The 56961-nt window shown below is 55.4% G+C and carries 53 protein-coding genes (1 of these 53 only partly in view); 28 read left to right on the top strand and 25 right to left on the bottom strand.

Annotation, left to right across the window (positions count from 1 at the left end):
- Positions 1 to 2: 2 nt before the first annotated feature.
- The gene (locus ASD8599_RS18110) at positions 3 to 452 is read right to left on the bottom strand and encodes an ATP-binding protein (protein WP_108829838.1); all 450 of its coding nucleotides are present in this window, start codon (positions 450 to 452) and stop codon (positions 3 to 5) included.
- Between the two features lie 26 nt (positions 453 to 478).
- Positions 479 to 817, bottom strand: coding sequence for an STAS domain-containing protein (locus ASD8599_RS18105; protein ID WP_108829837.1), 339 nt, complete (start codon positions 815 to 817; stop codon positions 479 to 481).
- Positions 818 to 908: 91 nt separating this feature from the next.
- Between ASD8599_RS18105 and ASD8599_RS18100 the strand changes: the two genes are divergently transcribed.
- From ASD8599_RS18100 to ASD8599_RS18055, 10 genes are all read left to right on the top strand, one after another.
- Positions 909 to 2081, top strand: a complete 1173-nt coding sequence (locus ASD8599_RS18100) for a thiolase family protein (RefSeq protein WP_108829836.1) — start codon at positions 909 to 911, stop codon at positions 2079 to 2081.
- A gap of 64 nt (positions 2082 to 2145) precedes the next feature.
- Positions 2146 to 2604: a GAF domain-containing protein gene (locus ASD8599_RS18095; protein WP_108829835.1), complete on the top strand. Its 459-nt coding sequence runs from the start codon at positions 2146 to 2148 to the stop codon at positions 2602 to 2604.
- Positions 2605 to 2689: 85 nt separating this feature from the next.
- Positions 2690 to 3262, top strand: coding sequence for a helix-turn-helix domain-containing protein (locus ASD8599_RS18090; protein WP_108829834.1), 573 nt, complete (start codon positions 2690 to 2692; stop codon positions 3260 to 3262).
- Positions 3262 to 3885, top strand: a complete 624-nt coding sequence (locus ASD8599_RS18085; protein ID WP_108829833.1) for a LysE family translocator — start codon at positions 3262 to 3264, stop codon at positions 3883 to 3885. Before ASD8599_RS18090 ends, ASD8599_RS18085 begins: the two co-directional genes overlap by 1 nt.
- Positions 3882 to 4265: a GFA family protein gene (locus tag ASD8599_RS18080; protein WP_108829832.1), complete on the top strand. Its 384-nt coding sequence runs from the start codon at positions 3882 to 3884 to the stop codon at positions 4263 to 4265. Before ASD8599_RS18085 ends, ASD8599_RS18080 begins: the two co-directional genes overlap by 4 nt.
- A 3-nt stretch (positions 4266 to 4268) precedes the next feature.
- Positions 4269 to 6716 (top strand): GcvT family protein, encoded by a 2448-nt coding sequence (locus ASD8599_RS18075; protein ID WP_108829831.1) that lies wholly within the window; start codon positions 4269 to 4271, stop codon positions 6714 to 6716.
- Between the two features lie 23 nt (positions 6717 to 6739).
- The gene (locus tag ASD8599_RS18070) at positions 6740 to 7678 is read left to right on the top strand and encodes an SRPBCC family protein (protein ID WP_181364532.1); all 939 of its coding nucleotides are present in this window, start codon (positions 6740 to 6742) and stop codon (positions 7676 to 7678) included.
- Positions 7675 to 8544 (top strand): homocysteine S-methyltransferase family protein, encoded by an 870-nt coding sequence (locus ASD8599_RS18065; RefSeq protein ID WP_108829829.1) that lies wholly within the window; start codon positions 7675 to 7677, stop codon positions 8542 to 8544. Before ASD8599_RS18070 ends, ASD8599_RS18065 begins: the two co-directional genes overlap by 4 nt.
- Positions 8541 to 9527: a GlxA family transcriptional regulator gene (locus ASD8599_RS18060; RefSeq protein ID WP_245926098.1), complete on the top strand. Its 987-nt coding sequence runs from the start codon at positions 8541 to 8543 to the stop codon at positions 9525 to 9527. Before ASD8599_RS18065 ends, ASD8599_RS18060 begins: the two co-directional genes overlap by 4 nt.
- 96 nt (positions 9528 to 9623) lie before the next feature.
- On the top strand, positions 9624 to 12083 hold the full coding sequence (locus tag ASD8599_RS18055) for a GcvT family protein (RefSeq protein WP_108829828.1): 2460 nt from the start codon (positions 9624 to 9626) through the stop codon (positions 12081 to 12083).
- 76 nt (positions 12084 to 12159) lie between these two features.
- On the opposite strand, the gene ASD8599_RS18050 is transcribed toward ASD8599_RS18055, so the two are convergent.
- Complete coding sequence (locus tag ASD8599_RS18050) at positions 12160 to 12582, bottom strand: response regulator (RefSeq protein WP_108829827.1); 423 nt, start codon at positions 12580 to 12582, stop codon at positions 12160 to 12162.
- 167 nt (positions 12583 to 12749) lie between these two features.
- Here ASD8599_RS18050 and rarD point away from each other — a divergent pair, with 167 nt between their 5' ends.
- Positions 12750 to 13664, top strand: a complete 915-nt coding sequence (gene rarD, locus ASD8599_RS18045) for an EamA family transporter RarD (RefSeq protein ID WP_108829826.1) — start codon at positions 12750 to 12752, stop codon at positions 13662 to 13664.
- A gap of 58 nt (positions 13665 to 13722) precedes the next feature.
- Positions 13723 to 14373, top strand: coding sequence for an RluA family pseudouridine synthase (locus ASD8599_RS18040; protein WP_108830266.1), 651 nt, complete (start codon positions 13723 to 13725; stop codon positions 14371 to 14373).
- A 9-nt stretch (positions 14374 to 14382) separates the two neighbouring features.
- Here ASD8599_RS18040 and ASD8599_RS18035 read toward each other — a convergent pair whose 3' ends face one another.
- From ASD8599_RS18035 to ASD8599_RS18020, 4 genes are all read right to left on the bottom strand, one after another.
- Positions 14383 to 15225: an alpha-1,2-fucosyltransferase gene (locus ASD8599_RS18035; RefSeq protein ID WP_108829825.1), complete on the bottom strand. Its 843-nt coding sequence runs from the start codon at positions 15223 to 15225 to the stop codon at positions 14383 to 14385.
- A gap of 79 nt (positions 15226 to 15304) precedes the next feature.
- Positions 15305 to 16744 (bottom strand): aldehyde dehydrogenase family protein, encoded by a 1440-nt coding sequence (locus ASD8599_RS18030; protein ID WP_108829824.1) that lies wholly within the window; start codon positions 16742 to 16744, stop codon positions 15305 to 15307.
- 231 nt (positions 16745 to 16975) lie between these two features.
- The gene (locus ASD8599_RS18025; RefSeq protein WP_108829823.1) at positions 16976 to 17674 is read right to left on the bottom strand and encodes a glycosyltransferase family 25 protein; all 699 of its coding nucleotides are present in this window, start codon (positions 17672 to 17674) and stop codon (positions 16976 to 16978) included.
- 41 nt (positions 17675 to 17715) lie between these two features.
- The gene (locus ASD8599_RS18020) at positions 17716 to 19170 is read right to left on the bottom strand and encodes a M20/M25/M40 family metallo-hydrolase (protein ID WP_108829822.1); all 1455 of its coding nucleotides are present in this window, start codon (positions 19168 to 19170) and stop codon (positions 17716 to 17718) included.
- 184 nt (positions 19171 to 19354) lie between these two features.
- Between ASD8599_RS18020 and ASD8599_RS18015 the strand changes: the two genes are divergently transcribed.
- Complete coding sequence (locus ASD8599_RS18015) at positions 19355 to 20359, top strand: hypothetical protein (protein ID WP_108830265.1); 1005 nt, start codon at positions 19355 to 19357, stop codon at positions 20357 to 20359.
- 84 nt (positions 20360 to 20443) lie between these two features.
- Here ASD8599_RS18015 and pnp read toward each other — a convergent pair whose 3' ends face one another.
- Complete coding sequence (pnp, locus tag ASD8599_RS18010) at positions 20444 to 22585, bottom strand: polyribonucleotide nucleotidyltransferase (protein ID WP_108829821.1); 2142 nt, start codon at positions 22583 to 22585, stop codon at positions 20444 to 20446.
- 185 nt (positions 22586 to 22770) lie between these two features.
- On the opposite strand from pnp, the gene ASD8599_RS18005 reads away from it, so the two are divergent.
- Positions 22771 to 23283 carry a GNAT family N-acetyltransferase gene (locus ASD8599_RS18005; protein WP_108829820.1) on the top strand — a complete coding sequence of 171 codons (513 nt, stop codon included), beginning with the start codon at positions 22771 to 22773 and terminating at the stop codon, positions 23281 to 23283.
- Positions 23284 to 23293: 10 nt separating this feature from the next.
- On the opposite strand, the gene ASD8599_RS18000 is transcribed toward ASD8599_RS18005, so the two are convergent.
- From ASD8599_RS18000 to ASD8599_RS17990, 3 genes are all read right to left on the bottom strand, one after another.
- On the bottom strand, positions 23294 to 24439 hold the full coding sequence (locus tag ASD8599_RS18000) for a hypothetical protein (protein ID WP_108829819.1): 1146 nt from the start codon (positions 24437 to 24439) through the stop codon (positions 23294 to 23296).
- Between the two features lie 81 nt (positions 24440 to 24520).
- Positions 24521 to 26980, bottom strand: a complete 2460-nt coding sequence (locus tag ASD8599_RS17995; RefSeq protein ID WP_108829818.1) for a heavy metal translocating P-type ATPase — start codon at positions 26978 to 26980, stop codon at positions 24521 to 24523.
- A gap of 108 nt (positions 26981 to 27088) precedes the next feature.
- A complete protein-coding gene (locus ASD8599_RS17990; RefSeq protein ID WP_108829817.1) occupies positions 27089 to 28108 on the bottom strand; it encodes an alpha/beta hydrolase family protein in 1020 nt (339 codons plus the stop codon).
- Positions 28109 to 28240: 132 nt separating this feature from the next.
- On the opposite strand from ASD8599_RS17990, the gene ASD8599_RS17985 reads away from it, so the two are divergent.
- Positions 28241 to 29245 (top strand): helix-turn-helix domain-containing protein, encoded by a 1005-nt coding sequence (locus ASD8599_RS17985; RefSeq protein ID WP_108829816.1) that lies wholly within the window; start codon positions 28241 to 28243, stop codon positions 29243 to 29245.
- 30 nt (positions 29246 to 29275) lie between these two features.
- On the opposite strand, the gene ASD8599_RS17980 is transcribed toward ASD8599_RS17985, so the two are convergent.
- Entirely contained in the window at positions 29276 to 29617 is a 342-nt protein-coding gene (locus ASD8599_RS17980) for a RidA family protein (RefSeq protein ID WP_108829815.1), read from the bottom strand.
- Positions 29618 to 29726: 109 nt separating this feature from the next.
- Here ASD8599_RS17980 and ASD8599_RS17975 point away from each other — a divergent pair, with 109 nt between their 5' ends.
- The 5 genes from ASD8599_RS17975 (at position 29727) to ASD8599_RS17955 (ending at position 35524) form a co-directional block, all read left to right on the top strand.
- On the top strand, positions 29727 to 30632 hold the full coding sequence (locus ASD8599_RS17975) for a LysR family transcriptional regulator (RefSeq protein ID WP_108829814.1): 906 nt from the start codon (positions 29727 to 29729) through the stop codon (positions 30630 to 30632).
- A gap of 85 nt (positions 30633 to 30717) precedes the next feature.
- Positions 30718 to 32169 carry an aldehyde dehydrogenase family protein gene (locus ASD8599_RS17970; protein WP_108829813.1) on the top strand — a complete coding sequence of 484 codons (1452 nt, stop codon included), beginning with the start codon at positions 30718 to 30720 and terminating at the stop codon, positions 32167 to 32169.
- Complete coding sequence (locus ASD8599_RS17965) at positions 32169 to 33152, top strand: membrane dipeptidase (RefSeq protein WP_108829812.1); 984 nt, start codon at positions 32169 to 32171, stop codon at positions 33150 to 33152. Before ASD8599_RS17970 ends, ASD8599_RS17965 begins: the two co-directional genes overlap by 1 nt.
- Before the next feature lie 33 nt (positions 33153 to 33185).
- Positions 33186 to 34892 carry a hypothetical protein gene (locus ASD8599_RS17960; RefSeq protein WP_108829811.1) on the top strand — a complete coding sequence of 569 codons (1707 nt, stop codon included), beginning with the start codon at positions 33186 to 33188 and terminating at the stop codon, positions 34890 to 34892.
- Complete coding sequence (locus tag ASD8599_RS17955) at positions 34880 to 35524, top strand: DUF3726 domain-containing protein (protein ID WP_108829810.1); 645 nt, start codon at positions 34880 to 34882, stop codon at positions 35522 to 35524. Before ASD8599_RS17960 ends, ASD8599_RS17955 begins: the two co-directional genes overlap by 13 nt.
- Positions 35525 to 35554: 30 nt before the next feature.
- Here the strand turns inward: ASD8599_RS17955 and ASD8599_RS17950 are convergent, their stop codons facing one another.
- Positions 35555 to 36373, bottom strand: a complete 819-nt coding sequence (locus ASD8599_RS17950) for a sulfotransferase family protein (RefSeq protein ID WP_108829809.1) — start codon at positions 36371 to 36373, stop codon at positions 35555 to 35557.
- A 146-nt stretch (positions 36374 to 36519) separates the two neighbouring features.
- Between ASD8599_RS17950 and ASD8599_RS17945 the strand changes: the two genes are divergently transcribed.
- From ASD8599_RS17945 to ASD8599_RS17930, 4 genes are all read left to right on the top strand, one after another.
- Entirely contained in the window at positions 36520 to 38097 is a 1578-nt protein-coding gene (locus tag ASD8599_RS17945) for a DUF5928 domain-containing protein (RefSeq protein ID WP_108829808.1), read from the top strand.
- A gap of 70 nt (positions 38098 to 38167) precedes the next feature.
- The gene (locus ASD8599_RS17940) at positions 38168 to 38650 is read left to right on the top strand and encodes an ATP-dependent zinc protease family protein (protein WP_108829807.1); all 483 of its coding nucleotides are present in this window, start codon (positions 38168 to 38170) and stop codon (positions 38648 to 38650) included.
- On the top strand, positions 38647 to 39552 hold the full coding sequence (gene rimK, locus ASD8599_RS17935) for a 30S ribosomal protein S6--L-glutamate ligase (RefSeq protein WP_108829806.1): 906 nt from the start codon (positions 38647 to 38649) through the stop codon (positions 39550 to 39552). Before ASD8599_RS17940 ends, rimK begins: the two co-directional genes overlap by 4 nt.
- 2 nt (positions 39553 to 39554) lie before the next feature.
- Positions 39555 to 40598 (top strand): succinylglutamate desuccinylase/aspartoacylase family protein, encoded by a 1044-nt coding sequence (locus ASD8599_RS17930; RefSeq protein ID WP_108829805.1) that lies wholly within the window; start codon positions 39555 to 39557, stop codon positions 40596 to 40598.
- Between the two features lie 73 nt (positions 40599 to 40671).
- On the opposite strand, the gene ASD8599_RS17925 is transcribed toward ASD8599_RS17930, so the two are convergent.
- The 9 genes from ASD8599_RS17925 to ASD8599_RS17880 all read right to left on the bottom strand — a co-directional run bounded on the left by ASD8599_RS17925 (position 40672) and on the right by ASD8599_RS17880 (position 49946).
- Positions 40672 to 41322, bottom strand: a complete 651-nt coding sequence (locus ASD8599_RS17925; RefSeq protein WP_108829804.1) for a DUF1523 family protein — start codon at positions 41320 to 41322, stop codon at positions 40672 to 40674.
- Positions 41323 to 41337: 15 nt separating this feature from the next.
- Positions 41338 to 41604 (bottom strand): hypothetical protein, encoded by a 267-nt coding sequence (locus tag ASD8599_RS17920; protein ID WP_108829803.1) that lies wholly within the window; start codon positions 41602 to 41604, stop codon positions 41338 to 41340.
- Position 41605: 1 nt separating this feature from the next.
- The gene (locus ASD8599_RS17915; RefSeq protein ID WP_108829802.1) at positions 41606 to 42955 is read right to left on the bottom strand and encodes a DUF6638 family protein; all 1350 of its coding nucleotides are present in this window, start codon (positions 42953 to 42955) and stop codon (positions 41606 to 41608) included.
- A 319-nt stretch (positions 42956 to 43274) separates the two neighbouring features.
- The gene (locus ASD8599_RS17905) at positions 43275 to 45197 is read right to left on the bottom strand and encodes an ATP-binding protein (protein ID WP_108829800.1); all 1923 of its coding nucleotides are present in this window, start codon (positions 45195 to 45197) and stop codon (positions 43275 to 43277) included.
- Between the two features lie 90 nt (positions 45198 to 45287).
- Complete coding sequence (locus tag ASD8599_RS17900; RefSeq protein ID WP_108830264.1) at positions 45288 to 46409, bottom strand: hypothetical protein; 1122 nt, start codon at positions 46407 to 46409, stop codon at positions 45288 to 45290.
- Complete coding sequence (locus ASD8599_RS17895; protein ID WP_108829799.1) at positions 46409 to 46588, bottom strand: hypothetical protein; 180 nt, start codon at positions 46586 to 46588, stop codon at positions 46409 to 46411. Before ASD8599_RS17895 ends, ASD8599_RS17900 begins: the two co-directional genes overlap by 1 nt.
- Positions 46589 to 46612: 24 nt before the next feature.
- Positions 46613 to 47686 (bottom strand): coiled-coil domain-containing protein, encoded by a 1074-nt coding sequence (locus ASD8599_RS17890; protein WP_108829798.1) that lies wholly within the window; start codon positions 47684 to 47686, stop codon positions 46613 to 46615.
- Positions 47687 to 47848: 162 nt separating this feature from the next.
- The gene (locus ASD8599_RS17885) at positions 47849 to 49057 is read right to left on the bottom strand and encodes an aminopeptidase P family protein (protein WP_108829797.1); all 1209 of its coding nucleotides are present in this window, start codon (positions 49055 to 49057) and stop codon (positions 47849 to 47851) included.
- A gap of 97 nt (positions 49058 to 49154) precedes the next feature.
- The gene (locus ASD8599_RS17880; RefSeq protein WP_108829796.1) at positions 49155 to 49946 is read right to left on the bottom strand and encodes an alpha/beta hydrolase; all 792 of its coding nucleotides are present in this window, start codon (positions 49944 to 49946) and stop codon (positions 49155 to 49157) included.
- Between the two features lie 76 nt (positions 49947 to 50022).
- Here ASD8599_RS17880 and ASD8599_RS17875 point away from each other — a divergent pair, with 76 nt between their 5' ends.
- The 4 genes from ASD8599_RS17875 to ASD8599_RS17860 all read left to right on the top strand — a co-directional run bounded on the left by ASD8599_RS17875 (position 50023) and on the right by ASD8599_RS17860 (position 55085).
- Complete coding sequence (locus ASD8599_RS17875) at positions 50023 to 51498, top strand: NAD-dependent succinate-semialdehyde dehydrogenase (protein WP_108829795.1); 1476 nt, start codon at positions 50023 to 50025, stop codon at positions 51496 to 51498.
- Between the two features lies 1 nt (position 51499).
- Positions 51500 to 52540: an AbrB family transcriptional regulator gene (locus ASD8599_RS17870; protein WP_108829794.1), complete on the top strand. Its 1041-nt coding sequence runs from the start codon at positions 51500 to 51502 to the stop codon at positions 52538 to 52540.
- Positions 52541 to 52605: 65 nt separating this feature from the next.
- Positions 52606 to 53148, top strand: a complete 543-nt coding sequence (locus ASD8599_RS17865; RefSeq protein WP_108830263.1) for an RNA polymerase sigma factor — start codon at positions 52606 to 52608, stop codon at positions 53146 to 53148.
- A complete protein-coding gene (locus tag ASD8599_RS17860) occupies positions 53145 to 55085 on the top strand; it encodes a vWA domain-containing protein (protein WP_108829793.1) in 1941 nt (646 codons plus the stop codon). Before ASD8599_RS17865 ends, ASD8599_RS17860 begins: the two co-directional genes overlap by 4 nt.
- A gap of 16 nt (positions 55086 to 55101) precedes the next feature.
- On the opposite strand, the gene ASD8599_RS17855 is transcribed toward ASD8599_RS17860, so the two are convergent.
- The 3 genes from ASD8599_RS17855 to ASD8599_RS17845 all read right to left on the bottom strand — a co-directional run.
- Complete coding sequence (locus ASD8599_RS17855) at positions 55102 to 55908, bottom strand: class I SAM-dependent methyltransferase (RefSeq protein WP_108829792.1); 807 nt, start codon at positions 55906 to 55908, stop codon at positions 55102 to 55104.
- Between the two features lie 152 nt (positions 55909 to 56060).
- Positions 56061 to 56528, bottom strand: a complete 468-nt coding sequence (locus ASD8599_RS17850; RefSeq protein WP_108829791.1) for an Hsp20 family protein — start codon at positions 56526 to 56528, stop codon at positions 56061 to 56063.
- A 147-nt stretch (positions 56529 to 56675) separates the two neighbouring features.
- Positions 56676 to 56961 carry the final stretch of a trypsin-like serine peptidase gene (locus tag ASD8599_RS17845; RefSeq protein ID WP_108829790.1) on the bottom strand. Its footprint extends 557 nt past the window's final position, so the window shows 286 of its 843 coding nt (coding positions 558–843); its start codon lies off the right edge, out of view — the gene reads right to left on this strand; the stop codon is at positions 56676 to 56678.

The raw sequence follows: 56961 nt of genomic DNA, 5'->3' as shown, positions 1-56961 counted from the left end.
TTTCAAGCGCCGCGAACGTTCAAGCGCAGACGCAGATGGTTGCTGTTGCCTTGTCGTGCGTAGTCGATGTCTTTGGCGAGGTCTTTGATCAAAAACCAGCCAAAACCACCTTCGGGCATGTCCTGCATTGGAACATTCAGGTCGACCTTGGACCCAATAGGGGTTTCACCACTTGGCATTGGCAAACCTTGATCACAAATTTCAAAGTGGAGGCCGTCCCGCTTGTGGCTGCACGAAATGTCAATCGCTCCACCTTCGGACGATGGCGGATATCCATGTTCCACCACGTTGTTCAACGCTTCGGCCAGAACCAGTTCGATTGTTCCGGCTTCTTCGACGTCCAGATGCAGCGGTTCCAGTTGCGTCAGTAACTTTTCCAACGCAGACCGAACAGCAAGTTGACCGCTTTGTACGGAAACTTGGAATTTAGGTAGAAAGTGGGTCACAATCATACCTCCCTCTCCTTCAATGTTCTGTATCAAGACCGCAGGCCTTCGACGGCCCCGTCCAAAGTATCAAACAGGCTAAAAACTGAATCCATGCGTGTCAGGCGGAATACTTTATCTACAGTTGGTGTCAGCCCTGCCAAAGCCAACTTTCGATCCTGACCTAGGTTCTTCATGGATGCAACAATCGCCCCTAAACCACTGGAATCGATGAATTGTACCTTGCTAAGGTCCAAGATAACGACGGCCGGGCCGTCTTCCGTTTGTGTTCGCATTGCATCTTTGAATTCAATTGCTACTGCCGCATCGATGCGTGTGTCGTTCACCGAAACAATTCGGAAAGACTCTTCTGTTTTGCTTGATAGTTCCATGAATTTTTGACCGCCGTCCTAAGAGTTGTTGCCATACTTAGGATGAAAGTCTTACCAATCCGTAATTGCTTTCCAAAAAAGGAACCTGATGATGAAAGATGTTGTGATTGCCGGTGCAGCACGTACCGCGATGGGAGGATTCCAAGGGGCTTTCACGTCTCAAACTGCATCAGAGCTTGGCGGGTCCGCGATCAAGGCAGCTTTGCAAGGTGCAGGCGCGCGCGTTGTGGACGAAGTCCTAATGGGGTGCGTATTGCCTGCAGGGCAAGGGCAAGCACCTGCGCGACAAGCCGGATTTCATGCCGGATTGGGCGAAGAAGTACCCGCCACCACATTGAACAAAATGTGTGGTTCCGGAATGAAAGCCGCTATGATTGCGTTTGACCAAATCGCGCTGGGACAATCTGATGTTGTCGTGGCAGGTGGTATGGAAAGCATGACCAACGCGCCTTACTTGATGGACAAAATGCGTGGTGGCGCACGGTTGGGGCATGCAAAAGTTGTGGACCACATGTTCCTGGACGGCTTGGAGGACGCATACGATAAAGGCCGCCTCATGGGGACGTTTGCAGAGGATTGCGCCGAAACCTTCCAGTTTACACGCAGTGTGCAAGACGACTATGCGCTGACGTCCTTGTCGCGTGCGAAGGCTGCACAAGACAGCGGTGCGTTTGATACGGAAATTGCGCCGTTTGAGGTTGCGACCCGTAAAGGTAGTGTTTCCATTGCAACTGACGAACAACCGGGAAACGCCCGGCCTGAAAAGATCCCTCAGTTGAAGCCTGCGTTTCGGGAAGGTGGCACCGTAACAGCTGCGAATTCGTCATCGATTTCAGATGGGGCAGCGGCACTGGTTTTGGCATCATCAGATGCGGCGAAGAGCCAAAACCTGTCTGTACGCGCCATCATCAAAGGACACGCCAGCCATGCACAAGCTCCGGGCTTGTTTACCACGGCACCTGTGCCCGCCGCGCAAAAATTACTCGCGCACCTTGGGTGGCAAAAGGAAGATGTCGATCTTTGGGAAGTGAACGAAGCATTTGCGGTTGTGCCGTTGGCTTTCATGCACGAAATGGGACTAAGCCACGACATTGTAAACGTGAATGGCGGCGCTTGCGCGTTGGGTCATCCTATCGGCGCATCTGGAGCACGAATTATGGTGACACTGCTGAATGCGCTGGAAACACGCGGCCTGAAGCGCGGAATTGCCGCAATTTGCATCGGAGGGGGCGAAGGCACCGCAATCGCAATCGAACGGCCCTAGCCATTCATTCTTTTCGCCAAAAATATCCCGGGGGCTTGGGGGCAGAGCCCCCAATAGGAAAAACATGACTGTTGACTACGAAACATTGGCTAAAACTATTGCCGCGCTGACGGAAAACGAAACGGATGCTGTGGCGCTGATGGCGACAATTGCGTGCGAAGTGCATCACAGCGACGACAGATTTGACTGGACAGGGTTTTACCGTGTCGTTGCACCTGAGGTGATGAAAATCGGTCCCTATCAAGGGGGGCATGGGTGTTTGGTGATTCCCTTCGCACGGGGCGTTTGCGGGGCTGCGGCGCGAACGGGACAGGTCCAGTTGGTCGCGGATGTAGACCAGTTTGAAGGTCATATTGCCTGCGCCAGCTCTACCAGATCTGAACTTGTTTTGCCTGTTTGGGGGGCAAACGGTACACTTTTGGGCGTATTTGACATCGATAGCGACCAAGCGGACGCATTTACGCAAGTGGATGCAGACGCTTTGGGTGGCATATTGAACGACTGTTTCAAAAACGCGATTTAGCGATGCCGTGAAAAAGAAGCTTGATTTTTCATTGGGTCATATGCAACGTGAAATTCGGATATAAATTTTCACGAGACCAAGTGGCATGCTTCAAACCAACCCCTCTTCTCCGGACACTTTGGGGGCAGATTTGCGGGCACTGCGGAAATCGCGCGGGCTGACGCTTATGGATATGGCCGACGGACTGGGACGGTCCGTGGGGTGGCTTAGCCAAGTTGAACGTGATCTGTCCGAGCCTTCTATTTCAGATTTGCGCGAAATTGCAGCATTGCTGTCTGTGCCGATCTCGATGCTGTTCCGGCACGAAGCGGCGCCGGCGCACGAAGCGGGTTATGTAGTGCGGCAAGGTACGCGGCGACCAATGGGGTCGCACACTGCAGGGCTGGTAGAAGAGCTGTTGTCGCCCGATCTGACCGATGACTTTGAAATGGTGCATTCCACGTTTGAGCCGCACAGCGACATCGGCGCACCCGTAACGCGCCCGACACAAGAAGTGGGATACCTGATCTCTGGCCGTCTTGATTTGGAAATCGGGGGCAAACCTTTCCATATTCATCCCGGCGACAGCTTCCGCATCAAAGGCGAACCGTTTCGCTGGATGAACCCTTATGATGCTCCGGCCGTTGCGGTTTGGGTCATCGCGCCACCGGTGTATTGATGTCGTTTGAAGGCTGGATCATATTCGCGCTGTTTTGGGCCGTCTTTGTGACAACACCGGGGCCAAATGCGGTGAACTGCATTTCAAATGGCATGAACCTCGGGTTCAAGCGCAGCCTTGTCGGCGTCTTTGCGATCTTGACCCAAGCCTCCCTTTTTCTGGCGCTTAGTGCGGCTGGTATCACAGCGTTGATCGCGGCTTCACCCACTGGCTTTTTCATTGCGAAGTTGATCGGCGCGGGGTTCTTGATCTTCCTTGGTGTGCGCGGTTGGCTGCTTGCTGCCAAACCCGCACCGACGGTGCCGCGCAAACCGGGTTCAATCTATTTAAACGCTTTGGCCATCGCCACGATCAACCCGAAATCGGTCGCTGGATACCTCGCTGCGTTCTCGCAATTTGTGCAGCCCGACGTGCCGATCGGCGCACAAATGTGGGTGATTGTGCCGACGGCCCTGACGCTGACGGCGCTAAGCTACGTCACATATACGGCGCTGGGCGCAGGCTTGGGGCGTGCGGCTTTGGGCGCCGTGTTCAATATATGGGTGCGCCGTGGCATGGCGGTGTGTTTTGTCATTTACGGCGTGCTTTTGGGTGCCGCCACAACACCAGTGAGGGCAGGATGAAAAAGGGCAGTTGTTTGTGCGGTGGCGTGCAATATGAATTGCAAGGTGATCTGCGAAATTCCGTAGCGTGCCACTGTGTGCAATGCCGCAAGACCAGCGGGCATTATGTTTCGGCTACACAAGTGGGCCCCGAACAGCTGACCATCACCAAAGACGAGACGCTTAGCTGGTATCAATCATCACCACAGGCGCAGCGCGGGTTTTGCAATCAATGCGGGTCATCGCTGTTTTGGAGGCACGAGGCCGACAATGGCGCAGTGTCTGTCATGTCTGGAACGCTAGACGGCGCAACAGGAATAACAACCGAAAAACACATCTTCGTCGCGGACAAAGGTGACTATTACAATATCGCGGACGATGTGCCGCAAAGGGAGCAATAAAAGATGAGTGATTTTCCAACAACGGCCCGTGTGGTCATCATCGGCGGTGGTGTGGTCGGTACATCCACTTTGTACCATCTGGCAAAAGCGGGCTGGAAAGATTGCGTTCTTTTGGAAAAGAACGAACTGACGGCGGGCTCTACATGGCACGCCGCGGGCAACGTGCCAAACTTTGCCGGGTCTTGGGCCGTTATGAACATGCAGCGCTACGGGGCCACGATGTACCGGACGCTGGGCGACGATGTTGACTACCCTATGAACTACCATGTGACGGGAGCGATCCGGTTGGCGCACTCCAAAGAGCGTATGCAGGAATTTGAAAAAGTGGCTGGCATGGGCCGCTACCAAGGTTTGCAAATGGATATTTGCACCCCTGCAGAGCTGAAGGAATTGAACCCTTTCATGGAAACCCATGATCTGGAGGGCGGTCTTTGGGATCCACTGGACGGCGACATTGATCCGGCACAGTTGACCCAAGCTTTGGCCAAGGGCGCACGTGACGCCGGTGGTCGGATTGAACGCTTTTGTCCTGTCACTGGCATCGACCGCGATGGCGACGAATGGATCGTGAAGACCGAAAAAGGCGATATTCGCTGCGAAAAAGTCGTCAACTGTGCAGGCTATTACGCGCAGCGGGTGGGCGAAATGTTCAAGCCATTTGGGGGCCGCACAGTCCCCATGGTTGTGATGTCGCACCAGTATTTCCTGACAGAACCGGTCGCTGAGCTTGAAGCATGGACCAAGGAAAATGGCCGCAAAATGCCGATGATCCGCGACGTGGACAGCAGCTATTATCTGCGTCAGGAAAAGAACGGTCTGAACCTTGGCCCGTACGAGCGCAACTGCAAGGCCCATTGGGTCACGCCTGAAGACCCCATGCCGGAAGACTTCAGTTTCCAGCTTTATCCTGACGATCTGGAACGGCTGGAATGGTACATTGAAGACGCCATGGAACGTCTGCCTTTGCTGGGCACGGCAGGTGTTGGCCGCAACATCAACGGCCCGATCCCTTATGCCCCCGATGGCTTGCCGATGATTGGCCCGATGCCGGGTGTGAAAAACGCCTATGAAGGCCACAGTTTTACCTTTGGCATCGCCCAAGGCGGCGGCGCGGGCAAGGTGCTGTCGGAATGGATCATGCACAATGAGACCGAATTGGACATGTGGGCTGTCGATCCGCGTCGTTACACCGATTACACCGACCACGATCACTGCCTGTCGAAGGCGCTTGAAACCTACGGCCACGAATACGCCATGCATTTCCCGCACCACGAATGGCCTGCAGGGCGCGACAAGAAGCTATCGCCGATTGACGCCAAAATCCGTGCGCAAGGCGGGCAGATGGGGGCCTACAACGGCTGGGAGCGGGCCAACTGGTTTGCAAAGGATGGCGACGACACCTCCGAGGAAAGCACGCAAACTTGGGGCCGCGAGGGGCCCTGGAAAATCCGCGTGCAGGAAGAGGTCGAAGCGGTCCGTGATGGCGTGGGCGTATTGGATTTGCCCGGTTTCTCGCGCTTCAAGCTGAAAGGTGAAGGCGCGGCAGAGTATCTGCGTACCAAGATCGCAGGGGCTTTGCCAAAAGCGGGCCGCATGACGCTGGGCTACTTTCCCGACAGCCGCGGGCGTATCCTGACGGAAATGTCGATCATGCGGCACGGCGATGACGACTTTACCCTGATCACCGCCGCAACCGCGCAGTGGCACGACTTTGACGTGTTGAACAACGACCTGCCTGCGGGTCTAAGCCTGACGGATCACACAACGGAATACTCGACATTGATCGTCACGGGTTTGAAAGCCCGTGAAGCGTTCGAGGCGATGGGCACCGATGCAGATTTGGCGTCTACTTGGTTGTCCATTCAAAAGGCGACCGTCGCAGGCACCGATTGCATGTTGGCGCGTGTGTCCTTTGCGGGGGAACTAGGTTGGGAAATCCATGCCCTGAACGCGGATATCCCTGCGTTGTATGACGCGGTTCTGGCGGCAGGTGCTACGCCTTTCGGCATGTATGCGCTGAACTCGATGCGCATCGAAAAAGGCTACCGAGCGTGGAAGGGCGATTTGTCCACGGACTACAGCCTGCTCGAGGGTGGATTGGAACGCTTTGTGCGCCTGAACAAGGAACAGGATTTCCCGGGCAAAGCTGCGTTGCAGGCTGAAAAGCAGGCAGGGTCCAAGAAGATGTTTGTGACGCTGACAGTGGACGCGCCATATGCGGATGCGCCCTACATGTCGACGATCTGGAATGGTGACGAGGTGGTTGGGGAAACCACGTCAGGCGATTGGGGGTTCCGGATCAACAAATCCGTGGCTCTGGGTGTGGTTAAAGCCGAACTGGCCGAACCGGGCACAGAGCTTGAGGTGGAAATCTTTGGGTCACGCTGCAAGGCAGTTGTGCAGCCTGATCAGCCACTTTGGGACCCCGAAAACGACCGCATACGCGCATGATCGGATGGGTCCAAAAGCAAAGCATGGCCGTCAGGTTGTGCTTTGCCTTTGCCTATTGCGGTATGTTCTACGCGGTGTTGATCGTGGTGCAGGGGGCCACGTTTGTTACAGCGGTGACCTTGGTGATGCTGACGGTGTTCCCTTTCCTTTATGGTACTGCAGTCAGTTTGGTTCTGGACCCACGCAACCAAAGCGGGTTGGCGCGCATTCTGGGATTGGGGTTGATCCCTATTGCTTTGCTATGTGTGGCGTTGCTGATTGCGCAGCTTGAAACGCTGATTTGTGTGGTCATTCTGGCGCCTGTCTTCATTGGCTTGATGATGCTGGGGCAGTTCGTGATGCGGGCTGCTTTGCGTCGTGCGTTGGTGGCATCTGACAGCGCGACGTTGCATGTGTCGGTTCTGCTGTTGCCGCTGCTGGCCGTGCCTGTTTTTGGGCAAATCACCTTCCCCGAAGCGCAGATGCAGGTGGTGACGGAAATTCAAATCGCGGCGCCTGTGGAAACGGTTTGGGCCCACACCTACGAAATCGAAGCGATCACGGACCAAGAACGTATCTGGACTTTCTCGCACAACATTATTGGCACGCCACGGCCAATCAATGCCGTTGTGGATGGCAGGATCCGGCAACTGCGTTGGTCCGGGGGTATGCGGTTTCAGGAACATCTGACCGGGATCACGCAGCACAAAAGCCTGACATGGGATTTTGTGTTCAACGAAAAATCCACGATGTATGCCATGGATCCACATGTAGACCCGCAAGGGGATTTGGTGAATTTGCACTCAGGGTCCTACGAATTGACGGCATTGCCAAATGGCGACACGCTTTTGACGCTACAGACCAACTATTCCGTGACGACCCCGCTAAATGGCTACTTGTCCCTTTGGGGCGAAGTGTTTTTACAGGATTTCCACCGCTCTGTGCTGAGCGTGATCAAAATGCGAAGCGAGGCGGCGAAATGACGATAACTCTTTTAGATGGCGGGATGGGGCAGGAACTGATCAGGCGCAGCACCGACGCACCGACGCCACTGTGGTCGACGCAGGTGATGATCGATAGGCCCGGTTTGGTGGCAGAGGTGCATCGTGATTTTGCAGATGCAGGTGCAGACATTACGACGACAAACACCTACGCAATCTTGCGTGACCGCCTTGTGGGCACACCGCACGAGGGGCGGTTTGAAGAACTGTACAAAATGGCCATTCAGGAGGCAAAAGACAGCGGGGCCAAACGTATCGCGGGGTCCATGGGGCCGATAGGGGCGTCATACCGCCCCGATTTGCATCCTGCCGATAATGTGGCCGCAAGCATCTATAATGAGATTGCCGATATTCTGGCCCCCGAATGTGATCTGTTGATCGGTGAAACGATTTCGTCTGTTGCACATGCGCGCAGCATTCTGAAAGCCGCTTTGCGGACCGATGTTCCAGTGTGGCTTGCGATGACGGTAGACGACAGTGATGGCACAAAGCTGCGTTCCGGTGAACCACTGGCAGATGCGATGGCGGTCGCCCAACAAGGTGCAACGGCGATTTTGGTGAATTGCTCAACACCCGAAGTGATCCCGGCGGCAATGGACGTGCTGTCCCATGGCACATTGCCATTCGGCGCCTACGCCAATGGCTTTAAGAAAATTTCGGATGGATTTTTGAAAACGAAGCCTACTGTCGACGCGTTGACAGCGCGGCGCGATCTTGGTCCAGAAGCCTACGCTGACCATGCCGCGATTTGGGTTGCAAAAGGGGCCACGTTGGTCGGGGGCTGCTGCGAGGTCGGACCGGCACATATCGCGGAATTGTCGAAACGTTTCAAAGGTCTTCCTGCGTGACAAAGCCCGCACCCATCGTCACTAAAGCGACGCCATGGTGCGTGGATATCATCCTTGCGGAAGGCTTTGTGCTGGTGGAGTTGTCCGGCGTTGTGGAAGTTTTGCGTATGGCAAACCGGATCAATCCGGGCGCATTGTTCACGTGGCGATTTTTATCGCGCCATGGGGGGTACGTGGCGTCGCGGTCCGGTCTGGGTACACAAACCGAAGCGATCACACATCGCTCTGAGGCAGAATATCTGTTTGTGATTGGCAATTCGAATGCCGATGCGCCAGAGCTGTCGCTTGGGCCTATCATTGCGGCCTACACGTATCGCAAAGCGAAGGTGGTGCTGATGTCCGAGGCCGCAAGCCGGTACATATCGGAACATCCCACGGGGTCTGCGGCACACACCACGCATTGGGAAAACCGTGCGGTTCTACACGAACGGGGCGATCCAAGCGGCGAAGGCACCTATGCCTTGGCTGTGGATGACGGACGGATCGTGACCTGTGCCGGAATGGGGGCTGCGGTGGATTTGACGTTAAGCCTGGTGGGCAACCACATGTCTGCGGCGGGTGTAATGACGGTTGCCGATATTTTATTGCACGAAAAGATACGCGATTTCAAAACGCTACAACCGTTCGGGGGCAAACGACTGACAATTACGGGCGACCGCGAACTGGACCAGTGCATCGAATTGATGCAGGCACATATGGAAGAACCGCTGCCTATTGCCGAATTGGTGGCACGTGTCGGATTGTCGTCGCGGTCTTTGGAGCGCCGCTTTCACCGTCGCTTGAATACGACACCAAACACCTACTACCGAGAATTGCGTTTGAACTGGGCCAATAACCTGTTGCTGAATACCACGATGACCATCCGGGAAATCGGGCTGGCTTGCGGATTTCCGAACGGGTTCTCAAGTTTGTACCGCAGTTTCTTCGGAGTGACGCCAACAGCCATACGCCAGAAAAAACAGGCTGCGGGCCATGTGAGGTAATTACACCAAAATCGTCATAAGTGACGCTTTTGATAGGCTTGGTGCGCTGTAACTGTGCCACACGCGAAAAAGATACTCTTTCAAAGGTCAAAACCCATGTCTGCATCCAAATCTGAACTGCCCGAAAAAGCCCGTGTCGTCATTGTTGGCGGTGGTGTGATTGGGTGTTCCGTGGCCTACCATCTGACCAAATTGGGGTGGAACGACGTTGTGCTGTTGGAACGCAAGCAATTGACGTCTGGCACAACGTGGCATGCCGCGGGTCTTATCGCGCAGCTGCGCGCGACGGCGAATATGACCAAATTGGCAAAATACTCTCAAGAATTGTACGGCACACTCGAAGAAGAAACAGGCGTGGCCACGGGGTTCAAACGCGTTGGGTCTATTACGGTTGCTTTGACAGAAGAACGGCGCGAAGAAATTTACCGCCAAGCCGGCATGGCACGCGCCTTTGGTGTTGAGGTTGAAGAAATTTCGAACGAGCGTGTGCAAGAACTGTACCCGCATATCAACCTTGAAGGCATCAAAGGCGCGGTCTACCTGCCGCTGGATGGCCAGGGCGATCCAGCCAACATCGCGCTGGCTTTGGCCAAAGGGGCCCGTCAGCGGGGCGGGCTGGTTAAAGAACGCGTTGCGGTCACAAACATCACCAAAGAAGGTCGCCGTGCGACGGGAGTGGATTGGGAAGACAGCGACGGAAACACCGGTCATATCGCAGCCGACATGGTTGTGAACTGCGGTGGCATGTGGGGCCATGAAGTGGGGCGCATGGCTGGCGTGAACGTGCCGTTGCAGGCCTGTGAACACTTCTACATCGTCACCGAAGCCATCGACGGGCTAACGCAATTGCCGGTGCTGCGGGTGCCGGATGAATGTGCCTACTACAAAGAAGATGCGGGTAAAATGCTGCTGGGCGCGTTTGAACCGAACGCGAAACCTTGGGCCGTTGACGGTATCCCGAAGGACTTCGAATTCGATCAGTTGCCTGAAGACTTTGATCACTTTGAACCGATCTTGGAAGCCGCTGTTGAGCGCATGCCAATGTTGGCCGAAGCGGGCATTCACACGTTCTTTAACGGGCCTGAAAGCTTCACACCTGACGATGCCTATCACCTTGGCCTTGCACCTGAGATGGACAACGTCTGGGTCGCGGCGGGCTTTAATTCCATCGGTATTCAATCTGCTGGCGGCGCGGGTATGGCCTTGGCTGCGTGGATGGACACAGGCGAGAAGCCCTTCGATTTGGGGGACGTCGACATCAGCCGTATGCAGCCGTTTCAGGGAAACAAGCGCTACCTTGAAGCGCGATCCAAAGAAACGCTGGGTCTTCTATACGCCGACCACTTCCCGTTCCGCCAAAAGGCGACTGCGCGTGGCGTGCGGCGCACTCCGTTCCACACACATTTGCTGGACCGCGGGGCTGTCATGGGTGAACTGGCGGGCTGGGAACGCGCAAACTGGTTTGCCAACGACGGCCAAGAACCAAAATATGAATACAGCTGGCAGCGTCAAAACTTCTTTGACAACGTCGCGCAAGAACACATGGCTGTGCGCCAGAATGTGGGCATGTACGACATGTCGTCGTTTGGAAAAATCCGCGTCGAGGGACCGGATGCCTTGGCCTTTATGAGCTATATTGGTGGCGGCGATTACGATGTGCCTGTGGGCAAAATCGTGTATACACAATTCCTGAATTCCACGGCTGGCATCGAAGCGGATGTGACGGTCACCCGCATCGAAGAAAACTGCTATCTGGTTGTCACACCAGCTGCGACGCGGCTGGCAGACCAAACCTGGATGCGCCGCAATCAGGGCAACTTTAGTGTGGTCATCACCGACGTTACAGCAGGTGAAGGTGTGCTGGCCATTATGGGACCCCGATCGCGCGAACTGTTGCAGGCAGTGTCCCCTAACGACTTTTCAAACGATGTGAATCCCTTTGGCACAGCACAAGAGATCGAAATCGGTATGGGGTTGGCGCGTGTGCACCGCGTCACCTACGTGGGTGAATTGGGTTGGGAGGTTTACGTGCCTTCCGACATGTGTGGTCATGTCTTTGAAACGTTGGCGGACGCGGGATCCGGTTTCGATATGCGCCTGTGCGGTATGCATATGATGGACACATGCCGCATGGAAAAAGGGTTCCGCCATTTCGGGCATGACATTACATCCGAGGATCACGTGCTGGAAGCGGGTTTGGGTTTTGCTGTGAAAACCGACAAGCCTGACTTTATCGGGCGAGATGCGGTTTTGAAAAAGCGTGAAACCGGTTTGGAACAGCGTCTGGTACAATTCAAACTGACAGATCCGGAGCCGCTTTTGTATCACAACGAACCAATCCTGCGGAATGGCGAATATGTCGGATATTTGTCTTCGGGCGGATATGGGCACCATCTGGGTGCTGCCATCGGGATGGGCTATGTGCCGTGCAAAGGCGAAAGCGTGGCGCAGTTGCTGGACAGCACATTCGAGATCGACATCATGGGTGTGAAGGTGAAAGCTGAGGCGCAGTTGAAGCCGTTTTACGATCCGAAATCAGAGCGCGTCAAAGTCTGACCTTCGAGCGCGACAATAGGCAGCAATGATATTGCTGCCTTATTTTTGTCCCGAGTTCAGCAGGTGGAGCGCACTGCTAGTTCAGATGGACCGCTTTTGTGGTGATGGGATCATCTGTGACGGTACTGATCAACGTGTCTATATCATCATGAAGCGTTTGCAGATCGTTTGGTTTCGCCAAGTAGCCGGTAAACCCCGCACCCGCACAACGTTCCGCATCACACCATGTGGCGTCACCGGTTAAGGCAATAATCGGGACACGGCGTAGCGGGTTTCCTGCCATCGCGCGAATGCGCCCGGTGGCCTCCGACCCAAGCATGTCGGTCATGTGCACATCCATCAAAATAAGATCATAGTTGAACAGGTTGGATTCAATCACCTCAAGGCATTCGGGGCCATCGACACAAAACGTAAATTCGGCATCAAGCGCAACAAGCGTTTTGATCATCATTCGTCTGAAAAAGGCGTCGTCATCAACGACAAGTATATTTTTTCTCATGCCAAACCTTCTGTAAAATCGCTAGTATCTATTACGAGGCACCTCTCAAGATTGCATGAAATGCCCCTAGGTAAGCAAAGGAATTGAATTTAAAATCTAAGCTAACATGAATCCATTTGTGGTCGCCTATGGACACTGCGCGTTTCGCTGGTACGGATAAGGCTTCAATGAAGGAGACTGCCGTGCCAGACGCTAAAAGACCTTCGTCCGGGGATACGCTTGTCGGATTTGGCTTTGCGTTGGGCGCCTATGTCATGTGGGGATTTTTACCTCTTTACATGAAGTTGGTGTCACATGTGCCGCCGGCGGAAGTCGTCGCACATCGCGTCATCTGGTCCTTGCCGATTGCAGGGGCTTTGCTTGTCCTGCTGGGCCGAACCCGCGACGTGCGTGCTGCTATTTTTAGCCCGCGTACCCTGGCCATGGGGTGTGTGTCTGCTGCGCTGATCACCGTCAATTGGGGGCTTTATGTCTGGGCGATTGCAACGGATCGGGCTTTGGATGCCGCCCTTGGGTACTACATCAACCCGCTTTTTAGCGTCGCGTTGGGGGCTATATTACTGGGCGAACGTCTGACACGGGCACAAATTGTTGCGGTGGGGTTGGCCGCTGCCGCCGTGTCCTATCTGGCGTATCAGAACGGTGCTGTCCCTTGGGTTGCTATTGGATTGACGGTGTCATGGGGGTTTTATGCGTTGTGCAAAAAACAACTGCCTATTGGTCCAAATCAGGGCTTTCTGCTAGAGGTGCTGATCTTGATCGTGCCCGCTTTGGGGTATGTCATATGGCTGGCCACACAAGGCAACAGCCATTTTACTTTCACAGCGAAGCCGGACACGTGGTTGCTGATGGGATGTGGTGTGGTAACGGCGGTTCCGCTGCTGTTTTATGCGAACGGAGCCAAGGGTTTGCGCCTGACGACCATCGCTATCATGCAGTACATTGCACCCACCATGATTGCGCTTTGTGCTGTTGTGGTCTTTAAGGAAGACTTCGGCACGGCACGCATGATCGCGTTTCCCATGATCTGGGCTGCCCTGCTGATTTATTCCGTGTCCATGTTTCGCCAGATGCGCCGCTGATTGGACCGGACGGCGTGGTGGGTTGAAAACCCACCTTACATCTGAAACATCCAACACCATGCAAACTGAATACAATCCGCCCGATGGACCGTTGGTCATTCTGCACGAAGACGCTGACATCGTCGTTGTCGACAAGCCTGCGGGCCTATTGTCTGTGCCAGGTCGGGGCGCACATTTGGCGGACTGTCTGATCACACGCTTGCAGGTTGCGTTCCCCGATGCCTTATTGGTGCACCGTTTGGACAGGGACACCTCCGGCGTTATGGTATTTGGGCTGACGCCGCATGCGCAGCGCGTTTTGTCCGTGCAGTTTCAAGACCGCAAAACAAAGAAGACCTACGTCGCACGGGTGCATGGGATGCCCTCCGCGAAAAGCGGAACAGTTGATTTGCCATTGATTGTGGATTGGCCAAACCGGCCGTTGCAAATGGTCTGTCATGAGACCGGCAAACCGTCTGTCACCGATTGGCGTGTGCTAAAAACGGAAAACGACACAGCGCGTGTGCGATTGACGCCTTTGACGGGGCGGACCCATCAGTTGCGTGTGCATATGCTTGCCTTGGGGCATCCGATTCTAGGTGATCCGTTCTATGCTCATGGGGCTGTGCGCGACAATTATCCGCGCATGATGCTGCATGCGGAAGAGTTACGTTTCAATCATCCTCAAACGGGCCATTCAATGAAAGTACGGGCAAAGGCGCCTTTCTGACGACTGCCCTTACGCTTTGATCTGCAACCAGCCTTTGGGCAAAATGTCCGGGTTGTTCAGCTTGGGGTCGCTGAACCAGTCCTTTGGTCCCGCGACGCGTTTGTCCGGGTTGCGGTTCAGCCAAGCGCCCCACCAACTGAAAGACGAATTGGCAAGAACGTTGTGTTGGCACAATGACATCAGGCGGAGGTCTTCGTAATCGGTGTCGGGGCCGTTGAAATCCACGACGACCTTTTCAAAAGGCAACGGCAAGTTGTCTTTGGCCCAGTCCGGATCATCAGAGAAGACGTAAACTGTGGGCGCATCGATGCCTTGTGCGACCTTTGCCAAGGCTGCTTCGTAGTAGGCTTGGTCGCAAAGACCATGTGCGCCGACAGTCAGATAATCCCCCCGTCGGACGTGTAGAGATATAGACGGGCCAGACGCAATTCGGGCGGCCATGTCGGCGTTCTGTGGGCTCATGGCATGGCGTGGTACGAAAGCTGCGCGGATGTCCTTCGCGATAGGGGCGAAATACTGTTCCGCCTGCCAATAGCCGTGCAGATATGTGTTGTCGGGTAGGGTTTCAAAAGTGGCGTTGTAGCCAAGGCCCCGTTCACGGTAAATTTTTGGATTTTGCCCGAAGGCGCGCCACGCGAAATACGCAAGGGGGCGGAGATGTTGGGAAGGGGGGAGATGTTGGGGAGTGCTCCAGTCCACATCGAACACGCGGGTCAGAACGCCTTCGCCTTTGTGCTCGGCGCGGCGTGTGTCGATGGAAAATGGGACATCAAGCCGTGCAGCCAAGGCACGGGCAGCCGCGTATTGGAACATTTGATTGCCCAAGCGGCCATGCAATCGCGCGTAGATCATCCATCACTCCGGTGAATTATGGGGGTGTGTCAGGGACAGGGGGTAAGGTGCACTTAAGTGCACCTTACGAGGCTGAGGGTCACTCAGCGGCCCAACCGGATACGGCTTTGACCTCAAGGAAGTCTTCCAACCCCCAAACGCCGCCTTCGCGCCCGTTGCCCGATTGCTTCATCCCGCCAAAGGGGGATCCCGCAGCACGTGATGTGCCGTTCATTTCCACCATGCCGGACCGCAATTGCGTGGCCAACCGATTGGCGCGGTTGCTGTCTTGTGTTTGCACATAGTTTGTCAGCCCGTAGGGCGTGTCGTTGGCGATTTGCACCGCTTCCTCTTCGGTGTCGAAGGGGATGATCGACAACACGGGCCCAAAGATTTCTTCGCGCGCGATCGTCATGTCGTTGTTCACGTCTGCGAATACTGTTGGACGCACGTAAAAGCCGCGGTTCATTCCGTCGGGGCGACCTGGACCACCCGCGACCAGTTTCGCGCCTTCTTCGATGCCCTTTTCGATCAACGCCTGGATTTTGCCCCATTGGACTTCGTTCACGACGGGACCGATGTGGCGCCCTTCTTCTGACGCAGGGCCGACGGTGACTTTCTCTGCCACAGCGGCGGCTTCTTCAACGGCTTGATCGTAGATGCCGCGCTGCACAAGCATACGGCTGGGCGCGTTACACGACTGGCCTGTGTTGTTCATCATGTGCAAGACACCGCGCTTGACGGCTTTTTCATCCGCATCGTCAAAGATCAGGTTTGCGCCTTTGCCGCCCAGTTCCAAGTGCACACGTTTCAGCGTGTCTGCTGCGTTCTTGGAGATGGCTGTGCCTGCGCGTGTAGAGCCTGTGAAGCTGACCATGTCGACGTCCTGGTGTCCGGACAGGGCCGTTCCCACGCCTGCGCCATCGCCTTGGATCATGTTGTAAACGCCTGCAGGGAAACCAGCTTCGTGCATCATTTCTGTGAAGATGACTGCGTTCAGCGGGCTTTCTTCGGATGGTTTCAATACCATCGTGCACCCTGCAATCGCCGCAGCCCCGACTTTCAGCGTGACTTGGTTCATCGGCCAGTTCCATGGCGTGATGAGGGCGGCGACACCGACAGGTTCGTAAATGATCCGGTCGCCGGGCGCGTGGTCACCCAAAGGACGATTGAATTCAAAGTTTTTGGCGGCTTTGATGAAATTTTGCAGATGCCATGATCCTGCGCCTGCTTGCGAGGTTTTAGACATTGAAATCGGTGCGCCCATCTCGAGGCTCATGGCTTCGCCCAGCTCTTCTGCGCGTTCTGCATAGATGTCACAGAGTTTGGACACCATTGCGATCCGTTCTTCAACAGGTGTCGCCATCCACGCCGGAAAGGCAGCTTTTGCTGCCGCCACCGCAGCATCGGCATCGGCCTGCGTGCCTAAAGTGATTGTGGCGCATGGTTCTTCGGTTGAGGGGTTAATCACGTGATGATCTTTACCGCCCTGGCTTTCGACCCATTCTCCGTTGATGTAAAAGGCGCGTTTTTCCAACATTGATTGTCTCCCAAAATCTGTGTTTGCCTCGGGGTGAGGCCGCTTGGCATACACTGTCGCACCTTGCCCAAACGGGGGCAAGTCATTGCACAGGGTGTTTGTGGCGTCATGGCGCTGAGTCAGGCACCTTTCAATCGTTGCAGCGTTGGCAAGGGTTTTCTTGCTTTAGGGGCTCTGCCCCCGCCCGTGCCGGGCGCCCCCGAAGTATTTGCCGCGAAAGGAAGACGTATTTCAGGCTTCTTGCGGCTTTGATCCGACCAGCCATCGGTACCATTTCCGTTTGATTTCGCGAGACAGCTTCTGTCCCGTTATTGTTTTCTTTTGGATCGTTGAGCCGCCCAGTTCCTGCGTCAATTCCTTGACCCCATTGGGGAAGATCGTGTGGATTTTTTGCCCATGCACCCAGTGCATTTGCAACAACGTGTCCACAGGCCGGTCCAATTCCTCTGTTGCTTTTAATAGCGCTTTGGCTGCGTTTTTTCCCACAACCTGACACACGGTTTGCAGCCCTATTGTCTTTGGCACGAACAATCGCGCTACGCCGTTTGTGTCGATGTTTTTGATGGATTTATCACGCGCTTTGGCTGGTAATCTGATAAAGCTATTCGCATTGGCATGTTGCGCCACAAGCCCCATGGCTTGCTTCCAAATGGCGTGGTCGATGCTGAGGTCATCCTCGCAGATCAGCGCATATTCCACATCTTGATCTACAATCCACTGCCAGCATTTACGGTGACTTCGTGTGCATCCGATTTCCCCTTTGTTCATGGCAAAAGGATAATTTGGCGTGTGAAGATCACCGGGTCGCGTCACGCATTCTTCCCCGCTTTCCGCATCTACAACACGTGCATCAGGTAACGTTTGGCAGAGTGTTTCTACATTTGCCTTGCGGGCATGGGCGGTGGCCATATGGATGATCAAAGACTGCATAATGCAGCCATACTGTTTTCTGCAATGCGCAGCAATTGTCTCTATTGTTTACTAAGAAGTGCACCGTAAAAATTAATGCCGTGTTTCAGGTTTTCGAGCGACAAGCGTTCATCGATACCGTGAAACCGTGCGATGTCGTCTGATGTCACCAAAAACGGGTTGATGCGATAGGCAGCATCAGCAGCTCTTGCGTAGTACCGTGCATCTGTGGCTGCTATTGTGAGGCCCGAAACAGAAGCAATCGGGCCGAATACGGATAGGATAGAAGTTTCGATATCGCCGTAACCCGGGTTGTCGAGGCTGGCCACAGGCGATGCGGGGCTGGCCTGTGCGATGTCTGATTGAATTTCAATTTCTGCATCATCAATTGTTGATTTCACATAGTCCAAGACACCTTCAGGCGTGTCGCGCGGGTGCAGTCGGAAGTTGATTGTGGCTGTTGCTTCGGCGGGCAGGACGTTTTCCTTGTTGGACCCAGACAGCATCGTAGGTGCGGTTGTGGTGCGTAACATCGCGTTTGTGGAGGCCGCCCCTGACAGCACCCCTTCCAGCACGGGCTTGAACAACCAAGTGTTGGCAAACAGCACCTTTTTCTCAACCGAAAAATGCCGCCCCAACCCGTCGAAGAACTCTGCCGAGACGCCGTCTAGCCCGCCTGGTACAGGCGCCATTTGCAGGCGGTCCACGGCACGTGCAATTCGCCCTACGGCCGTCATGCGCGGCGGCAATGCGGAATGCCCACCGGGTGATGTCGCCACCAGTTTTACCGTTAAATAGCCTTTTTCAGCCAAATTAATGCTGGCCACAGGCACATCGAGGCCGGGGATAATATCATCAAGCACAAAGGACCCCTCATCCAGTGCCCACTCCAATTGTATGTTTTGGTCTTGCAGATGTGCTGCCACGGCTTGGGCGCCTTTGCCCCCGACTTCTTCGTCGCCGCCAAAGCTAAGATAAACAGTGCGTTCTGGTTGAAAACCGGTGCCTATCAGGTGTTCGGTGGCAGACATCAAGGCGATCACCGCCCCTTTGTCGTCCAACGTACCGCGGCCCCAGACAAAGCCATCCGCAATGGTGCCTGCAAAGGGGGGGTAGGTCCAGCGGTCCAACGATCCTGTGGCCACGGGCACAACGTCGTAATGTGCGGCCAATAGAACGGGCTCTAGGTCGGGGTTGGTTCCTTCCCACTTGAACAGCGGCGTGTTGGCAAAAAGGACCTCGCGGTCAAGGGCCTGATGCACCTTGGGATAAGACGTTTCCAGAAAGTTCACGAACTGTGGAAATGCAGGAGTGAAGATGTTGGTTGATACAGTTTCGATCTTCAACGCATCGGACAGGATTTGCGCCGCAGCATCCGTGTCGGCGCCCAGATCAAAGGATGCAACGTCTTGCGGCGTATCGGGCGTGAAGCGGTAGGTGTTGAACGCAAGAACCGCGACAAGGGCTGCAAATAGCAAAGCAAGTCCACCTGCGATACGTTTGACTGTTTTCCACATCTGTCGTCTCCTTCTTGTCGGGATACTGTGCCCCGCTTTGCTAAAGCGGTCTAGCAAGGACGTCGCGGAAGGCAGCACCCGCATGACCGATATCGACACAAATAGGCCCGAAAATGTCGGGAAACCGCTTGGGAATGGCACAGGCTTGGTGAACACTTGCGCATCAACACAGGAGATTTCGTGCATGACACAAACAGCCCTTGCCAAACCACTCGACTTTCCGACCGGGCGTCCGCACGGGTTTGCGCCCTTGGAAAACGAGCCGCAGTTTGATGCGCAGCGTCACCTCCAGATCGAAATGCCTGACGAAATCCTCCCGCTGAGTGCTTTGGGGTATTCGGACGCAGAAATTGCCGAATGTCCGACGCCATTCGGGGTAACATCTATCTTTCGTGTGCTCAGCGATGAAGGGGCTGCATGCTTGTTGGACGTGGCGCGTCAACTTGAGCAGTTCACGACAAGCAACGCGCGGATTGCGCGAAATGTACGTGGTGCTGTGTACCGGTCAAAGTTTTTGCGTGATCTGTGTCAGTCCCCCGAATTGACCGCCGCCATTTCCAAGATTTGCGGAACGCCTTTGCTGCCGCACACCTTGCCGCACCAACTGGGCCATCTGAACTACAATCCGCTAGAGGTTGGTGAAAATGTAGACAAGTGGCATGTCGACACGTTGCGCATTGATTTTGTGATGTTCGTCACAGATCCGAAGTCCGTCGAAGGGGGCGAGTTTCAGTATTACAAAGGCACCAAGGCAGAGGTGGCCGCGCTGAAGGCAGACGGCAAGCCGTTGGACCCCGAAAAGATCGTATCGCCTGCTATGCCCGGACCGGGCTATGCGGTGGTTCAACAAGGCAACATGGTTGTGCACCGCGCCAAAGGGCTGACGGCCCCGGGTGAGCGGATCACGATGGTCAACGGCTATGTGCCGCAGGATATTGAATTTCCGGATTTCTCTCGGTTCGACCAGCTGTATCTGGTGGATCCCAAAGACGTGGCGGCCAGCGAATACACACGGCATATGAAATGGATGGCGCGCGAACGCATTGATGCGCAACTGGAAGGGTTCGAGTTTTCCGAGGACACAGCAAAAATGGCTGAGGAGTTTGAATCCCTGTCTGCCTTGATGTTGGAGACGGCCAAGGAATTACGCAATGCAGGCACAGCCACAGTTGAGCATTTCGGGGATTAATTGCGTCGCAAGCTGTATTGGCAAAATGCAAAAAGCCCCGGCGTTTCCACCGGGGCTTTAAAAAATCAGCGATAGATAACGACCTTAGTCCTCTTTCGCTTCTTTCTTCTCTTCTTTCACTTCTTCGCCGGTTTCCTGATCGACCACTTTCATGGACAAACGGACCTTGCCGCGATCGTCAAAGCCCAGCAGTTTGACTTTCACTTCCTGGCCCTCTTTGAGGACGTCGGATGGGTGGTTCAAACGGCGGTTTTCGATTTGGGACACGTGCACCAGACCGTCACGCTTGCCGAAGAAGTTCACGAATGCACCGAAGTCGACGATTTTGACGACTGTACCGGTGTAAACCATGCCTTCTTCCGGCTCTGCCACGATCGAGTGGATCATGTCGTAGGCCTTCTTGATCGAGTCACCGTTTGGCGATGCGATCTTAATGATGCCTTCGTCGTTGATGTCGACTTTGGCGCCCGACACTTCAACGATTTCACGGATCACTTTACCACCCGAGCCGATCACTTCACGGATTTTGTCCGTTGGGATCTGCATGGTCTCGATGCGTGGCGCGTGCTCTGAGAACTCGGCTGCACCTGTCAGTGCTTTGTTCATCTCGCCCAGGATGTGCATGCGGCCTGCTTTCGCCTGCTCAAGTGCTTTTTCCATGATCTCTGGCGTGATGCCTGCGATCTTGATGTCCATCTGCAATGACGTGATGCCGTTTTCGGTACCTGCCACTTTGAAGTCCATGTCGCCAAGGTGATCTTCGTCGCCCAAGATGTCGGACAGAATGGCGTATTCGCCGTTGTCTTCCATGATCAAGCCCATGGCCACACCGGCAACCGCAGATTTCAACGGCACACCCGCGTCCATCATGGACAAGGAGCCACCGCAAACGGACGCCATGGAGGACGAGCCGTTGGATTCTGTGATTTCAGACACAACACGTACTGTGTAAGGGAAGTCCGTCGCCGCTGGCAGAACCGCCTGCAACGCGCGCCATGCCAGTTTGCCGTGACCGATTTCACGACGACCGGGAGGGCCCACGCGACCCGCTTCACCAACCGAATAGGGAGGGAAGTTATAGTGCAGCAGGAAGTTGGATTTGAAGTTGCCGTGCAACGCGTCGATGAACTGCTCGTCGTCGCCGGTGCCCAATGTGGTCACAACCAAACCTTGCGTTTCACCACGTGTGAACAAGGCAGAGCCGTGCGTACGTGGCAACATGCCGGTTTCGCAAACGATGTCGCGGATTTCATCCGTCGCACGACCGTCGATGCGCTTGCCTGTTTTCACGATGTCACCGCGCAGGATGGAGGCCTCAAGGCCTTTCATCGCGGAACCAAGGTTCGCGTCGCCTTGCTGCTCTTCGGTCAACGCTTCCAGGATCGCAGCGCGGGCTGCTGCAACAGCTGTTGTGCGTTCTTGTTTGTCGCCAATTGCGAAGGCTGCTCGCATGTCTTTTTCGCCAGCAGCCGCAACGGCAGCAGACAAGTCAGAGTAGTCAGCAGGCGTGAAGTCAAACGGTTCTTTCGCGGCGGATTCGGCCAGATCAACAATCAGGTCGATCACAGGCTGGAATGAATCATGGGCAAATTTCACCGCACCCAGCATTTCTGCCTCGGACAGTTCGTAGGCTTCGGATTCAACCATCATCACGGCGTCTTTTGTACCCGCAACAACCAGATCAAGGCGCTGTTCTGGCTTCAGGCGCAGGTCCTGCATGTCGTCGACTTCTGGGTTCAGGATGTATTCACCATCCTCAAAACCAACGCGTGCACAGGCGATTGGGCCCATGAATGGCGCACCAGAGATCGTCAAAGCAGCAGAGGCCGCGATCATCGCAACCATGTCAGGCTCGTTGACCAGATCGTGGGACAGAACAGTACACATCACCAGAACTTCGTTTTTGAAGCCGGGGACAAACAAAGGACGCAATGGGCGGTCGATCAGACGGGCCGTCAGCGTTTCTTTTTCAGATGGGCGCGCTTCGCGCTTGAAGAAGCCACCCGGTACTTTACCGGCGGCGTAGTATCTCTCTTGGTAGTGCACAGTCAGAGGAAAGAAATCCTGACCCGGCTTTTGCTTTTTGGCAAAAGTGACGTTGGCCATAACGGAGGTCTCGCCCAATGTGGCGATGACAGAACCGTCGGCCTGACGCGCGACTTTGCCTGTTTCCAGTGTCAGCGTTTCTTCGCCCCACTGGATGGATTTTGTTGTAACGTTAAACATCTAAGTTTCCTTGTTGGCCCATTGGCCTTTGCATAGGGGCCGTATTGCCCCTGACCCTTCGTATCTTATATCTCGGGCGCTAGAGTCCGGACGCCGGATAGCGGGCGCATACAGGAGAATCCGTGCTTTGGGAAGAGAACAGTGTTAGGGCCTGTTGTCACACAGGTAAGACAACGGGGGATGCTATGAAAATTGACTGGACAATCGCGACGACACGTTTGATTTTGACACCCTTCCGGCCCGCCCATGAAGATGCGCTGTTTGCCATGAATTCCGACCCGCAGGTCATGCGTTACCTTGGACCGGAACAAAGCCGTGACGACGTTCGGGCGTCAATCGCGCGCCAAAAAGAACGGTGGGCCAAACACGGGTTTGGGTGGTGGAGCGTTTTCTTGAAAGACACCGATACCCAGATCGGGGCCGCCTGTTTGCAGCATTTGGCCCATGATGAGGCGAACCCGCTTGAAATCGGTTGGCGTTTGATGCCGCAGTTTCATGGCAAAGGCTACGCGACAGAAGCCGGGCAGGCTGCGATGGACTTTGGGTTCGGGGCGGCCGGGCAAGATTACATCTGTGCCGTTGCAGATGTTCCGAATGAAGCGTCGCAAAACGTCATGAAACGTCTTGGCATGCGCTATGTCGGGGTGCGCGAATATTATGATCAGGATTGCGCCTACTTCGAGACCTGCAAGACCTGAACCTGTTGGGCTAAAGCATATAAATCGTGCTGAACGCGAGCGCCCACAACAGGATCGGCCAAAAGCTGACCTTGGCCACAAAGTTGTCACCCCAATGCAGTGCCCCGTTGTGTTCCAGACGTTTCAACGAAAACAGGTAGCCGTTCAGCGCCACCAACAAGATCATACCGTACAGCGTCAGATAGAAGTATTCGATGTAGACAAGCCCCGATCCGGGAAACAAGGATCGCACCTGAATGTGACTAAGCAGCACCAAAAAGAACAAGCCCGAACACGTGCCTAAAACACCCGTTGTATTGAACCCGAAACGCTCTGCCTGATCTCGATTTCCTGAAACGGTCATGAGCGTCGAAAACAAAAGCAAGCTGATAACCAAAAGCGGCACCAGATTGATGATGAAAGCGTTGATGAATTTGCGTTCGGCAGACAGGTTAAAGAAGAATTCGCTGTGCACGACGTCTTTGTCTTTTTTATTAAGCCCGAAATTCGTGTCGTAGGGAATGCTTGCATAACTAAAAAATGTACGCTCAATCGACCATTCACCCTGCACCAGATCGCCATCCAAGCCAAAGACATCGCCGCGCGTGTCAGAATAGCTGTCGAAATCAGGCACAAACTGAACCGCATCACGGTGATCGACGTTAGCCGGCCAAAGCCGCAACCAAATCGTCAAATGGTCCAACGGATAACGCACATAGTTAAAGGATTGCCGCACAGTGACGTCAAAGTATGACCCGACCAGATCATGGGGTACGCCGTCTACCAAAACCTCGTCGCGGTAGCGTTCCTCAATAACGGTTTCCTCTGAAGCGACTTCTTCGGGAATGTCGAAGCTGCGGGTGAATGGAAAATCCTTTGGGAACTTCTGCCAAATATAGCCCGTCAGGTTCACATCAGTCGAAGACACGAAAGCCACAGATTGTACAAAGACTCCGGTGGGTACACGGTAGCGGGCGGCTGACGCCTGCGCCTTCGTTGCCCCTGTGGCCACGTCTTTAGCAATATGGCGTTCCAAGGCGGTGGCATCGACAATGGTATGCATGTTGTCGGGCAAAATGTGGGTGGTTTGGGACCACGTCCATATGATGGTCAGAACAGCCAAAGCAGACAGCAGAATAGACAACGCAATCAGGCTTCGTGCGGTGGCGCGGCGCATAAGGCATCCTTGTCAAAAAATGGGGCGGTCTAAAATCAACTTAAAATACACCGCGCACTATGGCGCGGCTGCGGATTTCAATCAAGCCTGTGCGCTGGGTGGTGTCAGGGGCTTCGCAAACTGCATACGGTGCAGGCGTAAGGCGTTGGTCAGCACAAACACAGACGACGCCCCCATGGCCGCCGAGGCCAGCATCGGCGACAGCATTACCCCGAAGAAGGGAAACAAAAGCCCTGCCGCCACCGGAATAAGGGCGGCATTATATGCGAAAGCCCAAAACAGGTTCTGACGAATGTTGCGCAGAGTGGCTTTGCTGATTTTGATTGCAGTCACCACCCCCATAAGATCGCCCGACATCAACACCACATCCGCCGTCTCGATTGCGACATCGGTGCCGGTGCCGATGGCTAAGCCCACGTCGGCATGGGCCAATGCTGGCGCATCGTTGATCCCGTCGCCTACAAACGCAACTTTGCCATGGGAAGATTGCAAGTGCGCGACATGGTTCAATTTGTCTTTTGGAAGGGTCTGCGCATGTACAATCGAAATGCCTGTATCACGGGCCACGGCTTGGGCTGCATCGTGGCTGTCGCCTGTGATCAGCGCGGTTTTAATGCCCATCGCATGCAGGTCCGCGATAGCAGCGGTTGTCGTGGGTTTGATCTGGTCCGCGACCCCAAACACCAACTTTGCAGTGTGATCGATGGCTGCGAAAAACACCGTGTGGCCGTTTTGCGCCATAGGCTGCCCAAGTGTTTCCAAAGCGCCCAAAGAAATGCCCAGATTTTCGAAAAAGCGTGCGGTCCCGACATGGACCAAAGCCCCGTCAACTGTGCCACGCAGGCCGTGGCCCGGTTCGGCATGGACGTCTGTGACTTGGACACCGGCCAAATCAAGGTTCTCTGCCGCACGCACAACCGCTTGGGCCACCGGATGTTCTGACTGTGCTTCCAAAGCTGCGACAAGGCGCAATGCATCGTCGTGACCTTCGGGCAAACAATGGACCACTTCGGGCTTGCCTTGCGTTAATGTGCCTGTCTTGTCAAAGGCTACAAGATCCACGTCTTGCAATGCCTGCAACGCATCACCTTTGCGAAACAGAACACCCGCCGCTGCGGCCCGTCCGGTGCCGACCATAATTGAGGTTGGGGTGGCAAGACCCATGGCGCACGGGCAAGCGATGATCAGGACCGAAACCCCCGCAACCAAAGCGTAGCTTAGGCCCGGATCAGGTCCGAAGATCAGCCAAAGCGCCACGGTCAACGCCGCCACGATCATAACGATTGGCACAAACACCGCGGTAACTTGGTCTACGGTGGCTTGGATCGGCAGCTTTGCACCCTGTGCGTCTTCGACCATACGGATGATCTGGGCCAAAACAGTGGCGTCCCCGACGGCTGTGGCGGCAAACGTCATTGCCCCGCTGCCGTTTACGGTGCCGCCGACAAGCGTGTGGCCGTGCGATTTTTCGACAGGAACCGGTTCGCCGGTGATCATGCTTTCATCGACCCAAGATTGTCCCGTGGTGACGGTGCCGTCTACGGGGATGCGTTCGCCGGGCCTGATGTGAACTGCATCGCCTGTCACGATGTTTGCGATCTGGACTTCGATGAGGTGCCCATCACGCATCACACGCGCTGTTTTGGGCTGTAGGCTGACAAGCCTTGCGATGGCTGCACCTGTGCGGCCTTTTGCGCGGGCCTCTAAGGTGCGCCCCAACAGGATCAGCGTTGTGATAACGGCTGCCGCCTCAAAGTAGACAACGGCCGCACCTGCCGGAAACAGCCAAGGCGCAAACAGGGCCAGTGTTGAATATAGCCATGCCGCCGACGTGCCCAAAACCACCAGCGTGTTCATGTCTGGTGCCCCGCGCAACAGTGCAGGCACGCCTTTTTCAAAAAAGCGGGCGCCGGGCCATAAAAGCACAAGGCTGGTAAGCACGAACTGTATGACCATGTCAGTGACATGGCCGATGCTTGTCATGATGAACGTGTGAAAGGGGGGGAACACATGCCCGCCCATCGCCAGCACCACAACAGGGATGGTCAGGGCAGCAGAGATCCAGGTCACGCGTTGCAGGTCTTCCAAAGCGTCGGCTTTTTGATCTTGATTATGATCTTGGGCATCCGGCATCCGCGCGGCATACCCTGCCTGCGTGACGGCCTGCGCCAGATCGGCGCCCGTGGTTGTGCCCGAAACCAGTTCGATGGTGGCGGTTTCAGTGGCAAGATTAGCGGTTGCCGACAGCACCCCATGCTGCTGTTTTAGCGTTTTTTCGATGCGCCCCACGCAGGATGCGCAGTGCATTCCGTCTACCGAAAGCCGTACTGTTTCTTGTGCAGCAGGGTAACCCGCACGATCCAGCGCGTTCAAGGCGGCGGGCAAAGCATCGAGGTTTTCGATCGTGGCGGTTGCTGTTTCTGTGGCAAGGTTTACAGACGCCTGTGTGACGCCTTCGGCCCCGGCCAATGCTGTTTCGGCCCGCTTCACGCAAGAGGCGCAAGACAGGCCAGTCAAAGGCAGGCGAAGGGTTTGGGGCATCGGGCACGGCTTTCGTCAAAGTGTTCCTTCCATAAGGGACGTCACAGGCACAAGGTCAAGAGCGCCCCGGGCGCAACGTGCTGTTGCGAGGGGCGCTCAGGGTTGTGTTTACAGACCCAACTGCGTGGCGAGACCGTCAATTATGGCGGCATGCACCGCGGCCCGGTCCGCGCCTGCGGGGTCGGTGCACACAGGATCATCGTTTTCTTCTTCAAGGATCATTGCGCCTTTGGGCTTGCACAAGGGAAGGGCCATGAAGTGGCTGGCAGGTGCCAAAGTGCGCAGGGTGGCATCCGGCAGTTGCGCTCCGAATCCGCTGCCTTCGGGGCCAAAGTCAGTTGCGAACAAGCGGTCTTCGCCCTCTCCCAACGCAATCAGTTGCACGTCGCTGACCAGCCCCGACAAATGGCTATCGCCCAGATCCCAATGCAGTGCAGGATCAATAGAGGCCACCATGCTGACGCGGGGGTCTTTGTACGAAGCATCCCAAAGGGCCGCATCCAGATCCGCAAATGACACACCTGCATTGGCGATGTCATCGCAATGCGAAGACTTGGCGCCATAGGTGGCGCAATGCGCGGCATAGGCTGCGACATTGCCTGTCAGTCCGCCCAAAGACAGCGCTGTCCAACCGCCATAGGAAAAACCGGCGGCCATAATCGCCGTTTTGTCGATCAGATCACCCATGGTGGGGTCTGCCAGCAACTGATCCAGGGCAGCACTTAGGTCTTGGGCCCGTGTCCAATGGTTCATGCCATTGCGGATGTCGAAATCCCATGTGCTGCTGGCCGGATGGTTGACTGCAACCACGATGGCGCCGCGTTCGGCCAAGCCCGCACCCAACCATGTCAGGCTTTTGTAATTGCCGCCCATGCCATGTGACAGCAAAACGGTAGGACGCTGGCCAGACACGGGGGCCGCATCCTGTTGAACAGGCACGCCATAGAACACCGGGTTCTGGTTGACGACTTGGGCTGCCCCTTTGGCGGTTGCAGGGTACCAGATGGCGCCCTCGATCGGGTCATCCTGATGTGGTGTGTTAAAGGTCTTTAACGCATAGCCTGCCGGGTCGGCCAAAAGGGCTGTTGCGGACAAAAGATAGGCGGTCAATGTCGATGCATAGGTCATTGTGAAGGCTCCTGTTTCACGGTTTTGATGATCCAGACATGGCGGTGCCGCAAAAATACTTCGTCCTAAAACCGGTTCGAGGACGCGCAGATCCGGTTTTAGGACTAAACCCAATCGGGTAAAGGAGACCCTATGCTGACGTTACCGATCCCCATGTTTGGCGCTTTTGTGCTGGTTGTATTGTTTCTGAACCTTGTGTTGCGAGAAGGGCGGCATGGGTTTTTGGCCGCATTGATCGGTGTCTGTGCCATGCAATCGGCGGTGATTGCGCTTGCGCAGCATTACGGGGTGGGGCCGGCGCGGATGGTGCAACCTGTCGGCGCGGCCCTTATTCCGGCGTTGGCGTGGGTGACGTTCCAAGCAACGGCTGTGCGCCGTTTTATGTGGCACCGTGATGGTGTCCATTTCCTTGCGCCTGTCTTTGCAGCATTTTGCCTTGTGTTTGCACCGCAGGTTCTGGATGTGCTCATCCCGACGCTGTTTGTAGGATACGGAATTGCAATCTTGATTGTCCTGCGCAGAGGGGCCGATGCCTTGCCCCGCTTGCGGCTTGAAGCGGGGGGTGTGCCATCAGTGATCTGGGCGGTCATCGGGGCATCATTGATGGCGTCGGCCCTAAGCGACGTGTTGATCGTCGTCACGCAAGTGGCAGGTTACGGTGCGTGGCAACCTGTGATTATCAGCATCTCTGTGACTGGCAATCTGTTGTTGGTTGGGGGTTTGAGTTTGTCGCGCAATCTACATGTGGCGCCTGAACAACGGGACACCACTGCTGCGGCGCCTCCGGTGGATGTGGAAGCAGATGCGCAGATCATGGCGCGACTTGACGGGATGGTGGCGCAGCAAAAGCTGTATCTTGATCCAGACCTGACGTTGGACCGGATGTCCCGCAAACTTGGGGTGCCTGTGAAACAACTGAGCGGCGCGATCAATCGCAGCACGGGCGAAAATGTATCACGCTATATCAACGCGCGGCGGGTGGCGGCGGCCTGCGATGCGCTGGCAGCGGGGGGCAGTGTGACATCGGCAATGCTGACAGCAGGGTTCAACACCAAGTCCAACTTCAACCGCGAATTCTTGCGCGTGACGGGGCAAGCCCCTAGCGTTTGGGCGCGATCGGAACGCCGGGGGAACTGACCCCCGGCGTATCGGGTGTTTCGGAAGGGATCAGTCGTAGGCGGCGTCCACGATGAATTCCACCTTCAGCTCGGCGCGTGCCAGTTTGGCTTCGCCGCATGCGCGTGCGGGCGCGTGGCCTTCTGGCACCCAAGCATTCCAGACTTCGTTTAGCCCCGCAAAGTCGCTCATGTCTGCCAGCCAGATCGTGACACGCAACATGTTTTCACGCGACGACCCCGCCTGCGCCAACAAGGCATCGATTTTTTCCAGACAGATGCGGGTCTGGTCCTGAATGGTGTCGCCTTCTGCCACTTGGCCGGTCAGGTAGGCCACGCCGTTGTGTTTCACAATCTTGGAAGAGCGTGTGCCGGTTTCAATGCGTTCGATCATGGGAAGGTCCTTTTGGTAGGGCAGATGCACTGCGAATAAGGATCAATGGACTCAAGACAAGGATTAAGGCAAACACAAATATGTTGATTAGGCTTCAGAGGATCTGAAATTGGCGATTAAGCTGGAAATGCTAAAGTGTTTTACGATGGTGGCCCAACACGGCAGTTTGTCAGATGCGGCACAGGCCTTGGGGCGCACGCCATCTGCAGTGTCCATGATGTTGAAGCAATTCGAAGACCACATCGGATCGCCTTTGTTTGAAACCGCCCGCAAGTCGCGGCTAACGGCGCTGGGCGCATTGATCTATGAGGAAGCGCGCCGCGAAGTTGGCCATTTTGAAAACACTGTCACAGTCATCGAAGGCATATCACGCTCAAAGCTGGGGTATCTGCGCTTGGCTGTCACCCCATCGGTGGCCACAACACTTTTGCCGCCGGTGATCCGTGCCTTCACGGCCGACCACCCGCAGGTGCAGGTGGAAATCCGTGATATGGATTCAGCGGCCATTGCAGAAGAATTGTTCCACGAACGGGCCGATATTGGCATCGGATCACTGCCCGACACAGAAGGCATGACGCGTCGGGCGTTGTTCAGCGACAGTTTCGGGGTGGTATGCCGCAAGGACAATCCGTTGGTGCAGGATTGGGATCGTTTGACGTGGCGCAATATGGGGGACCATGCGCTGATTGCAAACGGATTGTGCGACCTTATCACAGACCCCGATTTCGCGCCGTTTTTGGCCAAATCGCGATTGCGGGTGCCAAACAGCACGTCGTTGCTCAGCCTTGTGCGCGAAGGGGTCGGCATCACGATATTGCCGCGTATGGCGGCACCCGGACTGCAGGATGATCTGGCATTTCTGCCATTGGTAGACATTGCCACACGGCGAACAGTGTCGGTCATGTCGTCGCGATCGCATATGCTGATGCCTGCTGCACGCGCCTTTTTGGACGCTTTGGAAATTACCGTGGCGACGGATTCGTTTTCCACTGTGCCGGAAATTCAGAAATTCTGAATAAAGCTACAGAATTTTCTGAGTGCCTGAATCTATAAGCTGTCCTATGCGTGGTGCAACTTAGTGCGCTTTCAAAGGACATATCATGCAAGATCTTCGCAAAAACTACATCGCAGGTGAATGGACGGACGGGATTTCGCACATCGAAAACCGCAACCCGTCGGATCTGACGGATGTGATTGGTATGTTCGCGCAGGCCAGTGCAGATCAGCTAGACGCCACATTGGATCAAGCCCGCCGCGCCCAAGCCGAATGGGAAGCCTACGGCATGGAACGCAAGCAGGCGGTCTTGATGGCCATTGGCAATGAAATGATGGAACGCGCCGAAGAACTGGGCACATTACTTAGCCGCGAAGAAGGCAAGCCGTTGGCCGAAGGCAAAGGCGAAGTGTACCGCGCCGGCCAGTTTTTCACATATTACGCTGCTGAATGTCTGCGCCAATTGGGTGAAAATGCCGATTCCGTGCGCCCCGGCGTCGAAGTCGATGTGCGCCGCGAAGCCGTTGGCACTGTTGCCATCATTTCACCATGGAACTTTCCAACCGCCACGGCATCTTGGAAAATCGCGCCGGCGCTGTGCTATGGGAACGCTGTTGTTTGGAAGCCTGCCAACATGACCCCGGCCTCTGCCGTGGCGTTGACCGATATTATCACACGTCAGGACATTCCCAAAGGTTTGTTCAGCTTGGTCATGGGGTCGGGCAGCGATATTGGCCAGCGGCTTGTGGAAAGCCCCAAGATCGACGCGATTTCCTTCACGGGGTCGGTGCCTGTGGGCAAAGGCATCGCATCGGCAGCCATTCAGAACCTGACCAAAGTGCAGATGGAAATGGGATCGAAAAACGCATTGGCTGTGATGGATGATGCGGACCTTGATCTGGCGGTTACCTTGGCGTTGGGTGGCGCCTTTGGGGGTACGGGCCAGAAATGCACGGCGTCCTCACGCCTTGTTATCCATGCCAGCATCCACGATGCGTTTGTCGAAAAACTGGTGGCGGGCACGCAAGCCATGAAAGTCGGCCATGCGCTGGGCGAAGGCACGCAAATGGGACCAGTTGTCAGCGAACAACAATTGATGGAAAATCTTGAATACGCGGCCCTTGGTGTGTCCGAGGGCGCGGAACTGGCCTGTGGCGGGGCGCGTTTGGAAATGCCGCATGACGGCTTTTACATGTCACCTGGCGTCTTCTTGAACACAACCAACGATATGCGGATCAACCGCGAGGAAATGTTTGCGCCGCTCACGTCCGTGATCAAAGTCGACAGCTACGCCGAAGCATTGGCCACGGTCAACGATACCAACTTTGGCCTCACCTCGGGGATCGTGACGCAGAACCTTGCGCGTGCCACACATTTCCGTCGCAACGCGCGCACAGGCGTGGTCACGGTGAACCTGCCGACGGCGGGCACCGATTATCACGTCCCATTCGGGGGACGCGGCGACAGCTCTTACGGGCCGCGCGAACAAGGCAAAGCGGCAGCAGAATTCTACACCACAGTCAAAACCGCCTACATCAGCGCCGGGACGCCTTTGTGATGCAACGCACCCCGCGCATCGACAACTTGCAATACGCCAACTGGTCGGAAAAGATTTTCCGCCAGATGCGCGAAGGTGGTGTGGACGCGGTGCACGTGACCATCGCCTACCACGAGAACTTCCGCGAAACGGTGCTGAATTTTGAACAGTGGAACCGCTGGTTCGAACAGTATCCCGACCTGATCATGAAGGGGCAGTGGGCGTCTGATGTGCAAGTGGCCCAAGACACAGGGCGCACGGCGATCTTCTTTGGGTTCCAGAACCCAAGCCCCATCGAAGACGACATCGGTTTGGTGGAAATCGTGCACAGCCTTGGCGCGCGCTTCATGCAGCTGACCTACAACAACCAGTCTTTGCTGGCGACGGGCTGCTATGAAGACGAAGACAGCGGCATCACACGCATGGGCAAGCAGGTCATCAAGGAAATGAACCGCGTGGGGCTTGTCATCGACATGAGCCACTCGGGCGACCGGTCCACGATTGAGGCGGCAGATATCTCTGAGCGCCCTATCGCGATCACGCATGCCAATCCCTATGAGTGGTGCCCTGCGCTGCGCAACAAAAAAGACGACGTGATCCGCGCCGTCACACAAAATGGCGGAATGTTGGGGTTTTCGGTCTATCCGCATCACCTGAAAGACAAGTCGGATTGCACCTTGGAAAGCTTTTGCGAGATGATTGCCCGCACGGCTGAAAAATTCGGACCTGACCGTTTGGGAATCGGCACGGATCTGTGCCAGGATCATCCCGATAGCGTTGTTGAATGGATGCGCGTTGGACGGTGGAGCAAGCAAATCGACTATGGTGAAGGGTCAGCTGCGGCGCCCGGATTTCCACCCATGCCCTATTGGTTCGAAGACAACCGCGATTTTGACAACATCGAAAATGGCCTTAAGGCTGCGGGATTTTCACCAGAAGAAGCAGCAGGCATCATGGGCGGAAACTGGCACCGTTTTTATGCTGAGAACTTTGGGCCCAAATAGACGAACGCACTAAGACACACGAAAGGATCGGCGATGAAAGCTGAACAGGTTGAGCACCCGCAAATTGCATTACGTGATCCTGCGACCGTGATGCGTTTGGCCCGTATGGGGTCTTTTCACCAAAGCCGCTTGTCCTTCATGCGCACCCTGCTGCGCCGGTTGAAGACCGAAAACTGGCAATTTTCGCGGCCGATCTTTGACATGGACGTCAAAGGCGTCGGCCACGCCGTTTACACAGCGCATGGTCCCGACGCGACATATAGTTTGGTGTGTTTCGGACATGACTTGCCGCCTGAACAGCGGTCGGATCGTGTCATCGCCCACGCATGGGATTCGACATTTACCCTGTGCAAAGGTGTGCCATCCGTGGACGACATCGAACGCTTGCGCCGCAATGTCCCCAAACAAGAAGCCGGTCGGGTTACGTCATCAGAAGTGTCCTTGTCACGCGCCAACCGGTCCGTGCGCTTGTTCGAACATGTTGTGTCGCGGTTGGCAGAAGGGATGCAACCCGATCCTGCCCAGATTGCGGCTGTTGGATATTTGATGCGCACGACAGCTGTATACGGGTCCGGCAAATTCGGTGCCGCAGACCACGACGCTGGCGCTTTGCCCTTCCAAACCGAAATGCTGGCCGTGTTTTTGATCCGCGCCTATGCTCTTGATCTGGTTGAACACATGGCCAAGCTGCGGTCACCCGATACCGCCGTTGCAATGGACCCTGAGCTGCGCCGCCAGTTTGGTGTGGGCAATTCGACAGGCTTGGGGATGGCACCTTTCATCGTGAACCATCCTGTGTTGCTGAACAATTGGATAACCGCACGTGAAGTGGCTTTGGCACGGGTGCGCAGCATAGACCATGCAAACGCGTCAGAGAAAGCTGTGTTCTGCGACGTGGTGCGGCGTGCGCAATACAACGTCAAAATTTGGCAATCGGCACATCCGATCCAGATTGAAAAAATCGCAGATTTAAAGGCGGACTTAAGCCTGTTGATCGCGCATGTTGATGCCTGCGCATTGGACGATGACACACCTTGGGACCATCTGTATCGTTGGTCTGAGCAACACCTAAGCACAGAAGGCCAAGAGTTGTTGGTGTCGATGATGTTAGAACCCTATGGCGCATTGGTCGATGATCTGACAGGGACGATGGGCGCAGATGAAGGGGCGGTCTTTGCCATAGACGGCGCGATGTCCGTGACGCGTATGCAAGAGGTGCTGCGGGACGTGTTTGGGTGGGCCATTGATACAGATTGGCAAACGTCCGACAACGTGGCGCGGGTCTGGTACACGTCAGAAGAAAAGCTGGAACCGCGCCTAGGCGAACGCTTTGAAGAGCCGATTGAGCCCTACGAACAGCCTTTGGCGCCGGGCCGCGATGCTGCGCGGTTCTACGATGATCTGGTCGCTTGGGCTTCACGTGATGCAAACCCGTCTACATTGGCCGCTTTCTTGATGAAATACCCGCAACACAGACACGTGGCGCGTCGGGCGCAGATCGTGGCGCATCACCCCTATGCAGAAATTCGCGACAACACGATCGCCGCCAAAATGCTGCCGATTGATTTGCTGCGCTGCAAGCTGTCCTTCTTTGGGGCGACCCATTTTGACCCCAGGTCAGACCGTTGGGTGCGGATCACCATGTTCCAGAATGCTCCGTTTCCGCATGAGTTGATGCAGGCAGGTGACGACGACTGGTCCTATCCAAGTGCAGCAAGGGCAAACGCGTGTATTCACTAAACGAAGTTGAAACCACAGCGAAACGTGCCGCTTGGGGGGCGGGGGTGCCTTGGGGGCTGGCAGAAGATGCCGGCAAGGCAGTGCGCTGGCTTGCGGCGCAAGGGTTGCCAGGTCCAAAGTCATTGGCACAGCTTTTGACCGGATTTGACGACAATCCTTACCAGTTGTTTTCGCCACAGTCAGATGCAGGTGTGTGGATCGCGTCAGCCGATGCGCTGTGTCCGCTTGTCAGCGGGGCGGCGGTGTCGGATATGGCGGCAACACTCGCCGCAGGCCGGACCATCGATTTTGGACCCTGCTTTGTTCCGATCTTGCTGCTGCCTTTCGCAGCTATGGCCGCACGCCTGACGGACGGTCCGGTTTCAGTCGCGTGGAATGGGGCCGCTTTCACGGCAACGCCAAATGCGCTGTTGTTGGATGCAAGTCCTGATACCTTGCAGGTGCAGTCGACACGAGCGGTGACATGGTCGGCGGAATTAAAGGCCAAACGTGTCTTTCAACCGCAAGAGCGCCTACCGATTGCAGCCGAAGACTGGACCGCTTTGCTGGCGTTTGGCCATCGGACGTTTGCCCCCGACACTGAAGCCTCCCGGTTGGCGGGTGCGGGGGCCGGTGAAACCGACAACGATTGAGTAACTGGATAAAACTGCGGCGACGCCTGATTAGTCGCCCAGTTTTTTGTGAACTTCTTCCAGATCAATTTCACCGATAGGCATTTTGTTTCCGGGGTTCTCAAAGTCGTATTTGAACACGTCGAAATCGCGCTTGAATATCTCGTAGACCAGATGCATCGACATATCGTCGAAATAATCCTCGACCGGATGGGCGCGTTTGGGGCCGTGGCCTTCGCTTTCGTTAAAGCGGGGAATCGCATCCAGATCGACGGCGTGGGGCGTTTCAATCGCGCCAAGCACGTCGGCCATGCCTTCGTTGAATTTTTCTGTCCACAGGATTTTATCGTAGGTGCCGCCGTTCACGATATAGGTGCTGACGTGGCCTGACATGGCGGACCAGTGGATGTCGGGATCCATAGGGCGTCGCCAGCGGATTGTATCGCGGGCAAATAGCAAAAAGCGGCGGAACGACTTGATTTGATCAAAGTCCTGTTTGCCATCGTCGCCACCGACTTCGATGCCGTATTTTTGGATCAAAAGCGGGACAAGATTGCCACGATAGCGTTTGCCATTGCGTTGAATACCACAAATTTTGTCAAAAAAGGACGACAGGATACGGGTGTAGGGATTGCGTACGCAGGTGAAGGCGTAGGATTTGTGGGCCTGCACATTGGCAGAGATCAACGGCTGGCTGTCGTCCAGCGCCCACTTGTGCAACCCGTTTTTGGCGTCATGAATATCGCCATCAAAAAAATCACCATGGTCAGAGTAATACATGATCTGACCGATGGTCGAGCAGGCGCATTTGGGCACCACGCGGTACACTACGCTTTCGGTCTCTGTCATCCACGTTCCGGGAAATCCCATATCACTCGTCCTTGTGCTCGTATGGCCTGTTTTATCTGCAACAGTTTGCCTGTCCCTTAAAAAAGCAAAAAAATCCTGTTTATTCAATCTGTCTTCACCATTAACTAGGTAAACAATCAGGCGTAAAGGGGCTGTTCGTTTCTAATATGGCAAAAATCGCCTACATATTGCTATGTCACAAGGATCCAGAAGCGATCATTAAGCAGGCTCAACGCCTGACGGCTGTTGGCGACTATATGTCGATTCATTTTGACGCCAGCGCGAACCCCGCCCACTACGCCCAAATCAAAGACGCTTTGAAAGACAACGACCACGTCACATATGCCCACAAACGCATCAAATGCGGGTGGGGGGAATGGTCGCTGGTGCAGGCCACTTTGTACGCGGTGGAATCTGCCGTTGATGCCTTTCCCAAGGCCACACATTTTTACATGCTATCGGGCGATTGCATGGCGGTAAAATCGGCGGAATACACGCATCAGTTTCTGGACGACAACGACGCCGACTTTATCGAAAGCTTCGATTATTTCGAAAGTGACTGGATCAAGACCGGCATGAAAGAAGAACGGCTGATCTATCGCCACTTCTTCAACGAACGGACACAGAAATGGCGGTTCTACACGTCATTCAATATGCAGCGTAAATTTGGCATCACGCGGGATATTCCAGACGACATACAGGTTATGATCGGCAGCCAATGGTGGTGTTTGCGCCGTCGCACGGTGGAATGGGTTCTGGATTTCACACGTCAACGCAAAGACGTTATGCGGTTTTTCCGCACCACATGGATTCCAGATGAAACCTTCTTTCAGACCATTGTGCGCCATGTTGTGCCAAAAGAAGAAATTCGAACGCGCACGCTGACGTTTTTGATGTTCACGGATTACGGGATGCCGGTGACGTTCTATGACGATCACTATGATCTGTTGCTCAGTCAGGATTTCCTGTTTGCCCGAAAGATCAGCCCGGAGGCCAAAGACCTGAAACGCAGGTTGGGATTGCTGTATGCGGCGGTCGGGGTGCAATTCAAAATCTCGAACGAAGGGACCAGCCTGTTCAAATTCTTGACCGGGCGCGGGCGCATCGGGCGACGTTTTGGGATGCGGTTCTGGGAAACCGAAAGTACGCTGGGGCGCGAACGCGAATTGATGATCGTGATTTGCAAAAAGTGGCACGTGGCCAAACGCGTTTTGGAGCGGATCCGGCAGGTCACAAATGTCCCGGCTTTGGAATACATCTTTAACGAAGAAGACACGCCTTTGCCTGATCTTGGAGGTATCCAAAAGACTTTGGGCAAACGGGCGCGGCACCGCAGGGCATTGATGCGGATGTTGTTTGACTACTATGAGACAGACAAATTGATCGTTTGCATGGACCCCGGAAATGTTGATCTGTTGCAGGATTTTGCAGGTGACAGATCCGTAACGCGGATGTTGGAAATCGATTGCGGGTTTTCTGATGATTACCTGATTGGCCACGCGATGCGTGTGGGTCTGGCGGGGGATCAGACCTCTACGGACACGCTGGAACGGTTGTTGCCGACCATTCGAAATGACATGATCTTTGAAAGTGATCGCATCCGCGACGCGGGTTTTGAAAACCTGGAAAAAATGCGGGAAGGGGCGGGGGCCGAAGAAAACGCAAAAGCATTGGCTTCTTTTTTGCGGATCAGCCCGGAAAAAGCGTTTGAAATTGCGCAGGCAGATTACCTTTTCTCGGACTGAGTTCGCGTTTTCTTTCCCTATATCCGCTGCTAGTCTGATGCTTTAGACGATTCCGTATAGGAGGCGCCGAATGAACGATCCAAAGCCAAAACGCGCCCTTACGGTGATCGGATGGCAAGAGGCTGTTGATCTGCCCGATTTGGGCCTGACCAATATGATTGCAAAGATCGACACTGGTGCGCGAACATCTGCGCTGCACGCCGAACAAATTGCGCGGTTTGAAAAAGATGGTGCACAGTGGGTCCGGTTTCACACAAGGTTTGATGATGAAGCCCGCGATGTCTGGATCGAGTGTCCGATCCATGACCTGCGTGAAATTAAGAACACGTCCGGGCAACCGGAAGAGCGCATTGTGATCCGCACCAAATTCCGCATTGCGCGGCGGGCCTGGACTATTGACCTGTCTTTGGCCGAACGTGGCGAAATGCAGTTTCGTATGATTGTGGGCCGGTCTGCCCTTAGCAAACATGCCATCGCCGTGCACACCCGTGCCCGGTTTTTAACACAAGATCCGGCCAAAGCGTTGGACATCACGGGGAAGGCAAAAACATGAAAATTGCAATGATGGCGCGCAACGCAGAGCTATACACACACCGGCGCCTGCAAGAAGCGGCAGAGGCCCGCGGACACCAGCTGGATATCATCAACACGTTGCGGTGCTACATGAATATCGCGTCGCGGCGTCCTGAAATTTACTACAACGGGGACAAGTTGGAAGGCTATGATGCGGTCATCCCGCGTATCGGGGCGTCGATCACATTCTATGGCCTTGCCGTATTGCGACAGTTCGAAATGATGGGTGTTTATCCGTTGAACGAAAGTGTCGCTATCGGGCGATCACGCGATAAACTGCGATCGATGCAACTGTTGGCGCGTGATGGCATTGGCCTGCCAGTCACGACTTTTGCCCATGACCCCAAGCAGACCGAAGAGGTGCTGAAACTGGCTGGCGGTGCACCCATTGTGATCAAGTTGCTGGAAGGCACACAGGGTTTGGGCGTTGTTTTGGCTGACACCGACCGGTCCGCCAAATCTGTTGTCGAAGCGTTCCGTGCTGCAAATACAAACATTTTGCTGCAGGAATTCATTAAAGAAGCAGGCGGCACGGACATTCGCGCCATTGTGGTTGGGGGCAAGGTCATTGCCGCTATGAAACGCACTGGCGCTGCAGGTGATTTTCGCTCGAACCTGCATCGTGGCGGGTCGGCCCAAGTTATCAAACTGTCACCTGAAGAACGCGCCACTGCAGTGCGCGCCGCCAAATCCATGGGCTTGAATGTATGCGGGGTTGATATGCTACGCGCCAATCATGGCCCCGTCGTCATGGAAGTGAATTCGTCTCCGGGCCTCGAAGGTGTCGAGAAGGCCACGGGCCTCGACATTGCAGGAAAGATCATCGAATACATGGAAAAACACGCCAAACCGGGTGCCACCAAGACCAAAGGCAAAGGATAACAATGCCCAAACGCGAAGGGTTTCAGATTGGCTCTGAAACAGTTGCTTCAGGCACGCGCCGGACAGTAAACTTGCCCGTCAGTTACTTGTCGGATCATACACCCGTCACCATGTCAGCGCATGTGGTGCATGGCCGCTTGAACGGTCCTGTCGTCTTTATCAGTGCGGGGATTCACGGCGATGAGGTGATCGGCATAGAAATTGTGCGTCGATTGCTAAAGACGCCGAACCTGAAGTCGTTGAAGGGTACGTTGATTGTGGTGCCCATCGTCAACGCATTCGGGTTTATCAACCGGTCCCGCTATTTGCCGGACCGCCGCGATTTGAACCGGTCTTTTCCAGGCAGTGAAACAGGGTCTTTGGCATCCCGCCTCGCTGACCTGTTTGTGCGTGAAATCGTGGAACGATCTGATCTGGGAATTGACCTGCATTCCGCAGCAATTCACCGCACCAACTATCCGCAAATTCGAGTGTCTCCGGATGACGAAGATGCCCGTGCCCTTGCCGACATTTTCTGCGCACCTGTCATCATGGAAAGCAATTTACGTGAAGGATCGTTGCGTGAAACAGCCCATCGTTTGGGTAAAAAAGTGATGCTTTACGAGGCGGGTGAAGGTTTGCGGTTTGATGAATTTTCCGTACGTGCAGGTGTCGCGGGCATCATGCGGGTCTTGCATCACATGGGGATGATCGGTTCCAAAGGTGTGTCGCGCCCGAAGGCGAAGCCACAGTTTTGCCCGTCATCCAAATGGTTGCGCGCCCCGATGGGCGGCCTGTTGCGCACGTTCAAGTCTGATGGTGATCTGGTCCATGAAGGTGATGTTATGGGGTCTGTATCTGACCCGTTTGGTGAGCAGGAAAATGATATCATCGCCCCGTTTGACGGCATCATCGTCGGCCGCGCCGTTTTGCCTGTCGTGAACGAAGGGGACGCGGTGTTTCATCTGGCCCGTGTTGCTTCAATGAAGCGGGCTGAAAGCACCGTTGAGGGTCACAGCCTGCATTTGCAAGATGATCCGATGTTTGATGAGGACGAGATTATCTAGAGCGGGATCAGGGGGGCCAGCCCCCGTCGCTGTGCGACCTCCCCGAGGTTTATTTAGCGAGATGAACAGGGGACTATTTGGCTTTCCACGTTCCCAACCAGCGGCGAATACGCCCGCGCTTTTCATCAACGGCGTCTCCGGCTGCGTCCCAATTGTCTTGAATTTCTTCAAGCGTCGGATCAATTCGCGCGATGCGGAAGCGGCGCCAACGTACCCAGATGAAATAGGTGACCATCGCAAACAATGTCAGCACGATGATATTGATCCATGGGATGCCTTTAGACGCATTTGGTCCGTCCACGATCTTCACGTCCAGTGCATTGGGGAAGATCGACATAAATTCATTACGCCATCCATAGTGCCGAATGATCGCGTATTGTGGATCTGCTGCCGTTGATTTGGCATCGGCGGCCTCTGCCTGAAGGTTTGAGGTGTCGAATTTCAGATAAGGCGGCCAACCCCAGCCAGTGTCTTCGTTGCGGTAGACCATGACGCCATCGCTGCTTGCAAGTCGGGTCTGGATGAAAAACACATCGCGGTTCACGGCCGTGCCATCGGTGCCCGTGTCTGCACTGGCCCAAAAGATCGAGTTTTCCCCAAAGTCCACCCGTTTTTCGTAGGTGTCGGTGATCCGCACGATGTCCTTTTGTGGCAGCGTATAGTGAAAGAACGCAGCCACAAAGACCCAGAAGCTGATGATAAAGAACCACTTGATATAGGTCACGAAAAGCCCCTCCGGTCAGGCGAAATTGGTCAGATAGATGATGACACACATAAGGGTGAACGGCACAATATACACCCCCAAGATCAGTTTGCGCCGCAATGATCCATCATAGTCGGCAAGCCCCTGATCCACATAGCTGTCGATGTCCGTGGTTTGGGGGCCATCGTACCATTCAGCCTTCAGCTTTCCGCGCCGCACCGCGCGTGAATAAAACGACAGGCTCACGTAAACCACTGTCAGAACAATGAACCCCATGAACAACAACCGTGCCAATGCAAACATCTTAACGCCTCCTCACCGCGCCCCAAGGACCCACGCGATCAATCATATCGTTGCGATCCCACGGGCCGGGGGCCGCATCCATCGCCGCCTCATGCCCGAACAACGCCGCCCGCGCGCCCGCTTTATCCACTTGGTACTCGCGCTCCAGATAGTCCGCAACATACTCTTTCTTGCTGTCCGACCACCCCGCATAAGTCGCATAAAACAGCTCTTTGTGGCAAATGAACAACTGGCGGATGTCTTGCGGGCACAACTCGGCCAGCAGCATATTCACAAGGTCTTTGTCCGAGGTATCAGCCGCCCGCAGCGTGTAGAAATAGGCAGGGTGTTCTGAATCAATCTTCGGCCACGACCCGCCATGTTCCGCCCAATTCACCAATTGCCCCAAGGCTTTGTACGCTTCTGGCACAAGGCTGGAATGTTCGCGCGCAAGGCGGCGCATATCGCGCCGGGTGGTGTTTGACAGATCCACACCCGTGCCCGCTACCGCATCAATCAGGATGAAATCCATCTTTTGCCGCAGGATCGCCGCCGCATCGACGCCACGCGCCTTCACGATGGGTTCGACCAGATTGCAATCGTCAAGGAATTGCGCAATGCGGTTGCGTTCCGTGATGTCGTAGGTGCGCGTCACAGGCAGATCGCCAAGGGGTTCTTTCGAGCGCGAGGTGATCGCCGCCTGTCTGTCCGTCGCCTGAAAAATGTAAAGCCCGCCAAAATGCGCGGTCCAAAAATTCTCCTGTGCGAACTCCATATGGTTCAAACGCACAGGATTGCGCCGCACGTCACCCGTTTCCCCCGCGAGGCCGATCATCTCCGCGATCAACACATCATCAAACCACGCGTCGTCTTCTTGCAGAAAGCGGTCCACTTTCTTGGCCAAGTTGTTCGCAGATTGCACCGTGCCCTGCGTCGTGTCCGCCTCGATTTGCACCGATCTAATGTCAAACAGGCGCTGCGGCGTCGAGATGTCATAGACGCTGTTGACCAGCTCCCCCGCCACCGCGTCACGGGCCGTGAGGGCAAAGAGTTGCGCCTCGTTCGTGTCGAAGAATTCGCGCAAGATCGTGTAGCTGGTCGAAAATTTCGCACCCAGCAGGGGGCAGCGTTTTTGATCGGTGCTGAGCAGGATAAACTGCCGATTGACGCCCGCATGGTTAAGGTAGAGGTGGTCGTTCAGCTCCTCCCCGATCTCGGGGGCATAGCCGGAAATGTCGATGTGGAAATCGGTTAGGGTTGTGGTTTTTCCGGTGAGGTGTTTGAGCGCACGATTGTAGCGCTCGACCAGGGCGGGCGAGGAGACGTGGAACAGGTTGCCAAACATGAGGCCGCGTTGGATGAGGCGTTTCATATTAAGGTTACCTTTCGCCAGATAGAATATACTATGATGATCAGATAAAATACGGACCCAAGCATTATTAAAGTTGTGACAGTGGTATCCACCCATTCGATACAGAAGTGTTTTGATTCTGGTCCGCCTTGCAACATAACAAGTGGAATGACCAAAGAAAGTGACGCCATGAAAACACCATAAGAAATTGCAAGAGCAACGACAGTCTTGATAACCCCGAACGGGATCAAGAATTGACCAATGAATTTTCCAACAAAAAAGAACACTGAATACTCAACTAAAAGTACGACGGCTGAAATTGCGAGGAAGGAGACACAATTCACCCTTCCCCTCCCAAAAACCGCTTCTTCGCCTCAACCTGACGCCCCATATCCCGCACCATCCCCTCAATCGCTACCTCATCCGACTTATCCGCATACCTAAACTCGGAATCCGCGTAGCGATTGATCTCCTGCACCACCATGTCCACCGTGATCGGCTGGCGCAGCTCCGAAATCATGCCCTTCTTGGTGTCGTAATCCTTGAACAGGAACAGGTCGGGTTCCTCCATCCATTCATCGGGCAATTCGAAGTCCATCGCCCGCACTTTCACCGCATCCGTGATGTTCTTGATCGCGCGACCGGTGAACCGCTCGTCCGCCTCTTGGATGCCTTTCAGATAGGTGCCGAGCTTCGCAATCGTGTCCAATTCACCAATTTCCGAGGACACCTGATCAAACACCCGCATCAGCCCCTCTTCATGGGGCTTCGCGTGGCTTTCAAACGATGCGGCCACCGCCGATTTGATTTCTTGCGCGCTAAACACCTCATGCGCGCCTGTGGGGATGTCGTGGTTTTTGCCCATCAGCAGGTACAGGATGTCGATGTAATCCTCGCGGGTTTGTGGCCCATCGACCAAGAACCGTGCGCCCGCCCGTTGGCGCAACGCATCATCCACATTCTCGGGATAGTTCGAAAACATGCCAAAGGTGCAATTGCCGCGCACGACCGTATTGGCGCCTGCAAAGCTTTCCATCAGCACGGCAGTGATTTCCAGCTGCCCCGCCGACGACTGCCGATCTCCACGTTTCCCAGCCAACTGGTCAATATCGTCAATGGTGCCAAAGCCGATCACGGACGGGTCCAACACGTTGTTGATAAATGCTTTTGCGTTCTGACCTGATTTACCCTGATAGCTGTCGATGTTGTCTGTGCTCAGGTTCTGGTAGCGAAACGGATAGCCCGCGATCCCGCAATAGTCGTTCACCATCCCCGCCATCATCTGGATCAGCGTGGTCTTGCCCGTTCCCGGTTTGCCGTCGCCCATGAAGGTAAAGATGAACCCGCCAAGCTCCGCAAACGGGTTCAAACGGCGGTCAAAATCATAGGCCATGAGCATCTTGGACAGCTTCATCGCTTGATATTTGGCGATGTGGTTGCCCACGACCTCGTTGGGTTTCTTGAAGGACATGGTCAGCGTTGTGGACTTGGCCTTGGACGCCGGGGAAAAGCCCGCAACGGTGAAATCATCCGCCTCAACGCGCCAAGTGGCATTCGCGAACGTCTCCAAACGTGGGGCTGATCCGGCACGCAAGGCGACCTTTTCCATCAAGGCCTCGGCAAAGCCCGAAACCGTCGCCACAAGCCGTGCATCATCGGATGCATGGGCCGCAAGGTCCTGATCCAACTCCCAAAGTGCGCCATGCAAAGCGGTCTGGCCGTTATCGGTCAGAACCTCTTCAACGTCACCCAGTTCAACAGTGACCTCTGAGGCATGGGGGGACAGCAAATAGGCCGTGGCATTGCCAAAAACATAAAGGGTGATCAGTGCCTCCGCCGCCAGCAATTCCGAAAACTCGGTCTTGCGCGCGGTGGGCAAGGACCCTTCCAAGTTCGAGCGCTTCAAATCACCCAAGCCAGAGCTTTCCGCGTATTCCTCTGCCACGGCCAAGGCGATGGACACCGCGCGGCGCAACGCATTCATCACGGTGGCCTGCAAGGGCGTCACGAGTGCATCATCCTCAATCCGCGCCATCACCTGAACGGCACCAGAAACGGCTGTGCGGCGCGTCACAAGCCCTGGCGTGGTCGAGCGAAAGCGACGGCGCGTCCCAATGCCCGATGACCGCTCAGGTGCGTCTTCAACCACAGCTTTGCCAATACGCGGCGCATGATCAAAGCCCTGCAACATGGCCAGCGCCATATCGTAATGCTTTACAATATCGCTCTCGCGAAGCTCCATCTGGTCAGATGTTTGGCTCATTTCAAATCCCTCTTCAAATCACACTGGCCTGAAATCAAAACAGATCCCTCCGCTTCATCTCGCCAAACAAACCTCCCCCGGAGGGTCCCGTCAGTACCGCAAAACGCGCCCCTGTGGGCTAACGACAAACTTGCGAACAGACCCAAATCCCGGCGGGTTCAACTCTTCCAGCACCTGATAGGGGCGCTGCGGTACAACAATCGACCGCTCCATGCGTGTGGCCCCCGTATCCGCACCGCGCCCGGCAAAGGGATCAAGCGCAAACACCTCGCGTTCAACGGTCGAAAACCAGCCCGAACGTTCTTCAACCACGCGTTCGCTTTCCAATTCTTCTTCTGTCCAGACCAAAGCCCAATCTTGCCCCGCAGGCGCTTTCGCTTGTGCTAAAACTTGCGCCATCGGACCCGACTGGCGCGTAAATGCATCCGAATACATTGGCCCCACATGAAACCGGCGCATGCGTTTGGGGTGCAGATCGTCAAAATCTTCGTCAAAGCCTTTGGCGATGGTCATCAGCTTCAGCCCCGCCATGGCCTGCGCCATCAGATGCGCTTGCACCTCAGGCCAACGACGTTGGTCTTTGGGCAGGGCCGTTTTGCCGCTGTCTTCAAGTTCCATCATATAGATCACAGGCAGGTTGACCTGACTGTCGTAGACCGCCCAATGCAGCAAAAACCGCCGCCGACCGGCGCCGGCATCGCCCAACCATTGCACCTCCGGATCATTACGCGCCCAGAACAAGTCGCCGCGCGACAGCTCCTGATAATAAAGGCGTTGCGACAAGGCGAATTGCAACTTTGTTGGAATTTCACGTTCGCCTAAAATCACGCCAACCATCTGCGACTTCAATTCGTCCTCGGATGGCATTTCACGCAAGTGGCGTTCGGCCTGCTGCGCGTCATTGGCCATGGTCAGAATTTCATCCGAGGCCGGAAACCCGCTTTCTTTGGTGTCAATTTCAAGCGATCCAAAGAACCGCCCCGTATCACGCCCGACCAGCAGATATTTGTAACTGAGCGCCTGAAAAGTGAAGTGCAAAGACGTGGCGTAGCGCGTCAGAATATTCACCTCGGCCCGGTTCAACCGCCCTTCGGCTTCCATCACCCCCGCCACACGGGTCATGTGCTGCAGGATGCCTGCAAATTTTCGGAAATAACGGCGCGAGGCGAACAGGTCGGTCAGACCTTTTGTCTCAGTGTTTTTGCTTTCCATCACCACAACTGTGTCTCCAGAAATACACGTAGAACAAGCCAGACCACAAAACCCACGAGTGCGCCGATAACGATGCCCTTGATCAAAGGAATCGCAAACGCCATCCCAATCACTTCACTGAACTGGAAGGCAGCAACACCACCCAAGATCGCGCCAGCAGCAATGAAAATCCGCATCATATGGACAAATCCTTGGTCAAAGGATCACCCGTACTGATTGCTGTCATGCTTTTCGACAATCTGCTGGAATCGCCGCGCAAAGCGTTCATCCGCCTTTGCCTTCTGCTCCAGCACATCCCGCGCAAAGACCATGTGATCCTCGTGCGCTTCCATCATTTCGGCCATCCGCTTGTTGGTCGCGGCCCCAATGCCTGCCATCGCGGATTGCGCTTCTTGGTCGGTTTGCACACCGATTTCGTTGATGCGGTGGGCGACGTCTTGTTGTTGCGCGGTTTTCAGGGATTTGGTCAAAGCGTCATAAAGAACAACACGTTGCTTGGTGTCTGTTTGCAGCTTGTTGATCAGAACCATCTGTGTGGCCGCTTGGTTTTGCAAGGAATCAACCCAGGTTTTACCCTTCTCGATATAGCGCTCAAGTGTCTGAGACTTTGCCAGCTTCACTTGTTCTTCCTGCACCATTTCGTTGTAGGTGCTGTTCAACTCGGCCAGTTCGGTCTCAAGGGCCGTGCGCTTGGCGGCGTCTTGTTCCGATGCAATGGCGTTTTCAACGGTGATGATCTTGGGGTCCATCGCTTGAATGTCGGCTTGCAAGGTCGACAGTTCGCCCACGGTCATTTCGCGTTCGTCCAGCGTCTCGGTCAGGTTCGCTTCAACCTTCACCTTTTGCTCTTCCAGCATCGACAACTGGCCTTCCAGCAGCTTCACAATGACATCGGACTTGCCGATCAAATCCTGCAACTTGTCGTCAATTGAGGCCGTGCGCACACGTTCCTGCCGCATGCTGTCGGATTTGGCCTTGGCAAAAATGCCCACAAAGCTCTCCCAGCCCGTCTTGTTGCGCATCTCGTCAAAGTCTTGGGAGAAGGCCGATGTCACATCATCCAGCCCCATAATCAGTTCCGCGATATTGGCGTTCATCACGTCGGTGTGGGCGTGCACGTCCTCAAGGGATGCGTTTTCGATGTCCATCATCGCCTCATCGCCCGACTTCATCTTGGCGCGCGCGGCCTCGATGCGGCTGGATAGCTCAGCGATTTTGGATTGTGCCTCGGCCACCTGCGATTGGGATTCCCGAACCTGCGCGTCAAAATCAGCCATAAATAACTCCCGTGTTCAATTGCTTAGGGCCTATATAGTCAATGTAAATAAGATTTACATCAGCCCACTCAGTGATTTGGCCAAAGTGTTGCAAATGAAAGCGGCAAAGGAAAGGCAGATAGAGGGAATTGAAGGGTCAGGAAAACCCGACCCTTCGATGTTTTAGGTCACCACGTTAAAGTCGGGACCGTAGGGGTAGCCTGTGATGTTTTCGGCCCCGTCTTCGGTGATGATCAAAATGTCATGTTCGCGGTAGCCGCCTGCGCCCGGTGTGCCATCCGGGATCGTGAGCATCGGCTCCATTGAAATCACCATGCCGGGTTCCAGCACTGTGCCGATGTCTTCGCGCAGCTCTAACCCTGCTTCGCGTCCGTAGTAGTGGGACAGCACACCAAAGGAATGGCCGTACCCAAATGTGCGATGCTGCAGAAGGTCGCGTTCTGCGAAAAATGCGTTCACGCCAGCGGTAACTTCTGCGCAGGACGCGCCGGGTTTCAGCAAGGACATGCCCAGTTCATGCGCGCCGATGTTGGCTTCCCAATACCCAAGGCTCGCATCGTCCACGGTTTCCACAAACATGGTCCGTTCCAACGCGGTGTAGTAGCCCGAGATCATGGGGAAGGTGTTCAACGATAGGATGTCACCGCGTTCCAATATGCGGGCGGTGACGGGGTTGTGAGCGCCGTCGGTGTTCAGGCCCGACTGGAACCAGATCCATGTGTCGCGGTATTCCGCGTCGGGGAAGCGTTTGGCGATTTCCAGTTCCATCGCGTCGCGGCCTGCCATGGCCACGTCAATTTCGCGCACCCCTGCCTTGACGGCATCGCGCACCGCATACCCACCTACGTCTGCGACAGCGGCGCCCGCGCGGATCAATTCGATTTCAGCAGCAGATTTGTGCATCCGTTGCACCATTGTGGTCTCGTAGAGGTCCACGGTTTTGGAGGGGGACAAGAACCCGCGTAGTTTTTCCATCTGCAAGAGACTCAGGTGATCGGATTCGTACCCAACGACTTTGCCTGATCCCGCCACAGACAAGGCGGCACGCCAGAAGTTGTCGCGCTGCCAGTCGGTGTAGGTGATGTTGTCGCACCAGGACCGACGCCAGGGTTGGCCCGCATCAATGCCCGCGCTGAGGGTGACGCATTCTGTGGCCGTTACAACGACAGCATAAGGGCGGCCAAAGGCGCAGTACGTGAAGCCGGAATAGTAAGACACATTGTGCATAGAAGTCAGCACAGCGGCGTCGACGCCTAACGCAACCATACGCTTGCGTAGGTCTGCGAGCCGTGCCTCGTATTCGGCAACGGCGAATTGCAACGGCGCTTTTGTGCCATTGTGGAAGCGGTGAAAATCAGGACGTGTGGTCATGTCAGACCCTCCTTTGCAGAAAGGTCCCGGCGTTCAGGACAAGTTGTATGAAAAGCCACCCGCGACGCCATCGTCGGGCAGGTTTTCTTTAAGACGCTTAGGTGTTTCCGGTCAAGCGTTTGATCATGTCGCTGTGCGGATCTGCCAGCGCGTCGATCACGTTGAAGTGGTGCATGCCCTCTGCAACGACTTCATCGCAGCCCCAAGCGTCTGCCAGCCACATGGATTGATCCAGAAAGGCGGGGCGCTCGGACCCGCCGACCCAGACTGTAACAGGTGTGTTTGGTTTGGGTTGTGCCATCGGGCTTTCGGCTTGCGCCATACCTGCGTCCATTTGGAAGTCTTTGTTCATAGACGTCTGCAGCAGGGGCTCCAGATCGCTCAGTGGTGAAATTGGCATCACGTGGTAAATCCGCGACATGACATCCGATGGCAGCATCCCAGGCGCACACATGCGCGCCACAAGATGCCCCCCCGCCGAGTGTCCAGCAAGGCTGATGGGGCCCGGAACGCGGTGGGCGATGACCTGTACGGCTTGGGCAATCTGCTGCGTGATGCCTGCGATGCGAACATCAGGGCATAGATCATAGGATGGCATGGCCACGGCCCAACCCTGCGCCAAAGCGCCCTTTGCAAAATGCGACCAAGTGGACCGGTCAAACCGCAGCCAGTAGCCACCGTGCACAAAGATCAGCAAGCCGTTGGGTTCGCCTTCGGGGTGAAACAGGTCAAAGACCTGACGTTTGGACGGGCCATAAGGCACCCCAATATCGGCACGTGCGCCAAGCGAAGTGCGAAAGCTTTGTGCGGCTTCATCCCATCGCGCGGGGTAGTCTGATGCGCCTTCGATATAGGCTGCATTCGCATAAGCATCGTCCATACCCGACATCACATTACCCTCTTTGACCTAGACAACAGGCACATTACTTGGTTTGGCTGCATGCGCAATCGCCAGAGGACGCATTATGCTAGATACAGCCACAACCCTTTCATCCATGCTTAACGATCCAAGCCTTTTGGAAACCCGCGCCTATGTGGGCGGCAAGTGGCTTGACGGTGATAAAGGCACGTTTGAAGTCAGCAATCCTGCCCGTGGCGACGTTGTGGCCGAAGTGGCGGATCTAAGCCGCGCACAGGTGGCGGGTGCGATCGCTCAGGCTGAGGTGGCGCAGAAAGACTGGGCCAAGTGGACAGGCAAAGAACGCGGTGCTGTTTTGCGCAAGTGGTTTGACCTTATGATGGCAAACCAAGACGATCTTGGTGCGATCCTGACGGCCGAACAAGGCAAGCCGCTGGCAGAGGCCAAAGGTGAAATCGCATATGGTGCATCTTTTGTGGAATTCTTCGCCGAAGAAGCGAAACGGATATACGGCGAAACCATCCCGGGGCACCAACGTGACAAACGCATCACGGTTGTGAAGCAGCCTATTGGCGTTGCAGCGTCGATCACGCCATGGAACTTTCCCAACGCGATGATTACGCGCAAAGCGGCCCCTGCTTTGGCGGCTGGTTGTGCCTTTGTTGCGCGTCCCGCAGAATTGACGCCGCTGTCAGCCATCGCAATGGGCGTGTTGGCAGAGCGGGCTGGTATTCCGGCAGGTGTATTTCAGGTCGTTACGACGTCCGACGCATCCGAGACCGGCAAAGAGTTCTGCGAAAACCACGCGGTGCGGAAATTGACGTTCACAGGGTCGACGCAGGTGGGCCGCATTTTGCTGCGTCAAGCGGCGGATCAGGTGATGAAATGTTCGATGGAATTGGGCGGCAATGCCCCTTTTATCGTGTTTGACGATGCGGATTTGGATGCTGCCGTGGAAGGTGCGATGATGTGCAAATTCCGCAACGCCGGGCAAACCTGTGTTTGTGCGAACCGTATTTACGTCCAATCGGGCGTGTACGATGCGTTCGCGGAAAAGCTGAAAGCCGCCGTTGAGGCCTTGAAAGTCGGCGACGGATTTGAAGACGGCGTCACCACAGGGCCGCTGATCTCTGATGCGGCTGTGGCAAAAGTGCAAAACCATCTGGAAGACATCACCGCCAACGGCGGCGCGGTTCTGACCGGGGGCGCACCATCCGATCTAGGCGGATTTTTCATGCAGCCCACAATCGTGACAGGCGTCACGCAGGACATGAAAGTTGCCCATGAAGAAACCTTTGGCCCCCTTGCGCCGCTGTTCAAGTTCGACGATGTGGACGATGTGATCGCCATGGCCAATGACACAATCTTTGGGCTGGCGGCATATTTCTACGCCAAGGACCTCAGCCGCGTTTACAAGGTGTCGGAAGAACTGGAATACGGCATTGTCGGCGTGAACACCGGAATTATCTCGACCGAAGTCGCACCTTTTGGCGGCATCAAACAATCCGGTTTGGGCCGCGAAGGCAGCCATCACGGGATCGAGGAATTTTTGGAAATGAAATACGTCTGCATGTCCGTCTGAGATGTCTCTAAGCTCTGCCATACCGACGCTCAAAACCTTGGGTGTCGGTGTGGGCGGAGCCTGTCTTGCCCGTCTGTTGCACATGCCATTGCCGGATCTTACAGGGCCCGCCTTTTGCGTCAGCGCGGCAGGCCTTGCAGGGCTGCAATTGGAACTGGACGATAAGGTCCGCAACATCGCATTTGTCATTCTTGGAATGTCCGTTGGTGCGGGAATGACAGCGCAGGCCACGCAAATGCTGGTGCAGCTGCCTTTGGCTTTTGTGGCATTGATGCTGTCGACGATCTTCGGGCTTGGTGCTTGTTGGTGGGCCCTGGTGCGCTTTTTCAAATTCGACGTACAAAGCGGGCTGCTTGCGGCGTCGCCTGGGCATCTGAGCTTTGTTTTGAGCATTGGCGCACAATACGATCTTGATCTGGCGCGTATCACAATTGTGCAATCCATTCGATTGCTTGCCCTAACGTTGATTACCCCTGTGGTTGCTCTTGTTCTTGGGGTGTCTTCGTCCACGACCATGGTCGGGGCAGGGGCGTCCATGACGGTGTGGATGATTTTGATCCTGGCTGCGTTGGGATATGCCGCCAGCCTGGTTTTGTCGCGGATCAACACGCCAGCCCCTTTGTTGATTGGGGCGATGCTGGTGTCGATGTTGGGCCATGGCAGTGGGGTGACACCGGGCCAAATGCCCTTGTGGCTTGCGGTGCCGGCCTTTGTGGTACTGGGAACGCTTATCGGGACGCGGTTTGGGGGCGTGAGTGTTAATGCGCTAAGGGCGGCCGCCATTGCAGGGCTGATGGCGACGCTGATCACGACGGCAACGGCGGCTGGATTCGCGGTTCTGACAGCCGCGCTTTTGGGTATAGACATCGGGGCGCTGCTGATTGCCTTCGCGCCGGGCGGGCTTGAAACAATGGTCGCCATGAGCATCGCGTTAGGCATCGCGCCGGGCTTTGTCGCCGCCTGCCATTTGGCACGTCTTCTGGTCCTTTCAGTGGCGGTGCCTGTGCTGTTTGCCAGAACGCAGAATGGCGCGGGGCGGTGAATTTTTTTTGGAAAAAAATTCCGTTGCGCCAAGGATCGGTGGACGAGACACGTCCAACCCCTGAGATGCGCGAAAAAACCGATGATATTGACCTTGCTTTGGCTGCTGCAGGCGGAGATGCAGATGCTTTTTCAGTTTTGCTGGCACGGCGGTACGACGGGCTGTTTCGCCTGTGCTTTCGCCTGACCGGATCGAAAGTCGAAGCCGAAGACCTGACGCAAGACATTTGTGCAATGCTGCCGTCCAAGCTGCGCAGTTACAAAGGCAACGCAGCCTTTACGACATGGCTTTACCGCATTGCAGTAAATGCCAGCCACGATCGCAGGCGCAAACAGGCGACACACACCCGCGCAGCTGTGGGGTGGGGTGATTGGGAAATGAACCGGCAGGCTGAAATCGCTGAAGGGCAGCAGCAGGCCGATTGGTTGGCTATGGCGATGTGCCAATTGCCGCAAGATTTGCGGGATACGCTTGCGCTTGTGTTGGATGACCTGACGCATGCCGCCGCCGCCGATGTTCTAGGGGTGTCCGAGGGCACAATCAGCTGGCGAATATCGCAAGCCAAGAAACAACTAAGCGCTTTGCGCGACATCGAGGATCAGACATGAGCGACGATCTGAACGACATCAAAGCCATGATGCAGGCCGCAACGCCTGACCCTGACGCGGATAAAAAAGCGGCTGATCTGGCTTTGGCACAAAAAAACTTTGCAGCCCTCCAAGGATCGGCTGACGGCACGCGTCTTACTGTTGATCGGCCCACAACGGGCCTTTGGACAGGAGCGAAAAATATGATTGCCAAACTTACCACACCCGCCGGATTGACGGCTTCGACCGCTTTGGTTGCGGTTGCAATGATTGCGTTTTTGCCGATGGATTTCAGCAGCACACGCCCGACAGGGGTTTCCCGAAACGAAGCGCAGTTGGCACCTGAGTTTGCTGTGGCACCGGTATCCGAAGAGGTCCCCGAACCCGCACCCGCGCCGCGCACGGCAGCCAAACGCGACACCGCGGCACCCGAGCGTTTGATGGGGGCCGATGACAGCATTGCAAACGGCGCAACAAACGGTGCTGCTGACATGCAGGTGACAGGTGCTATCGCAGGATCCGCCCCTGCACAGATCATCCGCCAACGCGAACCTGTGCTGCAGGATCAGGGCAACACCGAAGACTTCGCCAACGCCCAGACAAATCCGGTTCAAGTGACGTCTGAAACCCCGGTTTCGACATTTTCCATCGACGTCGATACCGCAAGTTATGCCGTGGTCCGCAACAGCCTGACCCATGGGCAAATGCCGCCCAAAGACGCTGTGCGGATCGAAGAAATGGTGAACTATTTTTCCTATGCGTACCCGACGCCGGAAGGTCAGCCATTTCAGCCAACGGTATCGGTTGGCCAAACCCCTTGGAACCCGGGCACCCAGCTTGTGCATATCGGCATCCAAGGCATGTTGCCTGCGCTGGAAGACCGCCCGCCGCTGAATTTGGTGTTCCTGATCGACACGTCAGGATCGATGAACCAAGCCAACAAACTGCCCCTTCTCAAGCAATCTTTCCGGTTGATGTTAAGCCAATTGCGTCCCGATGACGAAGTGGCGATTGTGGCGTATGCGGGCAGCGCGGGGCAAGTGTTGGCGCCGACAAAAGCGGCTGAACGCACGACGATCCTGAACGCGCTCAATGCGTTGCAATCGGGGGGCGGCACGGCGGGACAAGCGGGTTTGCAACAAGCCTATTCGGTCGCGGAACAAATGACACAGAACGGCGACGTCAGCCGCGTTATTCTGGCCACGGACGGTGACTTTAATGTTGGACTTAACGATCCTGAGCAGTTGAAAACCTTTATTGCAGACAAGCGTGACAGTGGGACTTACCTAAGCGTTCTGGGCTTTGGACGTGGCAATCTGGACGATGCGACAATGCAGGCCTTGGCACAAAACGGCAACGGAACGGCGGCCTACATCGACACATTGTCTGAGGCGCAAAAGGTGCTGGTTGATCAATTGTCAGGGGCGCTGTTCCCCATCGCCAACGACGTAAAAATCCAGGTTGAATTCAATCCCGCGACAATTGCCGAATATCGCTTGATCGGTTACGAAACCCGCGCTTTGAAGCGTGAGGATTTCAATAACGACAAGGTAGATGCAGGTGATATCGGGGCGGGGCACAGTGTGACGGCGTTGTATGAGGTCACGCCAACGGGATCTGCTGCGGTCTTGAATGACCCATTGCGCTACGGCGCATCGGAAACCCCACGCACCAGTGATGAACTTGGCTTTTTGCGACTGCGGTATAAAATGCCCGGCGATGCAAACAGCCAGCTTGTTGAGACGGCGATAACGCCGGACCTTGGCCCATTAAGCGACGCAGGTTTTGCCAGCGCCATCGCAGGCTTTGGACAGCTGTTGCGCGGGTCGGATTATCTGGGGGACTGGGGATATGCCGATGCAATTGCTTTGGCAACCCAAACCAAGGGTGATGACCCCTTCGGTTACCGCGCAGAGGCAATCCAACTTATGCGTTTGGCGCAAAGCCTCAGCGAATAGGCCTAGGGTCAGGATCCTAGTTTGCAGCGACCAATGTAAAGCTCATCGGCATCTGCGCGGCGCGGTCTGCGTAGATGTCGAACTCCGCTTCGCGGTTGGAATGGGGGTGCTCTGTAAGGTTTTCGATGCAAAGCCCCGCCGCGATGCATCCGTTCAGAATTGCGCCCATTGTGTGGGAAAACCAGTATCCTGTAGGCGCGTCGCCCCCGTCACTGCCATCATAGGTGATGCCCCCTTCGTGAATGTCGGGCGCGGTGTCAAAGTAGCTGTATTCGGGCTCGAACGGAGTGTCTGTTTCGGGGGCAAACATCTCTAGCACAGGGTGGGTTTCGTAAATCACCAGTTTTGCGTCAGGGGCCATCAGGTCGAAGACGACCTGAAAGAACCTTGGCAAATCAGGCATCCATCCCAACACGCCGATGGTGATCAAAACCAAATCAAACTGGCCAATATCATCGGGCAGATCGTAGATGTTGGCCTCTAGCAGTCGGGGCGTTAGCCCTGCGGCCTGCGCCAGCTGGGCCCCTTGCGCCAGAAACGCGGCCGATTGATCTATGCCGAGGGCGGGCACCGCACCAAAGGACGCCAAAGACAGCAATTCGCGGGCATTGTTGCACCCCACTTGCACGACGCGCTTCCCCTTTAGGTCCAAGTGCTCAAGGGTCTGCGTGATGCAATCGTCAAACACTGAAAATGCAGGTTGGGCGGCTTGGGTAAGCAGTGTTTCCCATGCCGGACCGGTGCCGTGCAAATGGGCAGAGGCGTCCCATGTTCGCTTGTTTGCGGCGGCATAGGCTGCCGTATCATTGCGGTCGATTGTCATGTGTCAAATACCCCCTTTTGAAGAATGCTACCGCAAATGCAGGTGGACGCCAACTGCGGCGCCGCAAACGCGATGCAAACAAGGGACGCATGCAAAAAGGCCCGAGGTGTCCCCCGGGCCTTGCACCTGTTTGCTGTGCGCGACTGGCGCGTTTAGTTCACGGCTTTCGCGTCGACGACATCTGTTTCCACCGCTTTTTGCGACGAGATTTCGATGCGACGCGGTTTCAGTGCCTCGGGCACTTCGCGTGCAAGATCGATATGCAGCATGCCGTCCGCATGGCTTGCACCTGTCACCCGCACGTGATCGGCCAAATGGAACCGGCGTTCAAAGGCGCGGGTTGCGATGCCGCGATGCAGGTACTTGCGCGCGCCTTCGTCTTCGACCTTTTTGGCTGTGACGATTAGGGCATTTTCGCGCACTTCGACGTTCAGTTCAGCGTCGGAAAAACCGGCGACTGCGATGGAAATGCGATATGCATCGTCATCTGTTTTTTCTATGTTGTAAGGGGGGTAGCTGTTTTGCGTGGGCTCACTGCTCATCACGCGATCCATCAAATCGGCGATCTGATCAAAGCCAACAGTGGCACGGTGCAACGGTGCAAAATCAAGTGTACGCATAGGTATAATCCTCAGTTCAAGAGCGATTCATAGGTCAGGTTCTCCGATATCGGACGAACCCAGATTAGTACCGGAACCCAACATTAGGCATTCCGGTACTGAGAATTTGGGCATGATTTTTGACGGTTCAAGACCCAAACGGCGAAATTACGGTTTGACGAATTTTGCGCCGATGCTTTTGCGCGATGTGCCGTTCAGGGCCGTGCCGCCTGAACCGACGCGCAGGCGCTTGATGCGGGCGGCCGGCGCAGGGGCAATGGCCAACTGTCCGGATCGCAACTGCTGCTTTAGGTCCGGCACAACGGCTTGGACATCCACGCCCAATGCCACCTTACGCCCGTCCCAAACGGACATGGCTGACACCACAGCCATAATCTTGGCGCGTCCGTTCATTTGCGTGAACACAGGTGCGCCTGACGATCCATAGGTGACA

Source organism: Ascidiaceihabitans donghaensis, from assembly GCF_900302465.1.
GTDB classification, from domain to species: domain Bacteria; phylum Pseudomonadota; class Alphaproteobacteria; order Rhodobacterales; family Rhodobacteraceae; genus Ascidiaceihabitans; species Ascidiaceihabitans donghaensis.
This window is presented reverse-complemented; position numbering and strand designations above follow the sequence as displayed.

Bases quoted from the DNA above. Each gene is read 5' to 3' on its own strand.
- ASD8599_RS17995 (WP_108829818.1), bottom strand. From the start codon at position 26,980: ATGCCCCAAACCCTTCGCCTGCCTTTGACTGGCCTGTCTTGCGCCTCT.
- ASD8599_RS17970 (WP_108829813.1), top strand. From the start codon at position 30,718: ATGCAAGATCTTCGCAAAAACTACATCGCAGGTGAATGGACGGACGGG.
- ASD8599_RS18020 (WP_108829822.1), bottom strand. From the start codon at position 19,170: ATGTGGAAAACAGTCAAACGTATCGCAGGTGGACTTGCTTTGCTATTT.
- ASD8599_RS18050 (WP_108829827.1), bottom strand. From the start codon at position 12,582: ATGAGAAAAAATATACTTGTCGTTGATGACGACGCCTTTTTCAGACGA.
- ASD8599_RS18080 (WP_108829832.1), top strand. From the start codon at position 3,882: ATGAAAAAGGGCAGTTGTTTGTGCGGTGGCGTGCAATATGAATTGCAA.
- ASD8599_RS17960 (WP_108829811.1), top strand. From the start codon at position 33,186: ATGAAAGCTGAACAGGTTGAGCACCCGCAAATTGCATTACGTGATCCT.
- ASD8599_RS18030 (WP_108829824.1), bottom strand. From the start codon at position 16,744: ATGTTGGAAAAACGCGCCTTTTACATCAACGGAGAATGGGTCGAAAGC.
- ASD8599_RS17855 (WP_108829792.1), bottom strand. From the start codon at position 55,908: ATGACAATCGACCGCAATGATACGGCAGCCTATGCCGCCGCAAACAAG.
- ASD8599_RS17905 (WP_108829800.1), bottom strand. From the start codon at position 45,197: ATGAGCCAAACATCTGACCAGATGGAGCTTCGCGAGAGCGATATTGTA.
- ASD8599_RS18085 (WP_108829833.1), top strand. From the start codon at position 3,262: ATGTCGTTTGAAGGCTGGATCATATTCGCGCTGTTTTGGGCCGTCTTT.
- ASD8599_RS17890 (WP_108829798.1), bottom strand. From the start codon at position 47,686: ATGGCTGATTTTGACGCGCAGGTTCGGGAATCCCAATCGCAGGTGGCC.
- ASD8599_RS17985 (WP_108829816.1), top strand. From the start codon at position 28,241: ATGCTGACGTTACCGATCCCCATGTTTGGCGCTTTTGTGCTGGTTGTA.
- ASD8599_RS18055 (WP_108829828.1), top strand. From the start codon at position 9,624: ATGTCTGCATCCAAATCTGAACTGCCCGAAAAAGCCCGTGTCGTCATT.
- ASD8599_RS18040 (WP_108830266.1), top strand. From the start codon at position 13,723: ATGCAAACTGAATACAATCCGCCCGATGGACCGTTGGTCATTCTGCAC.
- ASD8599_RS18065 (WP_108829829.1), top strand. From the start codon at position 7,675: ATGACGATAACTCTTTTAGATGGCGGGATGGGGCAGGAACTGATCAGG.
- pnp (WP_108829821.1), bottom strand. From the start codon at position 22,585: ATGTTTAACGTTACAACAAAATCCATCCAGTGGGGCGAAGAAACGCTG.
- ASD8599_RS17870 (WP_108829794.1), top strand. From the start codon at position 51,500: ATGTCTCTAAGCTCTGCCATACCGACGCTCAAAACCTTGGGTGTCGGT.
- ASD8599_RS17880 (WP_108829796.1), bottom strand. From the start codon at position 49,946: ATGTCGGGTATGGACGATGCTTATGCGAATGCAGCCTATATCGAAGGC.
- ASD8599_RS18110 (WP_108829838.1), bottom strand. From the start codon at position 452: ATGATTGTGACCCACTTTCTACCTAAATTCCAAGTTTCCGTACAAAGC.
- ASD8599_RS17930 (WP_108829805.1), top strand. From the start codon at position 39,555: ATGCCCAAACGCGAAGGGTTTCAGATTGGCTCTGAAACAGTTGCTTCA.
- ASD8599_RS18090 (WP_108829834.1), top strand. From the start codon at position 2,690: ATGCTTCAAACCAACCCCTCTTCTCCGGACACTTTGGGGGCAGATTTG.
- ASD8599_RS17850 (WP_108829791.1), bottom strand. From the start codon at position 56,528: ATGCGTACACTTGATTTTGCACCGTTGCACCGTGCCACTGTTGGCTTT.
- ASD8599_RS17950 (WP_108829809.1), bottom strand. From the start codon at position 36,373: ATGGGATTTCCCGGAACGTGGATGACAGAGACCGAAAGCGTAGTGTAC.
- ASD8599_RS18100 (WP_108829836.1), top strand. From the start codon at position 909: ATGAAAGATGTTGTGATTGCCGGTGCAGCACGTACCGCGATGGGAGGA.
- rarD (WP_108829826.1), top strand. From the start codon at position 12,750: ATGAAGGAGACTGCCGTGCCAGACGCTAAAAGACCTTCGTCCGGGGAT.
- ASD8599_RS17885 (WP_108829797.1), bottom strand. From the start codon at position 49,057: ATGACCACACGTCCTGATTTTCACCGCTTCCACAATGGCACAAAAGCG.
- ASD8599_RS18000 (WP_108829819.1), bottom strand. From the start codon at position 24,439: ATGCGCCGCGCCACCGCACGAAGCCTGATTGCGTTGTCTATTCTGCTG.
- ASD8599_RS18075 (WP_108829831.1), top strand. From the start codon at position 4,269: ATGAGTGATTTTCCAACAACGGCCCGTGTGGTCATCATCGGCGGTGGT.
- ASD8599_RS18025 (WP_108829823.1), bottom strand. From the start codon at position 17,674: ATGCAGTCTTTGATCATCCATATGGCCACCGCCCATGCCCGCAAGGCA.
- ASD8599_RS17965 (WP_108829812.1), top strand. From the start codon at position 32,169: ATGCAACGCACCCCGCGCATCGACAACTTGCAATACGCCAACTGGTCG.
- ASD8599_RS17915 (WP_108829802.1), bottom strand. From the start codon at position 42,955: ATGAAACGCCTCATCCAACGCGGCCTCATGTTTGGCAACCTGTTCCAC.
- ASD8599_RS18035 (WP_108829825.1), bottom strand. From the start codon at position 15,225: ATGATCTACGCGCGATTGCATGGCCGCTTGGGCAATCAAATGTTCCAA.
- rimK (WP_108829806.1), top strand. From the start codon at position 38,647: ATGAAAATTGCAATGATGGCGCGCAACGCAGAGCTATACACACACCGG.
- ASD8599_RS17865 (WP_108830263.1), top strand. From the start codon at position 52,606: ATGCGCGAAAAAACCGATGATATTGACCTTGCTTTGGCTGCTGCAGGC.
- ASD8599_RS17860 (WP_108829793.1), top strand. From the start codon at position 53,145: ATGAGCGACGATCTGAACGACATCAAAGCCATGATGCAGGCCGCAACG.
- ASD8599_RS17900 (WP_108830264.1), bottom strand. From the start codon at position 46,409: ATGGAAAGCAAAAACACTGAGACAAAAGGTCTGACCGACCTGTTCGCC.
- ASD8599_RS17940 (WP_108829807.1), top strand. From the start codon at position 38,168: ATGAACGATCCAAAGCCAAAACGCGCCCTTACGGTGATCGGATGGCAA.
- ASD8599_RS18070 (WP_181364532.1), top strand. From the start codon at position 6,740: ATGGCCGTCAGGTTGTGCTTTGCCTTTGCCTATTGCGGTATGTTCTAC.
- ASD8599_RS17990 (WP_108829817.1), bottom strand. From the start codon at position 28,108: ATGACCTATGCATCGACATTGACCGCCTATCTTTTGTCCGCAACAGCC.
- ASD8599_RS18005 (WP_108829820.1), top strand. From the start codon at position 22,771: ATGAAAATTGACTGGACAATCGCGACGACACGTTTGATTTTGACACCC.
- ASD8599_RS17920 (WP_108829803.1), bottom strand. From the start codon at position 41,604: ATGTTTGCATTGGCACGGTTGTTGTTCATGGGGTTCATTGTTCTGACA.
- ASD8599_RS17875 (WP_108829795.1), top strand. From the start codon at position 50,023: ATGCTAGATACAGCCACAACCCTTTCATCCATGCTTAACGATCCAAGC.
- ASD8599_RS18105 (WP_108829837.1), bottom strand. From the start codon at position 817: ATGGAACTATCAAGCAAAACAGAAGAGTCTTTCCGAATTGTTTCGGTG.
- ASD8599_RS17895 (WP_108829799.1), bottom strand. From the start codon at position 46,588: ATGATGCGGATTTTCATTGCTGCTGGCGCGATCTTGGGTGGTGTTGCT.
- ASD8599_RS18015 (WP_108830265.1), top strand. From the start codon at position 19,355: ATGACACAAACAGCCCTTGCCAAACCACTCGACTTTCCGACCGGGCGT.
- ASD8599_RS17945 (WP_108829808.1), top strand. From the start codon at position 36,520: ATGGCAAAAATCGCCTACATATTGCTATGTCACAAGGATCCAGAAGCG.
- ASD8599_RS17980 (WP_108829815.1), bottom strand. From the start codon at position 29,617: ATGATCGAACGCATTGAAACCGGCACACGCTCTTCCAAGATTGTGAAA.
- ASD8599_RS18095 (WP_108829835.1), top strand. From the start codon at position 2,146: ATGACTGTTGACTACGAAACATTGGCTAAAACTATTGCCGCGCTGACG.